Here is a 54,230-nt window from a genome sequence, read left to right as displayed (position 1 = left end):
CTGCTGGACGAGCGGTGGACGATGCTCCTGCTGCGTGAGCTTCTGCTCGGCACCGAGCACTTCAACGAGCTGCGCCGCGGCCTCCCCCGCATGTCGCCGACGCTGCTGTCCCATCGACTCGACCAGCTGCAGCGTGCCGGCCTCATCGAGCGGATCACCCAGGGTGCTGACGTCCGCTACGTGCTCACCGTCGCGGGTGCCGAACTGCGTCCGGTCGTCGAACAGCTCTCGGCGTGGGGGGTGCGCTGGATCGGCGAGCTCGGAGACGCCGACCTCGACCCCAAGCTGCTGCTGTGGGACATGCACCGCAATGTCGATCACGGCACCGTCCCCGATGCGCGCACGGTGATCGCACTGAATTTCACGGATGCGAGTCCGGCGCAGCGCCGGTGGTGGCTGGTGATCCACGACGGCGAGGCCGACGTGTGCGACGCCGACCCCGGGTACGACGTGTCGGTCGAAGTGCGCTGCACGCTCCGAGCGCTGACCCGGTTCTGGCGCGGGGACATCGAATGGACGACGCTGCTGCTCGCCGAAGACGCCACCGCGACCGGCCCGAGCGACCTGCGGCGAGCGCTGCCGTCGTGGTTCATCCGCCCGGGATATGCCGCGGTGCCGCGGGTGGGTGCGCCGGTGGGGGCGGGCCGGGTCTAGACGGTCGGACGGATGCCGGCGAGCATGATGTCGAGGAAGAGCTGCCTGTCTCCGGCCTCCCCGATGCGCACTGCATGCTCGATTCCGCACACGAGATGCTCGATCTGCACGATGGACAGATCGGGTCGGATGATCTTCTCGTCGCGCGCCCTCTGAAGCACCCCGTCGAATGCGGCGAAGATCTCGATCTTCATGTCGCGCACGGACTGTTCCTCATCGTCGGGTGAGAGCAGACCGGACGCACGATCGTCGTCACGGGCGCGACCGCGGGCATCGGCTACTTCGCGGCGGAGCAGCTCGCCGCGGCGGGCGCCGATGTGGTGCTCGCGTCGCGATCCGAATCGAAGCTGCACCTCGCCGAGGCATCCATCCGCGGCCAGGTGCCCGGAGCCTCCGTGCGGAGCGTGCTGATCGACCTCGCCTCGCTCGACTCGGTGTCTCGCGCGGCCGACGAGCTGCGCGAGCTGCCCCGCCTCGACGGAGTCCTCCTCAACGGCGGCGCCATGACGGGCTGGCGCGGTGCCCCCACGGCCGACGGCCTCCCCCCGATTCTGGGAACGCACGTGATCTCGAACGTCCGGCTGCTCGCCGGCATCCTGCCGTCCTTGATCGCCACCGGAGAGGCGGAGGGCGTCGCCAGCCGCATCGTGCACACGTCGACCGGCTTCGTGTCGCAGTTCCGGCTCGACGTGGATGACGTCAGGGCGACCCCGCGCAGCGCCATCGCGGCCTACACGAAGGCCAAGACGGTGACCGAGGTGTTCGCCTTCGAGCTCGACCGCCGCCTGCGCGCCGCTGTCCTTCCCGTCGCCTCGCTCGTGGTGCGTCCCGGAGTGGGCGTGGACGCCAAGACGCCCGAGCGCACCGGCATCCACGACGCCTCGACCCCGGACCGGCGCAACCCCTACACGCCCTGGGCTCAGGGAAAGGACACCGCCGCCTGGGCTGCGGTGCGCGCGCTCGCGGATCCCGCCGCGCAGGGCGGCGAGTACTACGCGCCCGCGGGGCGGCTTCGCGGACTTCCCCTGCGAGTCGAGCCGCTCGCCCGCACCCACACCCCTCCTGCTGAACTCGCGCAGAGCGTATGGGACCAGCTCGAAGAACTCGCGGGCGTCCACTTGTCGCTGCCGATCCGGCGTTGACCCGCTACTCCTCGCCGCTGTCGAGGAATACTCCGACACGGCCGCCGTCGAGCACGAACTGCAGCGCCACGCCTGACAGGAAGCGCTCGGCGAGCTCGTCGGGGGTCTCGGAGTCGAACGGCACCGCGACGGTCGGCGGGAATGCACCCACGCCGCACGCCGCGTACCGTTGGCCCTCGAAACTCCAGGACGTCTCGGTGAAGTCACGCACATCGGGCAGCTGGTCGTTCCTGACGGCATTGAGACAGACGTTCTCCGACGAACGCTCTCCCGAGTCGGCGTACCACCCGGGCGTCAGGAAGACCGTCAGGCCGGAGAACTCGGCCGATGCCGCATCCTTCTCCGCGCCGAACCACCCCGGCGCGATCATTCCGGATCGCGTGAGCTCGAGCGTCTCGATCTGCGGCGCACCCGCAGACGACGACACGGGCGGTACCACGGCGAAGGCGTAGGCGATCGACGCCGCGAGCGCGGCCGACGCCGCCACGGAGGCCACCCACAGCGGTGCTCGCCACCTCGCCAGGCGCCCCGGCCACCCGGTCACCTCGTGCGACGCCGCGGGCGCGACCGGCTCGTCCCACGTGGACTCGTCGTCCAGTCGGTCGAGCAGGTCACCGCTCTCGCGCGATGCATCGGCCGAGGGATGCACCACCCGCAGCTCGGCGCGCTCCGAGTCGGCAACGGAGTCCAGAACGGGCGCTGAGCCAGCGGCCTGGGATGCCGCCGCGCCCCCGGTCGACGCCGCGCTGCGCGAGGATTCGAGCTCCTCGAGTCGGCGGACCGCGGACGGGTCGCTCGCGATGTCAGCACGCGGACCGTAGGCACGAGCCCGTAGCTCGCGAAGCTCGTCATCAGCGGCAGCATGCATCCCCGGCATCGTCTCACGGCATCCTCGCCGCGCACAGCAACGGGCGGATGGAGCGTGACACCGCTCCATCCGCCCGCGCCGGGGGTCTTACTTCTTGAATGCGTCCTTGACGTTCTCGCCGGCCTTCTTCGCGTCGGCCTTGACCTGGTCGGCCTTGCCTTCGGCGGCGAGCTTGTCGTTGTCGGTCGCGTTGCCGATCGCTTCCTTCGCCTTGCCGGCGATGTCCTGAGCGGCGTTCTTGATCTTGTCATCGAGTCCCATGAGGAGCTCCTTTCGTGAGGGTGATCGTGACGGCGGGAGGATTCCCGTCGTCTTATCGCCGTTGCGTGTCGCGACCGACGATAAGTCTGTGGAGGGGTGTCAGCGGCGGACCTTGTCGAGTGCCTTCTCGGCCGCCTTCGCCGCCTTCTTGGCTGCCTTGGCGCGTTCCTTCTTCGCCTTCGGGTCGTTCCACATGCGCACCAGCTGGTGCCGCACGGACTCGCCCTTGTTCACCTGCACGGTCGCTGCCCGACTGCCCACGACGTAGGCGACGAAGGCGATGGCGCCGATGAGGAGGATCTTGTTTCGCATGGTGCTGTCCTGCTTCCTGGGGTGGTGGGGGCGAGGTCCGAGGTTCACGACAGACGTCGCTGGTCGTGCGCGAGCCGCGCCCGGAGGCCGGTGTGGATCGAGACGAAGGTCGCGCTCTCGCGGCCGGTCAGGGTGGCGAGGTTGGTGAGCAGCTTGTCGATGTGGTCGACCAGCTCACGCGGATCGGTGTTCTGCCGGGGCGTGACGGCCACATGCAGCACCGGCTCTCGACGGATGTCGTTCGCGGTGACCTGCGACGACAGGATCTCCGCTCTCCCGGCGAGGGAGTTCTTGACGGCATCCGACACGAACGACTCGGTGACCGTGACACGTCCGAGCGGGTTCTGTGCTCCGCTCGAGCGGAAGGCGGTCTTCGACCGGCGGCCCGAGATGCTGGTGAGGGCGACGATGAGCAGCACGATCACGATGACGATCGCGGCCACTGCGCCGATGCCGATCCACGAGAGGCTGCCGCCGGCGATGGCCGTGGCGGCGATCGCCTGGTCGAGCCATGAGCGGGCGTCCGTGCCGGCCGACGTCCAGATGTCGGTGGCGGTCGGCCAGCTCATGATGGCGATGCCGAGAGCGCCCAGTCCGAGGAAGAGCAGGCCGATGATGAGCAGCAGGGTGCGGTTCAGCGCACGATTGGTGTTGTTCACAGCTCGTCTTCCTTCTCGTGGGGGCGCTCGATGCGCACGCGGGTGCGGACGCTGCGGGTCAGCCGGTAAGTCTGCAGCTCTGCCTCCGTGGCCGACTGCACGGCGCCCTTGTCGAGGGGGATGCCCGCGCCGGGGCGCACGGTGACGTCGACACTGCGGTGGCCGACTCCGACGGTGATGCTCTCGCGAGCCAGGCCCGTCTCCTCCGAGAGGTGCTGGGCGAGCGCGCTGGCGATCACGCCGTTGTCGACGACGACCACCCTGTCGCCCGCCTCGAGGGTGTGCCGTGACAGGCGACCCGGAGTGACAGCCAGCACGACGAGCACGACGCCGATCAGGGCGAGCACGACGCTGCCCGCGATCACGAGTCCGGCCGGCTGTGCGGTGGGCAGGCCGACCAGCCATCCGCCCGCCGCGGCGGGACCCAGCAGGAGAGCGGGCTGCGCCGCGAGGCTCAGCACGATCTCGAGCCCGATGTAGGCGAGGGCGAGCATGAGGAGGATGACCGCGACGAACATCGCGACGGTGCGCGGCGAATGCGTCTCGCGTCGGACGACGCGACGAAGAACCGGGGTGCTCATCGCACTCGTCTCCTCTCTGGGATGGTGGCACCGGTGATGGTGAGGGTGATGCGGGTCACGTCACGTCCGAGAAGACCGCTGAGACTCTCCTGCAGCTGCTCCTGCAGCTGACGAGCTCGGTCGAGGACGGGGACGCTCTGGGAGATCGCGACGGTGTCGTCGAGATCGGGGACGGGAAGCGGGGTCGCTATGCGCACGGCGATCCCGCCCGGGTGCTCGGCGACGTCGACCTTCACGTCACCGCGCGGCACACCGATCAGGGTTGCGGACGCCTTCTCGGTGACCGTGCGGTAGACGCGTTCCTTCACGTCGATGCGCCCAGGGACGGTGGCCTCTGCGGTGGCGGCCCGCGCGGGGCCGCCACCGGCGACGAGGTGCTGGTCGACGCGCATCAGGAGGTGCGCCGCCCTGTGAAGGCGTCGGCGAGACCGCGGACGTCGAGCTTGCCGGAGGCGATCCGGCCGATGACGGCTCCGACGCCGGCGAACAGGGCCATGAGGAGGAATCCCCAGAACCCGAACAGCAGAGCGGCCAGGGCCAGGAGTGCGCCGATCAGGGCGCCTGTGGTGGTGGGGGTCATGAGACTCGCGACTCCTCGTTCTCCTGGTTGTCGTCACCGGGGACGTGCACGTCGTTGACCTCGACGTTGACCTCGACGACCTCGAGACCGACCAGGCGGCTGATCGCACCGGCGACGGCGGCGCGCACGTTGCTCGCGACCTCCTGGATCGGGGCGGGGTACTCGACGACGATGGTCAGGTCTGCGGCGGCCTGCGTCTCGCCGACCTCGACCTTGACGCCCTGCGTCAGGTCGGTGGCGTTGACGGCGTCACGGATGGCGCCGAAGGCACGTGCTCCGCCACCACCGAGCGCGTAGACACCGGCGACCTCACGGGCGGCGATGCCGGCGACCTTGGCGACGACGCCGTCGGCGATGACCGTCTTGCCCGCGGCATCCGAGTCGGCGGGGACGCGCGACGTCGAGAAGGCCGACGTGCGGTCGACGCGCGAACCCGAGGCAGCCGGCTTCGGCGCGGTCGACGTCTGAGCGAGCTCCTTGTCGGCGGGGCTGGTGGGGGTGTTCTGATCCTGAGTTGCCATGACCATTCCTTCGTCTCACGATGTGCCGGCCGGGCCGTGGTGGCTTCGCCGGGAGCGTGTGTGGGTCGCTCACAGATAGGACGAGCGCCGAGCGGGATTCGTCACAGATTCGTCGGGAGAATCTGCGAGACAGCGCCCGAGCGGCGATCGACGGCAGAGAACACGCGGTCGCTGGCCGTGCAGGCACTGGCCGTCGCGGGCCGGGACCGCGAGGATGATCGGATGAGCCACGACTCCCCCGCCACCGCCCTGCTCGTGATCGACGCGCAGGAATCCTTCCGCCAGCGACCCGACGAGTGGGCGGCCACCGCCAACCCGGGCGTCATCGACAACGTCTCCCAGCTCGTCGCGTACGCGCGTCGGTCGGGAGACGCCGTCGTGTGGGTCACGCACTCCGAGCCGGGCAGCGGAGGAGTCTTCGATCCGGCCAACGGCTTCGTCCGGGTGGTCTCCGACCTCGACCCGCAGAGCGACGAGACCGCCGTGACGAAGACCACCGTCAACGCGTTCACATCGACCGATCTCGAAGATCAGCTCCGGCGCCGCGGCGTCGGCCGAGTGGTCGTCTGCGGCATCCGCACCGAGCAGTGCTGCGAGACGACGGCCCGGATGGCGGCCGACCTCGGCTTCACGGTGGAGTTCGTGACGGATGCGACGACGACCTCGGCGATCGAGGCGACGGACGGGCTCGCGGCCGTCTCGGGTGACGAGATCATGCAGCGGACCGAGAGCATCCTGGCGGCGCGCGGATTCGCGACGATCGTCCGCACGGCCGACCGGGTGGGTGTCTCCGCCTAGGTTGGAGGACATGCCCTCGCCGCTCGCGCTCCCCGACCTCACCGGCCACACGATCCTCGTCACCGGGGCGAACGCGGGCATCGGATACTGGTGCGCGGAGATCCTGGCCACGCAGGGTGCCAGGGTGCTGCTCGGATGCCGGTCGGCAGAGCGCGCACAGGTGGCCGTGTCGTCGATCCGCGCGCAGGTTCCGGGTGCCGACCTCGACATCGTGCCGGTCGATCTCGGGTCGTTGGCGAGCGTCGCCTCGGCGACGGCATCGCTCGACGAGCGGCTCGATGCGGTGATCTGCAATGCCGGGGTCAAGGCGGCGGATCGCAGCGCCCGCACCGCGGACGGACTGGACCTCATGGTCGGCACCAACGCGATCGGACACTTCGCCCTGGTCGCCCAGCTCGACCGTCTGCTCGCCGACGACGCTCGGGTCGTGGCCGTCGGATCGCTGGCGCATCGCTTCGCCGAGATCGACCCCGGCACACTCTCTCAGCCGTGGACGGGTGCGTCGCTGCGTCAGTACGGCCGCTCGAAGGCCGCCCTGATGGCCCTCGCCTTCGAGCTGAACCGCCGGTGGCGGGGCACGGCGCGGTCTGCGCTGTGTGCTCACCCCGGTTACGCCGTCGATCCGCTGACTCCGCACCGCGACGGACTCGCCGCGGTCTCACCTCTGACGCGCGCCCTCGCGTCGGTCAGCCGCCCGCTCGTGCAGGGCAAGGATGCCGGGGCCGCGCCGATCCTGCATGCTGCCGTCGCGGCCGATGCCACCGGCGGCGATTATTGGGGTCCGGGCGGGCTGCTCGAGTTCCGCGGGGCGCCGAAGCGGGTCGCCGCGAGCGCCCAGGTGCGGTCCGTCGACGTCGGCGCGGAACTGTGGTCGGTCGCCGAGCACCTCTCGGGCGTGCGCTTCACGATCTGACGATCTGACGGCGGATCAGGCGAGCTCCTGGAGTGTCGCGGTCATGTCGCCTCCGGCGTCCCCGGTGTTGACCGTTCCCTTCGGCTCGAACAGGATCGCGTGCACCTCGTCCGTCGCCTTCGGGCAGTGCTCGACCCCGCGCGGCACGACGAAGACGTCGTTCGGGTGCAGAATCACGTCGCGGTCGCGGAGCTGGATGGTGAGCTGGCCGCTCACCACCATGAACAGCTCATCGGTGTCGGGGTGGGTGTGCCAGACGAATTCGCCCTGGAGCTTGACGACCTTGACGTCGTAGTCGTTGACGCTGGTGAGCCGGTGCGGCTGCCAGTGCTCGGTGATCGCCGAGAGGGCGTCGTGGACGTTGCGCACATCGTCTGTCATGCTCACGAGCCTAGCCACCGGCCGGCCACGGCCCCCTCCCGATGAGCAGCGCTCAGGCGGCTTCGGCATCCCTCGACGGGATCTCGTCGATCGATCGATACACGGGCAGCCCGCGCTCGAGCGCGATCTCGACGTCCTTGTCGGCGCCGGCGGAGTCTCCCGGCAGGCGCAGCACCGCGTCGCAGTGCTGCAGCAGTCGGTGGGCCGTCTCGTACATGACGTCGCCCTCGGCGGCATCCGTCTCGTCCATGCCTCGGAGGATCGGCAGGGCGACCCATTCGCCGATCATCGGCACGTGGCCGAGACGGTGGATGGGGGCCGCGACCTCTTCGAGGGCCTCGAGGTTGCGGGCGATCAAGGCGGGGTCGCCGCCCGTGCCGGAGCGGTAGGGGCCGGCGATGAGAATCAGCAGTGGTGTGTTCATGGAGAAGACTGTAACGTTAACCGTGCAGGAACGTGCAACTTCGTGAATGAACGGGATGGGAGCTTCGGATGCTGAGTGCGCAGCGAAAGGATCATCTGCGCGAGATCCTGCGCAGAGACGGTCGCGTGGTGGCGAAGGACGTCGCCACCGATCTCGGCGTCTCCGAGGACTCGATCCGTCGCGATCTGCGCGAGCTCGCCGACACGGGCGAACTCGTCCGCGTCTATGGCGGCGCTCTGCCGGTTCCGCCGGCCGATCGGCCCGTCGACGAGCGCTCGTCGCTGGCCACCGAGAGCAAGGAGCGGGTCGCCCGCCGCGCCGTCGAGCTGATCCTGCCGGGCTCGACGATCGTGCTGGATGCCGGAACCACGACGCTCGCGATGGCCCGCATGCTGCCGTACGGCGCCGACCTGACCGTCATCACCCCCAGCCCGGCGATCGCCCTCGCCGTCGCCGAGCACTCCGACGCCCGCGTCGTGATCATCGGCGGCGAACTCGCCCGCTTCTCGATGGTCGCGAGCGGCCCCCTCGCCATGGAGGCCGTGCAGCATCTCGCCGCAGACCTGTTCTTCCTGGGCGTGACGGGCGTCGATCCCGTCCACGGCCTGACCACCGGCAACCTCGACGACGCCGCCACCAAACGCGCGATCGCCGCGCGCTGTGCGCAGACCTACGTCCTGGGCAGCGAGGAGAAGATCGGCGCCATCTCGCGCTTCCCGGTTCTGAACGTCGACGCCATCACCGGTCTCGTGGTCGACCCTCAGGACGCGAACCCGGTCATCGGCGATCTCGCAGAGGGCATGCCGGTGCTGCGCTGACCGGTGTCAGGTGATGGTCGCCGCCACGATCGTCGGCGTCATGATCGCCACCATCGCGGCCGTGATCGCATCGTTGACCGCCTTGGCGACGGCATCCCCTGCCCGCGATCCTGCCGTGAGCTGCTCGATCCGCTTCTTGAGGTCGCGCGAGGACAGCCCGCCGCACTCCTCGCGCAGGATCGCGTGCGCCGCGTTGAGATTCTGCAGGATCGCAAGCAGCGCCAGGTCGGCCTGCGTCGGAGCACCCGTTCCGGCGAGCACCGCGGCGAGCCGCGCCCTCAGCGCCTGCTCGGGCGTCGAATCGGATTCGGGAGTGCGTGCCGACCCCCAGCCGAAGAATCCGCGCTCCCCTCTGACGAGCACGCCCTGCACGATGAGCGACTCGACCACGATCTCGAGCGGATCGAGCTTGGGGCGCACCACGAGCGACTGCAGCCGCTTGCCGCGCAACGGCACGAGGCGCTGCAGTGTCGTATCGAGGATCGGGTTGCCCGTCGGGTCGGTCGACACGATCTCGACGACAGGGTTCTTCTCGTCCGACACCGCGATGCGTCCGTGCAGGGCGAGGTCGACGATCACGGCCGCGATCTCGCCGTACAGGCGGTTCACGCTCACCGCGCTCTCGACGCGGCCATCAGGCCGGAGAAGCAGCATGTGGAGTTCCTCGACGATCAGCATGCATCCACGCTATGACGGGCCACCTCACGACGGCATCCCCCGGACGGATGATTCCGGAACACCCCCCACACGCACGAACGCCGCGCCCTCCGGAGAGGACGCGGCGTTCGATGAAGAGTGGTTACGCGCCGATCTTCTTGGCATCGTCCGCGTTGAGCACGCGGAAGAGCAGAGCCGCGATGACCGCGCCGACCACGGGGGCGACGATGTAGAGCCACAGCGAGGCCCAGTCGAAGTACCCGCCGACCGAGAGGCCGAGTGCCACCGCCGGGTTGAAGCCGCCGCCCGAGATCGAACCGACGGTCGCTGCGCCGACGAACACCGTCGCCCCGATCGCGAGGCCGTAGAACGAGTTGCCCTCGGTGTCCTTCGAGGTCGCGGTGTTGAGCACGACCCAGACGAGGATCAGCGTGAACAGCGCCTCGACGAAGAAGGCGGGTCCCACCTCGACGACCAGAGCCTCGCCACCGGCGGGCCACACGGCGAAGCTGACCAGCGCGGCGAGCGCGCCACCGACGAACTGCGCCACGAGGTAGGCGATGAAGTCGACGACGCTGAGGCCGCCACGGAGGAAGACGCCGACGGAGACCGCCGGGTTGAGGTGAGCGCCCGAGATGTGGCCGGTCGAGAAGACGAGCACGGCGAGTGTGAAGCCGATCGCGAGCGGAGTCAGCGGGCTCTCGCTGTTGACCGCCGCGATGATCGTGAGGACGAAGAGGAACGTGGCGATCGCTTCGGCGAGCGCCTTTCGGGGAGTACCTGACATGAGAAGTGCTCTTTTCTGAGAGGTGAGGGAAGGCGACCCCCGTCCGCCTGCGCACTCCAGCCGACGCACCCTCCGATAACGCCCCCGAATCTAGCGACGGCAGTCGGAGTCCGGGCGTACGCCGCGCTGGCGCCTGTGAAATACCTGAATGCGATGCGACGGCATGTCAACCCCGTCGCCACATCGGCACGCTTGTCCGTACTGTTCCGGGATGACTTCCGACACCGCCACGACGCCGGAGGAGCCCACTCGCCTGCGTCGCGCCATCACCGGCCCCCTGCTGTTCGCCTTCATCCTGGGCGACGTGCTCGGCGCCGGCATCTACGCCCTGATGGGTGTGCTGTCCGAGAAGGTCGGCGGGATGCTGTGGGCACCGCTGCTTCTCGCTCTCCTGCTCGCGCTGCTGACCGCGGGGTCGTACGCCGAGCTGGTCACCAAGTACCCGCGCGCCGGCGGGGCATCCGTCTTCGCGGAGCGCGCCTTCCACAGCCCCGTCGTCTCGTTCCTGGTCGGGTTCAGCATGCTCGCGGCCGGCGTGACGAGCGCCGCGGGCCTGGCGATCGCGTTCGCCGGCGACTACCTCGGCACGTTCTTCGACCTGCCGACCATTCCCGTCGCGATCGTCTTCCTCGCGATCGTCGGAGCACTCAACGCCCGCGGCATCCGTGAGTCGCTCGGCGCGAATCTGGTGATGACGGCGATCGAGCTGAGCGGTCTCGTGATCGTGATCGTCGTGGTCGGGATGTTCGTGGTCGGCGGCGGCGGCGACGCCTCACGGCTGACTCAGACGCCCGAGGGGACGCCCGTCGCCCTGGCGGTCCTGTCGGGAGCGGTGATCGCCTACTACTCCTTCGTCGGCTTCGAGACCTCGGCGAACATGATCGAAGAGGTCAAGAATCCGCGGCGCACCTATCCCCGAGCCCTCTTCGGCGCGCTCTTCACCGCCGGTGCGGTGTACGTGCTCGTGGGGGTCGCGAGTTCCATCGCACTGCCGGCGTCCGAGCTGCAGGAGTCGAGCGGACCGCTGCTGTCGGTCGTCGAGGCCGCGGGTGCCAGCATCCCCTCCTGGCTGTTCAGCCTGATCGCCCTGATCGCGGTGGCGAACGGTGCACTGCTCACGATGATCATGGTGAGCCGCCTGACCTACGGGATGGCCGAGCAGAACCTGCTGCCCGCCGTGCTCGGCCGCGTGCTGCCGAATCGAAAGACCCCGTGGGTGGCGATCCTCACCACGACCCTCGTCGCGATGGGACTCACGCTCGTCGGCGATCTGGCGACGCTCGCCGAGACCGTCGTGCTGCTGCTGCTCTTCGTCTTCCTCAGCGTCAACGTCTCGGTGCTGGTGCTGCGACGTGACCGCGTCGAGCACGATCACTTCCGCATCTGGACGGTCATCCCGGTGCTGGGCATCGCCTCGTGCATCCTGCTGCTCACCCAGCAGCGAGGGGTCGTCTGGCTGTTCGGCGCGATCCTGCTGGCGGTCGGCGCCGTGCTGTACCTGCTCGCCCGCTGGGGCCGCAACCGCTCCGACCGCCGCGACCACGACGGAGCCCCGTCATCCACCACCACGAAGGAGAACGATGAGCACGCCTGACCTCACCCCCGACGCCGACGACGCCATGACGAGCGAGGAGAAGCGCCACGACCAGCTGACCGCGGCCCCTGATGCCACCGAGGCCGATGCCGCCCCGCGCATCGAGGTCTCGGAGCACGACGGGAACACCCGCATCGACATCCTCCCCGATGCCGCCGTGCGGCCGGGACCCGGACCCGGGGTCGAGGTCGACGACGAGCCCGAGCAGTAGCCGGAGCGGCGGCGAGAACGCGCGCGGGATCGCCCCCGCGATACTTCAGCGTTCCGATATATCACGACTCACCCCTCGAAAGCAAGCTCTGAGCGTATGCTGACTCCGAGACCGCCTCCGCGGTCTCGGAGTCGGTGACCCGGACCCCGTCACCACGATCGGGGGGACGCCATGAGCATCACCACAGATCCGAGCACCGACACGCGGTCGGATGCCGAGCTCGCCGACGCGACGCGCAGCGGAGACGCCCGAGCGTTCGCCGTGCTGTGGCAGCGCCATTCCGAGGCGGGGCTCCGCGCGGCCCGGGCAGTGACGCGTTCCATCGACCCTGACGACCTCGTCAGCGAGGCCTTCACGAAGACGTTCAGCGCGATGCAGAACGGCGGCGGACCGACCGATGGCTTCCGGGCGTATCTCTACGCCGCCATCCGCAACGCCGCCGCGACGTGGGGCGGCAAGCAGAAGGACATCCCGATCGAGTTCATCGAGGAGATCCCCGATGAGGCCCCCGACGCGATCGAGCAGCTGTCGGACAAGACGATGCTCGCGGCGGCGTTCAAGAATCTGCCCGAGAACCACCGCACCCTGCTCTGGTACCTCGAGGTCGAGGGCATGAAGCCGCGCGAGATCGCTCCGCTGATGGGACTGACTCCGAATGCCGTGTCGGCGCTGGCTCTCCGCGCTCGCGACGGATTCCGCCATGCCTGGCTGGATGCGCTCATCGCCGACCCTTCCCGTCCCGAGGAGTGTCGCTGGGCGTGCGGGCGGCTCGTGCGCCGCTCTCGCCGCCCGGTGAGTCGGCACGAGCGCCCCCGCCTCGAATCCCATCTCGAAGGGTGCGCCGGCTGCACGATCATCGCGCGAGACATCGACACGGCCTCGTCGAAGCTGCGAGCCGTGCTGCTGCCCCTCGCACTCGGCAGTGCCGGCGCCGCCGCCTACGCCGCTCTCGAGCCCGGCGCGGCAGCGAGCGCCTCCGTCATCGGACCGTCCGCCGCCCTGCGGACCCGCCGCGTGCTCACCATCGGGATCGCCGCGGGAAGCGCGGTCGCCCTTGCGGCGACGGTCGCCGTGGCGATGGTCGGCCCCTGGTCGCAACCCGCGGCAGACGGCGACCGTGGTGAGGCGTCCGGGCCCGCCGCCCGACCAATCGCCCCGACTCCCGGTGCCACACCCGCGACGGACGACGACACGTCACCGACGCCCCCACCTGTCGCACCGCTCATTCCTGCTCCGGTGGAGCCGCCAGTGCAGCCGGTCGTCGAGACGACTCGGCAGGACACACCTGTGCGCGCCGTTCCGGAGCCGCCGAGCGCCCCGGTGGCCGCACCGCCGGCGGCGGGCCCTCCGGCGACCAGACCCCCCGTAGCGACCCCGCCGGTCGAGGTCCCGCCGGTCGAGACCCCGCCCGTGTTCGCGATCGGTCCGGACGGGTGGGACACCAGCAGTCCCCTCGCTGTCTCGGTGAGCGGCACCGGCATCCCCGGCAGCACGGTCGCCGTCATCGACGAGCTCGGCTCCGTCCTCGCCCAGGCGACGGTCGACGGCGACGGTGAGTTCACGCTCTCCGTCGCGGGAGGCGAACTGAGGCAGGGCATGACGCTCACGGCCCAGCACACCTCACCCTCCGGCGACGTGGGCCTCAGCGAGCCGGTCGGACCCCTCGCATTCCCCGTGCCGGTCATCTCTGGCGATCAGCCCCGCCCCCACCTCGAGCGGGGGGATGCTGACGCCGACGGCGAGCAGGACGACGCGCTCGTCACTCTCGAGGGCATCCCGGGCGGCTGGGTGCAGGTCGCCGTCGACGGCGTCGTGGTGCCCCACCTCATCGCCATCGACGAGGTGACCTCCGACGACTACATCCCCGACATCCACCTCGGATTCCACCTGCTCACCCTGCGATACGTCGATGCGGAGTCGGGCGTCACCGGTCCTGGAGCCGACTACGCGGTCGTCGTCACCCCGGGCGGCAAGTGACGTCCGGGCACGGATCCGACCGGAATATTGGTTGCGGCGTCAGGAACGGGCGTCGTCAGCGTCTTGATAGTGGGACGAGAAGCCGGCCCTGGGGACCTGAGTCGACTTCGTGTCCGAGAGCTCGCGTTCCCCTACGGACGCGGCACTAGCGGGTGGGGCTGCTCCCCAGTCCCACCCGCATTCCCTTCCGCACCCGTGTGGGGGCCTACAGCCAGCCCTTGCGCTTGAACGCCCAGTAGAGCCCGACGCCCATCGCCAGCATCAGAGCGACCGCCATGGGGTATCCGAGCGTCCAATGCAGCTCGGGCATGTGGTCGAAGTTCATGCCGTACACCGTGCCGACGAGCGTCGGGGCGAACAGGATCGCCGCCCAGCCCGAGATCTTCTTGACCTCGTCGTTCTGGCGGATGCTCAACTCGGTCATCCGCCGCATCTCCTCGTTCTGCCGCCGCGCCACGATCGTGGACTCGACGGTCAGCGCGTTGTCGAGCACCGTGCGGAAGGTGTTCGCGCGCTCCGACACACGCAGGGTGTGGTCGAGCACGTCGCGCAGGTACCGCTGCAGTTCCTCGTCGACCTCGTACTTCGTCGAACCTCGCAGCAGCGAGTCCAGCATGCCCGCGAGAGGCTGCACCGCGCGCTGGAAGTCGATCACCTCACGACCGAGTTCGTAGATGCGCTGCGTCGCGTCGACCTCGTCCTCGAAGAGCTGGCTCTCGATCTCGTCGATGTCGTTCTCGAGTCCCGACAGCACGGGTGCGTACTCGTCGACGACCTCGTCGAGGATCGCATAGAGCACCGCCTCCGGACCGAGCTTCAGCAGACCGGGGTCGTCTTCGAGTCGGCGTCGCACCCGCCCCAGGTCGGGAGACTCCGCGTGGCGGATCGTCACCACGAAGTCGGGCCCCACGAGCACATGGATCTCGCCGAACTCGACCTCCTCCGCGGCATCCAGATACCGGGCGGATCGCAGCACCATGAACAGCACGTCTCCGTACCGCTCGAGCTTCGACCGCTGGTGACCCGAGAGCGCATCCTCGACGACGAGAGCGTGGATGCCGAACTCGTCGGCGACCTCGCGGATCTCGGCTTCGCTCGGCCGGTACAGACCTATCCAGCTCATGCCGCCGCGCTCGCGCAGCACCTCGAACGTCTCACTGAGGCTCCGCGGATTCTCGGTGCGGACCCCGTCGACGTAGATCGCGTTGTCGATGATCGCCATCGGCGTTCCCTTCGTCGGTATGCCGCGGCGGTCGTGCGCCGGGCCCTAGGCGGCCGGCGGTGCGACGCAGGCGACCGCCGAGTCCGTGATGGCCTGGTGATACTGCTCGGCCGTGAACGGAAGCCCGAACTCGGGAGCGGTCTCACCCGCGGCTGCAGGCACCTTGGAGGCGATCGCCGCGAGCTCCCACGCCAGGTACATCGCGGTCGTCGCGCCGGTCGTCGAGTTGTTCAGCGACACCGCGACCGTGAAGCCCGTCTCGGGGTCGGAGAACGCCGACGTCTGATACCCGGGAGTCCAGCCCGCCTGTCCGACCATCGAGCCGACGAGCAGAGCGCCGCCCGTGGCCTGGAGCCAGGAGGGAGCCTGGGGGCCCTGCGGCAGGGGAGCTCCGAAGCGGTTCGGCTCGTCCTTCGTGCGCAGCTTCTGCGCGGCTTCGGCCTGGGCGTACCGACCGAGATCCTCGATCGTCGACACGACGCCGGAGTCGGTGTAGCCGGTGCTCGACGAGAGCGTGGTGATGTCGACCGGGGCAGCACAGTCGTACCCGCCTTCGACGGGCGTCAGGTAGTGCCCGTTCATGACCGGTCCGTCAGAGGGCGGGGCCGGGGCCGGCGAAGGCAGCGACGTCGCCGAGAGACCGAGCGGCTGGGTCACGTACTCGGCGATCAGCTCGGACGCCGTGCGGCCGGACGCCCGCTCGAGTGCGAGTCCGAGCAGCAGGTAGCCGGCATCCGAGTTCGTGTAGGTCGTCTTCGGAGTGGTGCGTGGGGCGCCGAGGCCGTACGCCGCAAGCTCGAGGGGTGCCCACACGCGCTCGGGGGTGGTGAGCCATGCGGCCTGCGCGGTCGCCTCGGACGAGCCGACGCCGCTCGTGCTGTTGCACAGGTCGAGCAGCGTGATGTCCTTCATGTCAGCGACGCCCGAGACGTGGTCGGGCACGGGGTCGTCGAGATCGACCACGCCGTCATCGGCCAGACCGTAGAGCACGTCGCACGTCATGAGACGCGTCATGTCCGCGATCCGGAAGGACATGTCGGTGCTGATCTCTTCGTCGCCGCCGGGGGTCTGGGCGCCGAGACCGGCGACCCAGCTGCCGCTCCACGGAGCCCACACGCCCACGACGGCGCCCGAGGCACCCGATGCGGCGAGCGCGTTGGTGATGGCCGCCTCCATGGCGGCGACCGTGTCGTCAGGCAGAGGGCCGTCGACCTGGGACGGAGGCTGGTAGCTGAACTCCGGTTCGGCCGTGCAGCCGGTGAGGAAGAGCCCGAGCGCGGCTGCGCCGGCCACTGCTGCGCGGAACGTGCGCGACGAGAGAAGCTGCATGAAAGGGGACCCCCGGAAGACGTGTCTCCCGAGTCTAGAACGCCCATCCTGAAAGAAAGGCATCACCGAACGCCGTTTAGGGTGATCACCATGCCCCACACGTTCGATGCCGACGTCGTCTCCGCGATCCTCCGCCACATGAACGGCGACCACACCGATGACAATCTGCTCATCACGCGCGCCTTCGCGCCGGCCGGAGGGTCTCAGTCGGACGAGATCACCGACGCCGTGATGACGGACCTCGACGGCGACGGCGGAGTCTGGAAGGTCACCCGCTCCGGCGAGGCCTCAGAGCTTCGCATCCCCTGGCCCTCCGGTCCGATCACGGAGCGCCCCGCCGTGCGCCGCGAGGTCGTCGCGCTCTATGATCTCGCCTGCGAGAAGCTCGGGGTCGAGCCGCGTCCGCACGCATGACGCTCGGCTCAGCGAGGGGTTTCCTTTCAGGTTAGGCGACCCTTACACTGGGCACATGTCCGAGATCCTCTCCTTCTCCGCAGCCCTCCGTGAGCGCTCCTCCGGTTCGCACTCGCGCAGCGAGGGTGCCGGCTTCATGTCCGACCTGCTCAAGGGCGAAGGATCGCGCGAGGACTACATCGCGCTCGTCGCGCAGCACTACTTCATCTACGAAGCCCTCGAGGGCGCGGGCGAGCGCATGCGCCAGGACCCCGTGGCATCCGTCTTCCTCAGCGACAAGCTGACCCGCCTGCCCGCGCTCGAGGCCGACCTCGAGTTCCTCCTCGGGGCGCACTGGCGCGATGTGATCGTCGCGCTGCCGACCACGCAGCGCTACGTCGAGCGCATCCGCCAGGTCGGGGCGACCTGGGCCGGTGGCTTCGTCGCGCATCACTACACGCGCTACCTCGGCGATCTGTCGGGCGGCATCTTCATCGGACGCGTCATGGCACGCCGCTTCGGCTTCGAGACCAACGGCATCGGCTTCTATCTGTTCGACGACATCGCCGACCCGTCGGCGTTCAAGGACGTCTACCGCGAGCAGCTCGACTCCGCCCCCTGGGACGACGCCGAGCGCGAGCGCGTGATCGACGAGGTCCTGCTCGCCTACCGGTTCAACACCGAGCTCTTCGAAGACCTCGACCGCGCACGCGTCGCCGCCTGACGACGAACGGGCTCAGCCCTTCCCGACCTCGGGAGTGGATGCCGCGAGCCACGCGTCGCGCATGAAGCGGCGCACATCCTCGTCGACGCGGATGTCGCTCGGGCGCAGCGCCCTCGACAGGTAGAGCCCGTCGAGGGACGTGAGCCGAGACAGCGCCACATAGGTCTGCCCTGGAGCGAAGGCGCCTGAGCCGAGGTCGATGATCGCGCGGTCGTAGGTCTTGCCCTGCGACTTGTGGATCGTGACCGCCCACGCGAGGCGCAGCGGGAACTGGGTGAACTCGGCCACGACGTCACGGCTCAGCTTCTTGGTGCTCGGCTCGTAGGAGTATCGGAACCGCTCCCAGACCGCGGGCTCGACATCGACCTCTTCGCCGTCGATCTCGACGCGCACGGTCTCTCCGAGGATCCGCACGACCGTGCCGATCGTGCCGTTCACCCACCGCGGCGGCTCGCCCGACATCGAGGTGTCGTTGCGGAGGAACATCACCTGCGCGCCGATCTTGAGCTTGAGCTCCGACTCGGCCGGCAGCGACGCCTCGCCCTTCCCGAACTCGCCGCTGACCTCGGCACGCGCCGTCTGCTCCTTGCCGGGCAGCGCTGCGAGGTGGCGGCTGTTGATGGTGTTCACGATGTCGTTGCGGGTGGCGAGGGTGATCATCGGCACCTCTCCCGGCTCCGGGTCCGGTGGTGTGCGCGCGCCCTGCGTGTTCAGCACTCCCGCGATCTCCGCGGTGACCCGCCCGTACCGCACCGCGTTCAGCATCGCCTTGAAACCGTCATCCGACTGCCGGTGGATCTGCACGAGCTCGCGCACGTGCAGCTCGGCCCGGGTGTCGACGGCGAACAGTCCCCCGTCGTCATCGTCACCCTCACCGCCGGCCGGACCCGCCCAGACCTTGGCATCGAAGAACCAGAACGAACGGTAGTGGTCCTTGACGTAGCGCAGCTCGTCGCCGCGCGGCGGCACGGGAGCCAGCTGATACGGATCGCCGAACATCACGATCTGCACTCCGCCGAACGGGATGCCCCGCTTGCCCCGCGCCTGACGGAGCGAACGGTCGATCGCATCCATCAGGTCGGCGTTGACCATCGAGATCTCGTCGATCACGAGCGTCTCGATCGCATTGAGGATCCGTCGCGTGTTGTCGTTCTGATCGATGTCCGAGTCGCCGATCAGTCCGATCGGCAGCCGGAACAGGGAGTGGATCGTCTGACCCTCGACGTTGAGCGCGGCGACGCCGGTCGGCGCGCAGATGGCGATCTGCTTCTTCGTGTTCCACGAGAAGTACTGCAGCAGCGTCGACTTGCCGGTGCCCGCTCGACCGGTGATGAAGACGTGCTCGCTGGTGTCCTCGATCAACCGGAACAGCTCTTGCTGCTCTTCGGACAGGGCGGGAAGCGACACGGTTCTCTCACACGGACGGAGGCGGGAATGCACGGCGAGACCGTGCCTCCCCATGCTACGTGGCGGCGCCGCCCGGCATCCGAGGAACACAGCGATCGCGGCCGACGCACACCGACTCACGCACGGCGTCGTCCCAGGCCACGCTTCTAGACTGACGCCATGCAGCAGGTCGAGACGAAGGCGCCCCGGCGCTCGCGCCTCGCTGCCGATCTCGCGCTCCTCGCGGTCATCGGCCTCGTGCTCGTCGCCGCTCTCGGTGCAGGTGGAGCCACCCTGTACCAGCAGTTCTACGGGCCGTCGGCGTTCGTCGTGCGCTACCTCGACCTGCTCTCGGAAGGACGAGCGGCTGACGCTCTGCGCGTGCCCGGCGTCGCGATCGATCGGGAGACCCTCGAGATCGCCGGCATCGGAGCCACCGCGTCGGAGGCGCTGCTGCGTCACTCGGCACTCGCGCCGCTCACCGACGTCGAGGTGCAGTCGGAACAGGCCGACGAGTCCGGCAAGACCGAGGTGACCGTGTCGTACGAGGCGAGCGGGCACGCCGGCACCACCACCTTCACCGTCGAGCAGGACGGCTGGGCGGGGGTCACCCCCAACTGGCGCTTCACGACGAGCCCGCTGGCCGTGGTCGAGCTCACGGTGCGCGGTGCCGATCAGTTCGCCGTCAACGGCTTCGAGATGGATCGCCGCCAGGTCTCACCCGCCGGGGCGGAGGCCGCACCCCTCGATCCCCTTCCCCTGCTGGTCTTCACGCCGGGGCTGTACTCGGTCACCGTCGACACTGCGATCGCGGAGTCCGAGGGCATCGGCGTCCTCGCAGACACCCCGCTCGCCACCACGCCCGTCGACGTGCAGACCGAGCCCACCTCGGACTTCGTCGCGGTGGTGCAGCAGCGGGTCGAGGAGTTCCTCACCGCCTGCACCACGCAGGAGGTGCTGCAGCCGACCGCCTGCCCGTTCGGCCTCGAGGTCTCCAACCGCCTCGCCTCGCTGCCGAAGTGGTCGATCGCCGCACAACCGCAGGTGAGCGTCGTGCCCGACGGCGGACACTGGAAGATCCCTCCGACGGATGCCGTCGCGCACGTCGACGTCGAGATCCGCTCGCTCTTCGACGGCTCGGTTCAGGAGCGGTCGGAAGACGTCCCGTTCCAGGTGAACGGATCGATCACGATCCTCCCCGACGGCAAGGTGTCGATCCGGGTCGGATCCCCCGACGAGGAGTCCACGGGCTGACGCCCGCCGGGAGCACGGTCACCGCGCGTCGCGCTCCGCCTGACGCAGGTCGCGCTCGGCGAGCGCCGCGAGCTTCTGGTTGTACTCCTCGAGCTCGGCCTCGCCCGTGCGGTCTGCATGACGGTCGCGGCGCTTCTGCAGCTTGGTGTCGCTGCGGCTCCACTGGATCGCCACGGTGATCGCGAGGATCAGGGTCGGGATCTCTCCGATCGACCACGCTATGCCGCCGCCGATGTACTGATCCTCGATGGGCGTCGGGCCCCAGGTGCGCCCCATCGACCCGAACCAGTCGGCGACCATCAACCCCTCCTGCATCATGATCGCGACGCCGAAGAAGGCGTGCATGGCCATGATGGCGATCAGGGTGATGAGGCGCCCCGGGTAGGGCAGACGGTAGGGCACCGGGTCGGCGCCGACCAGGCTCAGCACGAACAGGTAGCCGGAGATGAGGAAATGCGCGACCATCCACTCGTGGCCGAGGTGCTCGAACATCGACCAGCGCACCAGGTCGGTGAAGTAGAACGCCCACAGCGACAGGATGAAGATGCCCGCCGCCACGAACGGGTGGGTGACGACCTTCGAGAACGGCGAGTGCACGGCCCACATGATCCATTCGCGACCACCGCGGGTGCCGTCGTCGCGCTTGTGGATCGCTCGAAGGGCCAGCGTGACCGGCGCCCCCGAGACCAGCAGCAGCGGGATCGCCATCGACAGCATCATGTGCCCCAGCATGTGCACGCTGAAGAGATACTCCTGATACGCGTTGATCGGGCCGCCCGTGACCCAGAGCAGCATCAGCATTCCCAGCACCCAGAACACGGTGCGGTGGATCGGCCAGCGGTCACCACGGAGCCGCAGTCGGCGCACGCCGGCGAGGTAGAGGAAGAGGCCGAACCCGGCGGCCACCAGCCAGAGCACGTCGATGTCCCACGCCGTGAACCAGCGGTCGATCGTGAACTCCGGCGGCAGCGGGGAGCGGGTGAGGTTCTCGGCGGGGGTCTGCACGAACGCCGCCTCCTCGCCGGTGGGCGGGGGCGTGCGCGCGAGCGCGGCGGCAGCTCCCGAGGCCAGACCCATCAGAGCGACCTCGCACAGCACCAGCATCCAGAACCAGCGCGCGGCTCCGTCGTCCTCGAGCCGAGGGATCAGGCGGGTGCGATACCAGGCGCCCAGCATTCCCATACCGACGAGGAGCACGACCTTCGCGAGCAGGATGGTGCCGTACGGCGTCCAGAGCTGCGAGATGTCGCCGAATGAGACGACGGAGCGGGCGAGACCCGAGATCGCGACGACGGCGAACGCGGCGATCGCGAGACTCGAATAGCGGCTCACCAGCTGCGCCGTGCCCACGCCCGAGCGGTCGCGCAGGATCACGACGAGCAGCAGGCCGCCGAGCCACACCGCCGCGCCGATCGTGTGCAGCAGGATCGAGTTCACCGCGATGTTGTGACCGGCGAGCTCCCCGGAGTGACCCTGCGTCGCCAGCGGAAGGAAGGATGCCGCGGCGAGGATCGCCGTGATGAGCGTCGGCGTCCACGTGCGCCACGCGAACGCGAGCACGGTGATCACCGAGCCCATGATGGTGGTGATCAGCCAGGACTGACCGAGCGGCAGCTGCAGCAGGAATCGTCCGAGCTGCTCACCGAACTCGCGCTCGGCGCTCAGCTGCGGGTTGAAGGCCGCCATGAAGGTGAAGAATCCGCTGATGCCGGCGGTGACCGTGAAGACGGCAGCGCCGGCCGAGGCCGTGTTGAGCGCCGTGTCGAATGACTTCTCCTCGCTGCGCAGGGCGAACAGCGCCAGCACGAGCGAGCCCAGCATCGCCGCGGCCGCGATGTTCATCACGAGCTTGACGATGGGGGTGGCCCAGCGCACGAAGGGACCCGGATCCTGCAGAAGCAGCGGAGCCGCGCCTCCGCCGATCACGAGGGCGAAGATCACGCCGATCAGTCCGGTCGCGAGCAGGATGCCGATTCCGGCCGCGCGATACGCGGAGCGGGTCGGGGTCTGCACGGCGCGGGCACTCACCCCTCCAGCCTAAGCCGCGGATCGGGGGAGGACGCACGAAGGCCGCCCCCGACGGATCGGGAGCGGCCTTCGAAGAGGTGCGGTCTTACTTGACGGCAGCCTTGAGCTTGGAACCAGCGGTCACCTTGACGCGGTGGCCGGCCGGGATCTTGATCTCGGCGCCGGTCTGCGGGTTGCGGCCCGTGCGAGCTGCGGTCGCGACCTGCTCGAACGAGATCCAGCCCGGGATCGAGACCTTGCTGCCCTTGGCAACAGCGTCGGAGACCGAGGAGAACAGCGCGTCGAGGACACCCGAGACGGTGGCCTGGCTCTGGCCGGTGGCAGAAGCGATGCTCGCGACGAGCTCGGTCTTGGTGATGGACTTGTCAGCCATGTCATCCTCCAGCGACGAGGTTCCCGTCGCATCGTTGTGGTTCAGAGGGCTGCTGCCCTCCGTTGGTCGAGTGACCGCCTTGAATGTACCAACCACCACCCACATTTCCGCGTCATTTCGCGGGTTTTGGGCTTTTCGGCGGCGTGTCGTGGGGCAGAAGTGACGAATGTGACTCGTGGGGCATCGATTTCAGCGCGCCCGTCGGCCTCATCGTGGGAAGGAGATCTCTTGCCGCGAAGGGGCGGAATCACCGTTCGATCCTTGCGTGAGAGAGATCTCCTTCGCTCGGCGCGCGCAGATCAGCCCGGGCGACGACGCGTCTCAGGTCGGTTCGGCCGTCGTCGTGGCGGTCGGGGATGCGTCGTCGGCCGTGGCGGAGGCCATCGCGGCGCGGCGCTTCGCACGACGGGTGCGGGTCTCCTTCGACAACGGGTACCGGGCGTCCAGCCGGGGCTCGAGGACGATCCGACGCAGCGCAGTGAGGATCACGTACCCGCCCACCCAGTAGGACAGGAACAGCACGAGTCCATACGAGAACGTGAAGCTCAGCAGCGTGCACACGATGCCGATGCCGACATAGAGCCAGGTCCAGGCGTGGGCGATGCGATCACGCGCGGCCTGCTGGTCATCCGTGCGCTGCTGCAGCGAATCGACCCGGCTGCTGAGTGCCTCATCGTCGATCGTGGCGAAGAGGTCCCGCACCGGCACCTGCAGCGCATCCGCGACCAGAGACAGCGTCTCCAGGCTCGCATCCTGTCCGGCTTCCAGGCGCTGCACGGTCCTGAGTCCCACGCCGCTCTCGGTCGCCAGTCGTTCCTGAGTCCACCCCTGCGCCTGGCGCAGTTCCGTGATTCGTGTCGTGTTCATGTCCTCCATGCTCTCCAGCGGCCCCGATCCGCCGCCACGCCACCGAGCCGCCAGTCAGCCGCCAGCTGGCCGCCATCGACCCGCCGCCCCGTCGCCGTCGCCGTCGCCGCGTCAGAGCGGGCGGTGGGCGGCGACCACCGAGCGTGCGGTGCGCTCGAACGCCGGCGTGACCCGCTCGTCTCCGTCGAGGTACCCGCCGACGAGCGCGGCGTCGCGCAGCAGCACGAGGGACGCCGCGACATCGACGGGGCTCTCGAGGCCGGCCTGCTCGGCGACGGCCTGGAGCGTCGAGCGGAACCACTCCCGGTGCTCGTCGATCAGCAGACGGACGGCACCGTCGGCATCCGGATACTCCGCTGCCGCGTTGATGAACGGGCAGCCACGCGTGTGCCGGAGGCGGATGTCGGCGGCGATGCCGTCGATCACGGCGTCGACCAGCTGCGCAGGATCCGTCACCGCCTCGCCCGCGTCGGCGAACATCGCGCGGAGCATCTCGTCTTCGTTGCGCAGGTACGCGAGGACGAGGTTCTCCTTGCCGCCGAACTGGTTGTAGAGCGTCGCCCTGGTGACCGCGGCCTCATCGATGATGCGGTCGACGCCGACCGCATGGATCCCCTCTTCGTAGAAGAGCCTGGTGGCAGTGTCGATCAGCCGGGTGCGGGCTGCGCTGGGCCGCTTCGGAGCCGTCGTCGGAGCGGAGGTGGGAGTCGTGGTCTTCATGATGATCCCTCTCATCGTGTCATCCGATTCGGGTTTTCGGGAATAGGTTGTGCTAGATAGAACGTTCGGTCTACTATCAGCGTAACGCACTCGCACCGGGCGGGGCAGACACAGGAGAAGAAACGATGAACAGCACGGACAAGACCCCGATCGTCCTGATCCACGGACTCTGGATGACGCCGAAGAGCTGGGACACGTGGGCCGAGCGGTTCCGCGCGCAGGGCCACGAGGTGATCATCCCGGGATGGCCCGGGATCGACGACCGCTCCGTCGAGGACATCCGCCGCGACCCGTCGGCCCTCAAGGGGATCGGCCTGAAGCAGATCGCCGACAACTACGAGCGCATCATCCGTGCGCTTCCGGTCAAGCCGATCATCATGGGCCACTCGTTCGGCGGCGTGCTTACCCAGATGCTCGCCGACCGCGGCCTCGGCGCCGTCTACGTGGGCGTGGCCCCGGGACAGACCGCCGGCGTCACCGCACTGCCCCTCTCGACCCTGTGGACCGGAACGCCGATCCTCTCCAACCCCTTCGGCATCAACGGAGCCAAGCCGCTGTCGAAGCGCCACTTCCACTTCACGTTCGGCAACGACCTCCCCCGCGCAGCATCCGACGCCCTCTGGGAGGAGTACGCCGTGAACTCCTACAACAAGGTCTTCTTCGAGGGCGTGACCTCGGTGCTCAACGAGAAGGGCGGAGTCACCCACGTCGACTACGCACGCGCCGACCGCGCCCCGCTGCTCGTCATCACCGGCGAGATCGACCACGTCGTGCCCCCGGCCATCGGACGCGCGATCGTGAAGAAGTATCACTCGTCCGGCAGCACCGCCATCGTCGAGTACAAGGAGTATGCGGGCCGCACCCACCGTCTCGTCAGCCAGGACGGCTGGGAGGAGATCGCCGACTACGCGCTCACCTGGGCGGTGGAGCACGCGACAGCATCCGTCGCCTGATGCGGGGCGCTGCGGCGCCTCGGAGCGCATCCGCGATACGGAGAGCGCCTCGATGTGCGAAGGAGATCTCGCGCAGCGAAGGACTGGATGACGCATTCGGTCCTTCGCTGGGTGAGATCTCCTTCTCTGCAAGCGAGGACATCAGCCGAGATGCCTGCCCTGAGCGACCGCATCCATGATGATCGCCTGCACTTCTGGCCAGCGAGCCATGATCTGCTCGTACCCGAACCGCAGCACGTGATAGCCACGGAGCATGAGCTGTGCGTCATGCTCGATGTCAGCCGTCCGCTGTGCTCCGACGTGTGTCGCTCCGTCGATCTGAATCACCAGGCGCTCGCCGATCAGGAGGTCGACACGGTATCCGTGCAGCCACGCCTGCTGCACCATCGCAAGACCCAACCACCGCAGCCTCGACACGAAGATCGTCTCGAGACCCGAGTCCGAGAAGGGCCTGGCGGATTCGAGCAGCTCCCGGGCGGCGGGCGGCAGCTCGAATCGCGACAGCACACGCTCGTCGACGAGCCCCTTGTTCAGAGCCGACTCCCAGATCACCAGGGCGGTCTCTCTCGGCTGGCAGCGCGCCACCACGACGAGGGTGTTGACGAGCCCGTCGACGGTGGAGTCGGGGTCGCGCTGAACCACCGGGCGCGACCAGTGGACGACGACCTGCGACGGCACCCGCACGCGGGCGGCATTCGGGCGGGCAGCCACGTGGACGGACGATGCGTTCGGCACCCACAACCCCATGCGCTCGGCTGCGGTGACGCAGGTGATGACGACCCCGCGAGTCGCGGCGCCCACGACGATCGGGTCGGCGTCGGGCAGCGCAATCCATCCTCGACGGATCGATCTCACCGCACCGAGCTCCTTCGCACGGCGCAGTGTGTGAGCGCTCACCCCGAGTGACCGAAGTCGCTCGACGCGCGCGACCCCACCCTGACGTTCGAGCTCGGTGACCGCATCCATCAGGCGATACTCCCCCGTGGTCGGCTTCCGAGGAGGCCGCGCACCCGGCCCCTGTAGAGAACCGTGAACTCGGCCCCTCGGTGCAGAGCGACTGCTGCGAAGGAGATCTCATGCAGTGAAGGAGCGAATGGCGCAGCATCCCCTTCTCAGCGAGAGATCCCCTTCGCAGCGAGCGCCGCAACACGAGTCGCGGATGCCGGGATGCGGATGCCGGGACACAGGCCCGGGCATAGCGAAAGGGGCGAGGATCCGAAGATCCTCGCCCCTTTCGGCTTGTCTGCTGAGACTTACCAGCTGGACTTGGTGACACCGGGCAGCTCGCCACGGTGTGCCATGTCACGGAAGCGGACGCGCGAGACGCCGAACTTCGTGAGGACACCGCGGGGGCGGCCGTCGATGACGTCGCGCGAACGCACGCGAGCCGGCGACGCGTTGCGCGGCAGCTTCTGCAGGCCGACGCGTGCGGCCTCGCGGGCCTCGTCGGTGGCGTTCGGGTCGACCAGGGTCTTCTTCAGCTCGGCGCGACGCTCTGCGTAACGCTCGACGATGACCTTGCGCTGCTCGTTGCGAGCGATCTTGCTCTTCTTAGCCATTGATCAACGCTCCTCTCGGAATTCGACGTGCTGACGGATGACCGGGTCGTACTTTTTGAGCACGAGGCGGTCGGGGGTGTTGCGGCGGTTCTTCTTGGTCACGTACGTGTAGCCCGTACCTGCCGTGGAGCGCAGCTTGATGATCGGACGTACGTCCTGAGCCTTCTTGGCCATTAGAGCTTCACACCCTTCGCCTGGAGGTCCTTGACCACGTTCTCGATGCCGCGGACGTCGATCACCTTGATGCCCTTGGCGGACACGTTGAGCGTGATCTTACGACCGAGCGAAGCGACGAAATAGGTCTTCTTCTGCACGTTCGGGTCGAAGCGACGCTTCGTCCGGCGGTGCGAGTGCGAGACGTTGTGACCGAAGCCGGGAACAGCTCCTGTCACCTGGCACACTGCTGCCATGATGTGACTCCTTCTATACCGTGAGACCGGACGGTCTCACCCAAGATCCCTTGTCTGCGCGCCACCCCGCATCGCCGATCTCTCGGCCGAAGAACGGGAAGCACGCGAACTACGCACAGGAGTGTGCGCAGACAAAGAGTCAGTTTAGCACGACCCCGAGTCAGACCCGGACGACCTCGAGCAGCAGCGCCGCCCCCGGCGCGAGCAGGGGCAGGGGCACCCCGACCGTCTCGAAGAACGCGCCGGTCGCCTCGATCCCGGCATCCAGCCAGGCGGGATCCGAGACCTGGTGCCGCGTCGCGGTGCCCAGCTCGTCCCGCACCCGCAGCCGGTAGCGCCCGCCGGGCTGCAGTCCGGGGATGCGGGTGCGCGGCGTGAACGCGTCGACCGACGCACCCTGCCGCACCCACGCGAACACACCGCGGGAGCCGTCGACCGTGACGACGCCGTGCAGCAGCGTCTCGTCGTCGACCTCGTCGCTGCGCACGGTGACCCCGGAGTGCAGCAGCGGCCGCAGCTCGCGATAGAGCGCCGTCCAGCGGGTCAGCGCCTCCCGCTCGTCATCCGTGCACCGCGTGATGTCCCACTCGATGCCGGCGTGCCCGAACAGCGCGGTGGCCATGCGGAACGGCAGGGATGCCGCGCGATGCGTCGTCTCGGCGACCGGCGGACCGACGTGAGACCCCACGACCTCCGGGGGCACGAGAGTGCCTGTCCAGCGCTGGATCTGCTGCCGTTCGATCGGATCGTTCGAGTCCGAGCCCCAGACGCGCTGGGTGCGCTGGAGCACCCCGAGGTCGACGCGGGCTCCGCCGCTCGCGCACGACTCGATCTCGAGAGAGGGATGCCGCTCGCGCAGCGCGTCGAGCAGGGCGTAGAAGGCGGCCGTCTGAGCGTGCACGGACGCGCGGCCGGTGTGCGGCGACACCGCGGCGTGCAGGTCGCGGTTGTGGTCCCACTTGATGAAGTCGATGCCGATCTCGGAGACCAGGGCGTCGATGCGCTCCAGCAGGTGGGCCGCGGCATCCGGGTTCGCCAGGTCGAGCACCTTCTGATGCCGCCAGGTGGGCGCGTCGGGCGCGGCCTGCAGCACCCAGTCCGGATGCTGCGCGGCGAGGTCGGAGACCGGGTTCACCATCTCGGGCTCGAACCAGAGACCGAACTGCATCCCGAGACCGTGCACCTGATCGGCGAGCGGCCGCAGCCCCTCCGGCCACTTGGCGTCGTCGATGAACCAGTCGCCGAGTCCTGATCGGTCGTCGGGCCGTCCGCGGAACCATCCGTCGTCGAGCACGAACCGCTCGACGCCGACGGATGCCGCAGCCTCGGCCAGCTCGATGATCTTCGCGGGGTCGTGGTCGAAGTACACGGCCTCCCAGGTGTTGAGCACGAGAGGGCGCGGCGTCGTGGGGTGTGCGGAGAACGCGCGGACGGTCTGATGCAGGCGGGCCGACACGGAGTCGAGCCCGCTCTCGCCGTAGGCGAGGAACACCTGCGGCGAGACGTAGGTCTCCCCCGCGCCGAGCCGGATCTCGCCGGGCAGCAGCAGTTCTCCCCCGCCGAGCACCGCCCCGTGAACGCCGGCGCCCTCGGGGAGCCTCTCGACGCCGACTTCGAGGTCCCCGCTCCACGCGACGTGCGCGGTCCACAGTTCCCCTCGGCGGAAGCCGAACCCGTCGGTGCCGATCGCGGTCAGGTACGGGGCGTCGTGGCCACCGCGACCGCGGCGCACCTGACGCAGGTGCGCTCCGTGGCGCAGGGCGCCTCGCTGTGGTCGCCGCTCGCCCGTCCAGCGTCCGGTGTGATCGAGCACCTCGGTCGCATGTGCGGGGATCGGCAGCAGGATGCGCGCGGCGAGCAGGTCGAGCGGCTCGGCAGCATCCGCCGTGCTCGTCACCGACACCTGGGCGGTGAGCACGCCGACGGCATCCAGCTCGAGATCGAGGACGACGGATGCGCCGGCCGCGGGATCCGCGAACTCCCCGCGCAGCGATGACTCCGTCGCCTTCCACCCGGTCGAGCGCAGCAGCGGAGCGCTGTGCAGCCCGCCGCGGTGCCAGGCGAGCGCCGGGGCGCCGGACCATCCGTCGGCTTCGACGGCCAGCAGCGGGAAGGTGCGCGAGGCGTCGAACGAGCTGAACGTCACAGCTCCGGTCGACGACACCGCGAGTGCGTCGAGGTCGGCGGTGTCGAGCGCCGCGCCCCAGTGCAGCAGCCGCGCACTCGTCGTGTCGATGACGACGCTGACGCCGGCCGAGGTCAGGTGGACGAGTTCGCTCATTGCCGCTCCAGACGAAAAGGGGGAGGCCCGCCCGTGAGCATACGGGCGGGCCTCCGAGAGGTGTTACTCCGTGACGGGGATCGATGCGGCCTTGAGCGCGTCGATGGTCGCCGTCTGGCCCTTCTCGATCGCGTCGAGCAGAGTGCCGTTGCCCGAGACCGCGGCCTTGAAGCCGTCGGACACGTCCGAGTAGGTCTGGGTCATGGTCGGGCCCCACGCGAAGTCGGGGGAGACCTGGGTGGCTGCGTCGGCGAAGACGTCGTAGATCTTCTGTCCGCCGTAGAACTCGACGCCCTCGGCGTAGACCGGCAGCTCGAGACCGGCTGTCGTGGCCGGGTAGAGGTTGGCGGCCTCGGCGAGCGCGGTCAGCGCCTCATCCGACGTGTTGAGCCACAGCGCGAACTTCGTCGCCTCGTAGACGTGCTCGCTGCCCTTGAGGACAGCGGTCGACGACCCGCCCCAGTTGCCGGCCGCGGTGCCGCCGGCCTCCCACTGCGGCAGCGGTGCGACAGCCCAGGAGCCGGCGGTGTCGGGGGCTCCGCTGGAGATCGAGTTGGCGCCCCAGACGGCGGAGTTCCAGGTCCAGACCTGACCGGAGTTGTAGGCGTTGTTCCACTCGTCGGTCCAGGCGGGAACCGTGGCGACGAGGTCGTCGTCGAGCATGCTCTGCCAGAAGTCGGCGACCGTGGTGGTCGCGTCGTCGGCCAGCGACACCGTCCAGCCCTCGTCGTCGCTCGAGAACCACTGAGCGCCGTCCTGCCAGGCGAAGCCGGCGAACTGGTTGATGTCCGACTGCGAGAAGTTGGTGATGTATCCGCCGAGGTCACGGATCTTCACGGCCGCCTCGCGGTACTCGTCCCACGTGGTGGGGATCGCGATGCCGTTCTGCTCGAAGAGGTCGGCGCGGTAGAACAGCGCCATGGGGCCGGTGTCCTGCGGAACGCCGTAGACGCCCTCGGTGCCGAGGGTGACCTGTCCCCAGGCCCAGTCGACGAACTGGTCCTCCGCGGCGACGACGTCCTCACAGCCGCTGAGGTCTTCGAGGCCGTCCTGCACGAGGAAGTTCGGCAGCGCGTCGTACTCGATCTGACCGAGGTCGGGCGCATCGCCGGCCTTGATCTGGTTGAAGAAGTTCTGGTACGTGCCGCCGTTGCCGTTCGGGCCGGTCTGCACGTCGACCTGGATCTCGGGGTTGGCCTCGTTCCAGATCTCGACGACGTCTTCGATGCCGGGGATCCAGGAGGTGAACTCGAGCGTGACGTCGCCGTCCGCCGGGGTGCACGCGGCGGCGGCGTCGCCGCCGGTGCCGGAGCTGTCTCCGCCGGACGCCGAGCAACCGGCGAGCGCGAGTGCCGAGATGGCGATGACAGCGGCTGCCTTCATCTTCGAATGCTGCATTTCGATCCTTTCGTGGATGCGATGGGGGTGGTGCGATAGGGATGGTGCGGTGGTGCGGGCCGTCCGGTCGGTCCGGGCGGCCGCCTGCTCACTTCAGGGCGCCGGCGCCCAGTCCGTTGCGCCAGAAGCGCTGGAGCAGGAGGAAGGTGACGATCAGCGGGATGACCGACAGCAGAGCGCCGATCAGCACGAGACCACGGAGTTCCGGCAGCTGGTTCAGCTGGTTGTTCCAGTTGTAGAGACCGAAGACGACCGGGAAGAGGTCTTCGGATCGCAGCATGATCATCGGCAGGAAGAAGTTGTTCCAGATGGCGACGAACTGGAAGAGGAACATCGTCACCAGCGCGGGCGTCATCAGTCGGATGCTGACCGTGAAGAACGTGCGGATCTCCCCCGCGCCGTCGAGCCGACTCGCCTCGAGCAGTTCGTCGGGAACGGAGGAGGCCGCGAAGATCCGCGCCAGGTAGACGCCGAACGGACTCACGATCGACGGCAGGAACACCGACCAGAACGTGTTGGTCAGCTGCGCCTGGCTGAAGATGAGGAACAGCGGCAGCGCGAGGGCCGTGGCCGGAACCAGCACTCCGCCGAGCACGATGTCGAACATCAGGTCGCGGCCCGGGAACCGGTACTTCGCGAGGGCGTAGCCGGCCATGGCGGCGAGCAGGGTCGCGATGGCGCCGCCGAGCGCGGCGTAGAGCACCGAGTTCAGCAGCCAGCGCAGGTAGACGCCGTCGCGGTAGGCGAACAGCTCGGCGATGTTGTCGAGCAGGTGGAAGTCGGCGAACCACAGCGGGGCGGTGGTCAGGATGTCGCCGGTCTCCTTGCTCGACGCGACGAGCAGCCACCACAGCGGCAGCAGGAAGTAGACCGTGAACACGGCCATGATCAGCATGGCGCCGGTGCGGGAGATGCCCGATTCGCGAGCACCCTTTCCGCGCGGGGCCTGTGCGCGCGAGCCCCGACCGGGGGCGACGATCGTCATGGTGCTCATGCGTTCTGCTCCTTGCGCTGCATGTACTTCATGAATCCGAACGACAGCACGAACGTCGTCACGGCCAGCACGACCGAGAAGGCGGCCGCGAGGTTGGTGTTCGGGATGGATGCCGTGGCGTAGACGGTCATGTTCGGGGTGAACGTGCTCGTGACCGCCGAACTGAACGAACGGAAGACCTGCGGTTCGGCGAGCAGCTGCAGCGTGCCGATGATCGAGAAGATCGCGGTCATCACGATCGCCGGGCGCACCAGCGGGATCTTGATCGACCAGGCGATGCGCCACTGTCCGGCGCCGTCGAGGATGGCCGCCTCGTAGAGCTCCTGCGGGATCGAGAGCAGCGCCGAGTAGATGATCAGCATGTTGTAGCCGACGTAGACCCACGTCACGACGTTCGCGATCGACCACAGCACGAGGTCTGCCCCGAGGAAGTCGATGTTCTTGGTGATCGCGGTGAACGGCGAGAGGTTCGGCGAGAACAGCGAGCCCCACATGATCGCGGCGATGACACCGGGCACCGCATACGGCACGAAGAACGCGAGGCGGAAGAAGCGCTTGCCGCGGACGAGCGGCGAGTCCAGCAGCAGCGCGAACAGCAGGGCCAGGCCGAGCATGACCGGCACCTGCACGACGCCGAAGGTCAGCATCCGCCCCATCGATGCCCAGAAGGCCTCGTTCTGGAAGACGAGCACGTACTGCGTGAAGCCGCCGAACACCTGCTCGGCCTTGCCGAAGGTGCCGTCGCGCTCGACCACGAGCAGGGACTGCCAGAACGCGTAGGCGATGGGGACGACGTAGAACAGCGCGAACAGCACGCCGAAGGGCACGATGAGGAACGCGATGGCGCCCTTGTGCGGGATCCGTCGGCGGCGGCCCGGCGCCTTCGGCGCTGAGGCGACCGCCGGAGCGGCGAGCGTGGTGGTCATACATCCTCCTTGATGATGCGGACCGCACCGGCCGGCACCAGGCCGGTGGCGCGGGCGTCGGTGACGAGGTCGTGACCTGCGGCCGCGACCTCGGCATCCGTGGATCCGTGGTTGATGACGAACAGGAACGAGCCGGCATCGCCGGTGCGGCGCACGATCTCGACGTCGGGTCCGGCGCCGGGGACGGGCGCGACACCCGCGGATGCGGCGAGCCGTGCGATCAGTGCGCGGTAGTCCTCGCGAGCGGGCTGGGTGCCGAGGAACCAGGCCTCGCCCGCTCCCGTCGCGCGCCGCGTGATCGCGGGGCGTCCGGCGGCGGGGCCGTCGACGAACGACGCGATGACCTCGGCATCCGTGGCCTTCAGGCGCTCGCTCCACACTGTCGCGGTCGTGCCGTCGGTCAGGGTGACGGTCTCGTCGGGACGCAGGGGCGTGAACTCCTCCGAGCGGATGCCGAGCAGGTCGCGGAACGCGCCGGGATAGCCGCCGGTGCGCACTCTGTCTTCTTCATCAACGATGCCGCTGAAGAAGGTGATCAGTGCTGTCGCGCCGTTCTCGACCGCGCGGGCGATCGCCGCGGCATCCGCATCGCCGATGAGGTGCAGCGCGGGGACGATCAGCAGGCGGTGGCCGTCGAGGTCTGCGCCGGGGCGCACGACGTCTGTCGTGATGCCGGCATCCGCCAGCGCGGCATGCGCGGCATGCACCTGGCCGAGGTAGGTCAGCGCCTCGCTCGGACGGCCCTCGTTCTCGGCGGCCCACCAGCTCTCCCAGGAGAAGAACAGTGCGGCGTCGGCGACGACGCGCGTCCCGGCGACCTCGCCCAGGCGATCGAGGAGTCCGCCGAGCGCGACGACCTCGCGCCACTGGTCGGAGTCCTCGCCCGCGTGCGGCACGAGTGCCGTGTGGTACTTCTCGGCGCCCTGGGTCGACGCCCGCCACTGGAAGAAGCAGATGCCGTCGGCGCCGCGCGCGATGTGGGCGGCGATGTTGCGCTGCAGCTCACCGGGAGCCTTGGCGAGGTTGTAGGGCTGCCAGTTCACTGCGCCGGTCGAGGTCTCCATGAGCAGCCACGGCGCACCCTGGGCGAGGCCGCGGGTGAGGTCGGCGGCGAACGAGAGCTCGCCTCGCGCGTCGTCGAGGCGACGGTCGAGGTAGTGGTCGTTGGCGATCAGATCCATCTCGCCCGCCCACGACCAGTAGTCGAGGTTGCGGATGTGCGCGGTGACCATGAAGTTGGTCGTCACCGGCACGTCGCTCCGCTCGCGCAGGATCGCCGCTTCGGCGCGGTAGAGCGCGAGCTGCTCGTCGGAACTGAAGCGCTGGAAGTCGAGGATCTGCCCCGGGTTGCGCAGCGAGAGGGCCTGAGCGGGCACCCGCACGTCGTCGAAGTCGCTGTAGCGCTGGCTCCAGAATGTCGTGCCCCACGCGCGGTTCAGCGCGTCGATGTCGGCGTACCGCTCGCGCAGCCAGCCACGGAAGGCCTCGGCGCTCGTGTCGCAGTAGCAGAGCGCGTTGTGGCAGCCCAGCTCGTTCGACACGTGCCAGAGCGCGACGGCCGGGTGGTCGCCGTAGCGTTCGACGACACGGGTGACGACCTCGGCGGCGTACGCGCGGAAGAGGGGCGAGCTCGGGCAGTACCCCTGACGACCGCCCTGCTGGAAGACGGTCCCGTCTTCGCCGACCGGCAGGATCTCGGGATGCTGCGCGGTGAGCCACGGTGCGGGCGAGGCCGTGCCGGTGCCGAGGTTGATGCGGATGTCCGCGGCGTGCAGCAGCGCGATGATCTCGTCGAGCGCCGCGAAGTCCCACACTCCCCTGGCGGGGTTGATCGACGACCAGCCGAAGATGTTGATCGCCACGAGACCCACGCCGGCCTGCTGCATGAGCCGCACGTCGTCGGGCCAGACGCTGCGGTCCCACTGCTCCGGGTTGTAGTCGCATCCGAAGACGAGGCCGCGCCCTGCGGAGAGGGTGGCGATGCGGTCGGACACAGCGGCGGCCATCGGTGACGCTCCTTTGCGGATCATGTGTGCACGTGCACAGTTCGCTGCGTCGAAACAGTGATCGGGATTTCTGTGAACGTGCACACATCGTCGCATGTCGTGGCGAATCCCGTCAAGTCCGGGTCGCTAGGCTGTCGATCATGAGCACTTCGGCCCGTCGTCGCAGCACCGTGCACGATGTCGCGCGCGTCGCCGGAGTCTCCAGGGGAACCGTCAGCCGCGTGATCAACGGCGGCTACGTGTCGGACGCCGCGCGCACCGCGATCGAAGAGGCGATCCGCGAGGTCGGCTACGTGCCGAACACCGCCGCCCAGAACCTCGTGCGACAGCGCACCCAGGCCATCGCGTTCATCGTGCACGAGCCGCACGCGCTGTTCCTCGAAGACCCCAACATCGGCGCGATCATGCTCGGCACGAACGAGACTCTCTCCGAGGCGGACTACCAGATGGTCTGCCTCGTGGTCGACTCGGTGCGAGACACCGAACGCGTCGCGCGATACCTCAACGGCGGGTTCGTCGACGGCGCTGTGATCGTCTCGGCCCGAGCGCAGGATCCGATCACCAAGGCCGTGATGCGACTCGACCTGCCTGTCGCCTACGTCGGCCACCCACCCGACGTCGATGCCGCCTGGGTCGGCGTCGACAACCGCGGCGCCGCGCAGGCCGTCACCTCACGTCTGCTGGCGACCGGTCGCACGAGGGTCGGCATGATCGCCGCCGCCCTCGACCGCGACTCGGGCACCGATCGACTCGCCGGATTCACCGACGCTCTCGGCGACGACTTCGATCCGGACCTCGTCGAAGAGGTGCCGCTGTACTCCTACGCCGACGGAGCCGCCGCCATGAGGCGACTGCTCGACCGAGCACCCGACATCGACGGAGTCTTCGCCGCGTCCGACGCGGTGGCCGCCGGAGCGATGTGGGCGCTGCGCGAAGCGGGACGGCGTGTGCCGGATGACGTCGGCGTGGTCGGCTTCGACAACAGCACGTGGGCGACGCGCACCACCCCGCTGCTCTCGACCGTCGACCAGCCTGCCGAAGGTCTCGGGGCCGCGGCCGCGGCATCCGTCCTCGCGCAGCTGCGCGACGATCAGCGTCCGCGCGAAGGGATCATGCTGCCGACGCCCGTGGTGTGGAGAGACTCGGCCTGAGCGCCCCTCCCCCAGCGGAACGGCGAGACCGTCGGGTCGCCGGAGATCCAGAAGCGCCAGGGGAATGCCGCGGTCCCGGCGATGCCGGCCACACCGACCCTCGGCCCGGTCGCCACATCGGTCACCGGTTCGTCACGCAGCCACAGCTCGGCGCGGGCGCCCGCGAAGTCCGCTCCGGTGATCGCGTCGATGCCGTCGTGGATCGGATGCCGCAGGCCCGCCGACTGGCCGAATCGACCGGGCCCCCGCGCGAGGTCGCGCAGCGCAGTCGCCGTCAGAGGGGGCGTCGCACGGCGGCGCACCGCGACGGCATCCGCCCCGTGCACCACCTCGCCCGCACGCAGCAGGATCCCGCCCGCCTGACCCTCGGGGCCCGAGACGACGTTCACGCACGAGTGGATGCCGTGACTCAGATAGACGTACAGGTGCCCCGGCTCGCCCCACATCGTCGCGTTGCGTGCGGTGCGCCCCATTCGCGCGTGCGACCCGGGGTCGGCCGCCGGTCCCGTGCCCTGCCCGTGATAGGCCTCGACCTCGGTGAGTCGGAGTCGCACCTCGGAGCCGGCCACGACGGTGCGCAGCTCGCCGCCGAGCAGCAGCGGAGCGACCTCGACCGGCAGCCCGCTCAGCTCGGCGCGGGTCGCTCGGTGCAGGGCATCCGTCGGCATGGGCTCAGAACTGGGGGGCCGTCTGGCACCACGAGGCGTCGAAGCCGGTGAGCGCCACGATCTCGTCACCCGTGCGCAGGTCGAGCAGGTGCGTCTCGAGGTTCTCGGGCAGCGGCAGCAGCATCTGGTCGTAGGGGTTGTCGGCCAGCTCCGGCGCTATGACGACCGCGGCGTACTGACCGCTGGGCGACGCGCAGGCCTGCAGGATCGAGTCGGTCGAATCGACCTCGACGAGCGGTGTCGCCGCGCCCTCGTCGTTGACCCGGATGACCGCCTGACCGACGGGCAGACCGTTCTCGTCGCGCGACACCACGTGGCGCAGCGTGCCGCCGGGGTACGGCGTGATCGTGATCGCGGTGCCGTAGTCGGGAGTCGATGCTTCGAGCGGTACCTCCGACCCGTCAGCGAGGTTCAGCTCGACCACCGTGCCGTCGAGTCGCTCGACGATCGCCGTGTACGTGCCCCGCGAGATGCCCTGGATGGTCGTCGCGAGTCCGAGGGACTGCACTCCCGCATCGGTCGAGCGGTCGACCAGCGAGAGCGCACCGTCGAAGTCGATGAAGAGCACGGCGGAGCTGTCCGGCACGAACTGCCAGACGAAGATGTTCGCCTCCTTGCCCCCGACCTCTGTCACCACCGGTTCGTCGTCGCCGCTCAGCGATTGGGTGACGAGCACGCTGGCGCGCCCCTCCGTATCGCTGAGCTCCTTGTCGGAGTAGCTGTAGCCGACCAGACCCCCGCGGTCGGAGACCTGGATCGCCCCGACGTATCCGACACCGGGCAGCTCGAGCTCGCGCTGGTCCGTCCCGTCGCGGTCCATCACGAGCAGCTTCGAGCCCTCGTCCTCCTCGACCGAGACCACGAGCTGCGACGACGTCGCGCGGAAGTCGTTGATCTTGTCGGCCGCGAACACGGGCTGCGCCTTCTCACCCGACAGGTCGGTGCGGAAGATCTGGTCGTTCCCGTCGGGGTCTCGGCGCAGCAGGAAGATGTGGGATGCCGGAGTCGAGAAGCTCGTCGACAGCGTGGCGCTCGGGCCGCCTCCGGCGCCGACCGCATCGGCGACCTTCACCGTGTACTCGGTGTCATCGTCGAGCGGCACGGTGAAGCGGATGCCGATGCCGCGGCCCGCGGCGTCGAGGGTGAAGGGCACGGCGGGATCGACCGTCACCTGCGATTCGTCGATCGCGGCGAGGGACTGGTTCGCGGTGAGGATGACCCGGCTGCCGGAGGTCTCGATGGCCTCGGTCGGGTCGACCTGCACCTCGGTGATGCGGGGTCCCTGGGTGAGGCTGACGACGCCGAGTCCCGCCCCCACCAGCACGAGGATGCCGAGCACAGCGCCGAGCGCCAGCAGGAACCGGCGGTCGCTCGGGGCGCCGGACTTCTCGGGCTTCGCCGGCTTCTCCGGCTTGGCGGGCTTCTCGGGCCTGGCGGCCTTTGCGGGCTTGGCGGCCTTCGCCGGCTTGGGCTTCTTCTCGGCCTTCGGCTTCTTCTCGGCCTTCGGCTGCACCGGCGCCGGGGGCGCGTAGTCGGTCGTGGAGTGAGCCGCGAACGACGTCGTGGACTCCGCATCAGGCGGGACGAAGGTCGAACGCGTCGGCCGTTCGCCGCCGGCCCCGCGAGCCCCGCGAGCCGCAGGCGAGACGACAGGCGTGTCGGTCGCAGGAGAGGTTCCGTCTCGCTCTGCCCCGCCGCCCTCGTCCGGCGATTGGGCGGTGGGTTCGGCTGCGCCGGCGTCGCTCACCGACGGCGACGGGGAATCCGCGGCAGCAGCGTCCGCTTCCGCCTCGCGGGCGGCGCGCAGCTCGGCGCGCGTGCGCGGCACCGCCGGGAGGTCGGGGCGCTCGTCGTCAGTACTCATACGGGTCCTGAGGCTCGTCGATCGCGGTGACGGTGGTGGGCTCGACGTGCAGCGAGCCGTCGGCATCCGCCTTGACCGTGCCCTCGACCTCGACCCACTGGCCGGTGTCGAACTCTCCCGCATCGATCGTCACCGGTAGCGTCGCCGGCTGCGCGTCGATCACGCAGTGCGTGATGACGAGGCGCGTGAGGTTGACGCCGTCGGCATCCGTGGGGGTGACGAAGCCGGTCAGCGTGACCGTCTTGCCGTCGTAGGCGGCGGTGTTGGTCGCCGTCGCGAACACGCTCGCCCAGTCGCCCACCCCGAAGGTCGCGGTGTCGGCGACCCCGAGGGTCACATCGTCGGCCCCGGCGAACAGCGCGGTCTGCTCTCCGACCCGCGACATCGCCAGCTCGACCGACAGCGATGCGGGCGGCAGCACGAGTGCTGCGATGACGACACCCGAGGCGACGACACCTCCGGTGACCGTGCCCACGAGGGCGAGGCTGCGGCGAGGCGACGGCTCGGCATCCGCATCCGTGCCGTGCCCGTGATCGTGTCCGTGGTCGCCTTCTTCGCCGAGCGGCAGGGTGCACGACCAGATCGCTCCGGCAAGAGTCACGACGGCCGCGGCGCAGGCGAACCACACCGACTCGGGGCTGATGTAGAGATTCAGGCGACCGGTCAGGCCGAGTCCGAGCGTGACGACCGAGATCACCGTGGCGAGACCGATGCCGAGCCAGCGGGCGCCCAGGGCACGGGCGCGCGAGCGGGCCTGCGTGGGGTGCGCGTGATCAGACAAGGACGTTCACCCCGATCCCGATCGCGAAGGCGGCGAACAGCACCACGCCGACGATCCCGACGAGGGTGCGGGTGGTGAAGGTCGTGCGCATGAGAGCGAGCATCTTCACGTCGACGAGCGGGCCGACGAGCAGGAACGCCACGAGCGCGCCCGACGAGAAGGTGGAGGCGAACGACAGGGCGAAGAAGGCGTCGACGTTCGAGCAGATCGCGACGGTCATCGCGAGGGCCATCATCGCCAGGATGGACAGCACCGGGTTCGAGCCGATCGCCAGCAGCACCTCGCGCGGGATCAGCACCTGCACCGCTCCGGCGAGCGCCGATCCGATCACGAGCGCGGGCATCACGGCGCGCAGCTCGACGAGGAACTGCGTGAGGCTGCGGCGCACCGGTGTGCCGTGCTCGTGCGTGACGCGGTCGCAGGTGTCGATGAACCGCTGGGTGAGCAGCGAGTCGGGCGAGGGGTGGCGGCTGTAGATCCAGCCGATGAGGTTGGCGATCAGGTATCCGCCGATGAGACGGGCCACCAGGATGCCGTCATCGAAGCCGAATGCCGCGTGCGTGGTCAGGATCACGATCGGGTTCACGATCGGGGCGGCGATCAGGAACGTCAGCGCCTCGGCCGGTGCGAGCCCGCGCATCATGAGACCGCGGGCGAAGGGCACGTTGCCGCACTCGCACACCGGGATGAGCATGCCGAGCAGCGACAGCACCGCACGCCGGGCCCATGCGCGCTTCGGCAGCCAGCGGTGGATGACGTCGGCGGGCAGCCACACCTGGACGACGATCGACAGCAGCACGCCGAGGATCACGAACGGCAGCGCCTCGATGAGCACGCTCAGGGCGAGGGTCAGTCCGTCCTGAGCCCTGCTGGGCAGGCTGGCGGTGAAGAGCGACGGAAGGAACCGGTCGATCAGGAAGAGCGCGAGCACGATCGCGGCGCCGAGGCCGACCCCGATCCACGGCGAGCGCGGCGATCGGGAGGGCCGGTGCGAGTGCACCGTCCGTGGAGCGGCCTGGGTGGTCACGCGTTCGCTGCCTCTTCGGCGTCCCGCTTGTTGGTGCAGGAGGCGCACAGCCCGAAGATGTCGACCACGTGCGCGGCATCCGTGAAGCCGTGGAGGGCCGCGGTGCGGTGCGCCCACTGCTCGACGTCGGTCGCCTCGATCTCGACCGTGAGTCCGCAGTTGCGACAGATCAGGTGGTGGTGGTGGCCCTGCGTCGTGCAGGCGCGGTAGAGCGCCTCGCCTTCGGGGCTCTGCAGCGAGTCGGCGTCGCCGGCTGCGGCGAGTCCGGCCAGGGCCCGATAGACCGTGGCGAGGCCGATGCCGGTGTTGTCGTCGCGGAGCGAGGCATGCAGATTCTGCGCGCTGACGAATCCTCGCGCGTCGGCGAGGGCTTCGCGCACGCGATCGCGCTGCCAGGTGTTCCGCTGAGCCATACCCACGATTCTAGGCGCGCCGCCCTTGCCGGGCCCTGGGAACGTCAGGCCCGCACGCGGCGCACGCCGCCTCGGGCGCGCTGGATGATCCAGCACACGACGTAGATCGTGAACGACAGGGTCGTGATGTACGGACTCACCGGCAGCGTGCCCGCGAGGGCGAGCAGGATGCCGCCGACGGCCGACACGAACCCGAAGAGCGCCGCGAGCAGAGGCACCGCGACCGGCCCTGCCGAGACGCGCATGGCGGCCGCCGCGGGAGTCACGAGCAGCGCCATCACGAGCAGGGCGCCGATGATGTGCACGCTGACCGCGACGATCAGACCCAGCAGCACCATGAAGAGCAGGCTCACCGCGCGGGTCGGCACACCGCGGGCCGCGGCCGACTCGGGGTCGAGCGAGTCGAAGCGCAGCGGGTTCCACATGAGCAGCAGCCCGAGCAGCACGACGATGCTGATGCCGAGCAGCCACCCGAGGTCGGGGCTCGAAACCGAGACGATCTGTCCGGTCAGCAGACTGAAGCGGTTGGCGCTGCGCCCGTCGTAGAGCGACAGGAAGAGGATGCCGAGGCCGAGGCCGAACGGCATGAGCACCCCGACGATCGAATTGCGATCTCGGGCCTTGGCCCCCAGGACGCCGATCAGGATCGCCGCCACGAGCGCACCGCCGAGGGATCCGACGACCACGCTGCCCCCGAAGAGCAGCGCTGCGGCGGCACCCGCGAACGAGAGCTCGCTGACGCCGTGCACCGCGAACGCGAGGTCGCGCTGCATCACGAAGACGCCGATCAGTCCGCCGACGATGCCGAGCACCGCACCCGCGATGATCGAGTTCGCGAGCAGGGCGACGAGCTCGCCGTAGTCCTGGAACGAGAACACGTCACTCCAGTCGACCGCAGGCACGATGCCGGTGATGACGTTCAAGCGGCACCTCCGTGGTCGTGGTCGTGGTCGTGCAGGTGGTGGGGCTCGGCATCCGGCACCCCGACGACGACGAGTCGGTCGCCGGCGCGCAGCACGAACACCGGGGTGCCGTAGAGCTCGGTGAGCACGCGGGTCTGCAGCACCTCTTCGGGGGTGCCGAGCACGAAGCGACCGCCGGCGATGTACAGGATGCGATCGACGCGGCCGAGGATCGGGTTGATGTCGTGGGTGACGAACAGCACGGCGGCGCGGCGATCGCGACGCTGGCGATCGATGATGTCGGTGATCGCGACCTGGTTCGCGAGATCGAGGTTCGACAGCGGCTCGTCGCACAGCAGCAGGGCGGGTTCGTCGGCAAGCGCCTGACCGACGCGCAGTCGCTGCTGCTCACCGCCCGACAGGAGGCCGACCCGGCGGTCGGCGTAGTGCGCGGCTCCGACCGAGGCGAGCAGCTGATCGACCTTGGCCTTGTCGCCGCGGTGCGGGATCGGGAAGCCGAAGCGGCTGCCCTGCACACCGAGCGCCACGAGGTCGCGGGCTCGCATGCTCGTGTCGGGAGCCAGCGAGCGCTGCTGCGGGATGTATCCGATGCGCGGGTTGCCCTTGCGCACCGGCCCGCCGGCGACCGAGATCTCGCCGGCCGACAGCGGCTGCAGGCCCAGGATGCTGCGCAGCAGCGTGGTCTTGCCCGAACCCGACGGTCCGAGCACGGCGATGAACTCCCCGGGCTCGACGGTCAGGTCGAGGCCCGACCACAGTTCCCGATCACCGCGCTGGAGGGCGGCTCCCCGCACCTCGAGCACGGGGTTCGACTTCTCGGCTCCTGCCCGCGCGTCGGCGGCGGCGCTCACGACTGGAGCGCGTCGGCGAGGCTCTGGATCGCGTCACTCATCCACTCAGAGTACGACGATCCTTCGGGCAGCAGCTCCGTGAACGCGACGAGAGGGATGCCGGCGGCGGTCGCGGCATCCTCGACGCGCTGCGTCTCGGCCCCGCCGGTCTGCGCATTGGTGAGCACGGCTGCCACGTCGCCGCTGGCGACGACGTTCAGGGTCTCGAGCAGGGTCGCGGGGGCGACATCGCTGCCCTCCTCGACCGACTCCGCGAATCCCTCGGGGGTCACATCGGTGAGTCCGGCGGCGGTGGCGATGTAGCCGGGCAGCGGCTCGGTGATGATCACATCGGCGCCGGCGGCATCCGTCTTGAGGGTCTCGAGGTCGACTTCGAAGCCCTCGAGGTCGGCGACGATGTCCTCGGCGTTGGCGGTGAACTCCGCCTCGCCGTCGGGGTCGATCGCGGCAAGCTCATCGGCGATCGCCTCGACCACGTGGATCATCGTGTGCGGGTCGAACCAGACGTGCTCGTTGAAGCCTTCGATGTGATTGTGGCCCTCATGCCCCTCTTCACCCTCGGCGTGGTCGTGATCGTGCTCTTCCTCGGTCGCGCCCTCCTCATCGGAGTGACCCTCGTTGCCCGGGAAATCGTGCGAGAACTCGACGGCGGTGACGATGTGCGGGTCCTGGGCATCCTGCAGCAGGGTGTCGATGAAGCCGTCGTAGCCGCCGCCGTTCTCGATCACGAGGTCGGCCTTCTGCACCGTCAGGCGGTCACGGGCCGAGGCCTCGTACGAGTGCGGGTCCTGCGTGGCCGAGGTGATGATCGAGGTCACGTCGACGCGGTCACCGCCGATCTGCTCGGCGAGCGAACCGTAGACATTGGTGCTCGCGACGACCGTCACCGCTCCGCCGTCGCCGCCCTCTCCCGCAGCGGGGGTGGTCGAGCATCCGGCCAGCGAGAGTGCGGCGACGGATGCGAGGGCGAGGGCGACGAACGGCTTCTTCATGTCCCCCACTCTAATCGCTAATGAGAACCATTATCAAATCGGTGGGCTGGGGTGGCACGCTTCACGATCGATTGCAGGGCCGTCGCACGGATGCAGGACGAGAAACCGTGTTCTCGCCCTGCATCCGTGCTTTCGTCCTGCAATCAAACCGGCTCAGCCGAGGAGACCCGGCGCGATCCACACGGTCGAGTCCGCCGGGACCGCCCCGTCGACCACCGTGCCGAGGACGACATCGGCGGCATCCGCTCCGAGGTCGAACGGCTCGGTGCCGAAGTTCGTCACGATCTGCCAGCCGTTCGGGCGAGCGAAGCGCAGCACATCGGGCCGGCCGGTCTCGATCCACTCCAGGCTCTCCTCGGTCTGCAGCTCGTGCCGCAGCCGCAGCGCCTCCCGGTAGAGCAAGAGCGTCGACGACGGATCGGCGGCCTCGACATCGACCGCGGACTCGGCGAACCACGCGGGCTGCGGCAGGTGCGCCTCGGCGGATCCGAAGCCGAACGACGGTCCGGATGCGGTCCAGGGCAGCGGCACGCGGCATCCGTCCCGTCCCAGTCCGTCGAAGACGGCACCACGGAAGAACGCCGGGTCCTGACGCTGCTCGGGCGCGACGTCGGCGACCTCGTGGAGGCCGAGCTCCTCGCCCTGATACAGGTAGGTGCTGCCGGGGAGCCCGAGCAGCAGCAGCGTCGCAGCGTGCGCTCGGCGAAGACCCGCCTCGCGATCGAGCTGATCCTCCGGCCCGCCGGCCGCGACCCACTCGACCCCTTGCTTCACTCCGGTGCGCCCCTCGAGCGGCGCGAGACCGTAGCGCGTCGCGTGGCGGGTGACGTCATGGTTCGACAGCACCCACGTCGTCGACGACCCGGCGGCCTCGGACTGCGCGAGGTTGTCGGTGATGATCGTGCGGAACTGCGTCGCGTCGAAGTCGGCGACCAGCAGGTCGAAGTTGAATGCCTGCCCGAGCCCCTCGGCCGAGGCATACCGTGCGCGGCGCTCGGGAGTGCTGACCCAGGCTTCGGCCACGGCGGTGCGGGGCGGGTCGTACTCGTTGAAGACCCGGCGCCACTCGGCGTAGACCTCGTGCACGTCGTCGCGGTCGTGCAGCGGATGGTTGCCGTCGTGCGGGAGCAACTCGAGATCGGCGGTGCTGGGCAGCGGCTCGGTCAGATCCTTCGTCAGCATGTGGGCGACATCGATGCGGAAGCCGTCGACCCCGCGGTCCGACCAGAAGCGCAGCGTCGTCAGGAAGTCCTCGCGCACCTCCGGGTGGTCCCAGTTGAAGTCGGGCTGCTCGGGGGCGAAGCTGTGCAGGTACCACTGGCCGTCATCGACCCGCTCCCACGCCGATCCGCCGAACGCGGCGGTCCAGTCGGTCGGCGGCTCCGCGCCGTCGGGACCGGATCCCTCGCGGAAGATGTACCGCTCGCGGGCCGCCGAGCCGCGGCCCGCGGCGAGCGCCTCCTGGAACCACTCGTGCAGGTCGGACGAATGGTTCGGCACGATGTCGACCACGACGCGGATGCCGCGCTCGTGCAGCGCCGCGACCATGTCGTCGAAGTCGTCGAGCGTGCCCAGGCGCGGATCGACGTCGCGGTAGTCGGCCACGTCGTAGCCCCCGTCTGCCAGGGCCGACGGATAGAACGGGCTGAGCCACACGGCGTCGATGCCGAGGTCGCGCAGGTAGTCGGCCCGCGAGACGATGCCAGGGATGTCACCGAGGCCGTCGCCGTTCGCATCGGCGAAGCTGCGGGGGTAGATCTGGTAGACGGCGGCCTGGCGCCACCATGCGGCCGTCGTGTCGTCGCGGGTCTCGGTGAGAAGCGCATCGGTCATGAGGGGTGTTGCTCCTTCGTGTTGCGGTCTGGGGTGTGCGACGTGTCAGCCCTTGACGGCGCCCTGTGTGACGCCCTCCATGACGAAGCGCTGCGTGAACAGGTAGGCCAGGATCGCCGGGGCCATCGCCATGAGGTACGAGGCGAACGACACGTTGTAGTTGTTGCTGAACTGGGTCTGGAAGAGGTTCTGCCGCACCGGCAGCGTCTGCAGCGCGGGATCGGAGATGATCAGCGACGGCATCATGAAGTCGTTCCAGGCGTAGAGGAAGGCGAAGATGCCGACCGTCGCGCTCATCGGCGCCAGCAGCGGGAAGATCAGCTGCCAGAACGTCTGCCAGGTGGTGGCGCCGTCGATGCGGGCGCTCTCTTCGAGCTCGATCGGGATCGACCGCAGGAACGCGGTGAACAGCAGCACGCTGAAGCTCAGCTGGAACATCGTCGCGAGGATGATCACGCCGAACGGGTTGTCGAGTCCCACCCAGCCGGTCAGCTGGATCTGCGGCAGCGCCACCACGGGGAACGGGATGAACATCGCGGCGAGCAGATAGAAGAACGACCAGCGGAACAGGCGGTGGTCCCAGTTGCGGACGATCGCGTACGACGCGAAGGCCGCGAGCACGATCGTCGCGATCACGGTGCCGGCCGTGACCAGCAGCGAGATCCCCGCGCCGACCGGGAACTTCGTGAGATTCCAGGCCTCGACGAACCCGTCGATGCTGAAGGGCGCCGGCAGCGAGAACGCGTTGCCGTCGACCGCCTGACCCGTGGTCTTGAACGCCATCGAGATCGTGACGTACAGCGGCAGCAGCACGGTGACGGCACACAGGATCAGGATGATCGTGCCCGACCAGTTGACGCGCTCCATGCGGACGCGCGGCTTCTTGCCCGAGGTGGGGATGGTGGTGAGTGTCTGCGTCGACATCAGAGTGCGTTCCTTCCGCGGGTCAGCGAGAGCTGCAGCAGGGAGATGAGCACGGCGACGATGAAGAAGATCGTCGCGTTGGCCATCTGGTAGGCGTAGTCGCCGCCGTTGAAGCCCGCGATGATCGTCATCGCGACGCTGCGGGTGGCGGTGCCGGGACCGCCGTTGGTGAGGCCGACGATGATGTCGTAGGCGTTGAGGAAGCCCTTGAAGCCCAGGATGACGTTGATCACCACGTACCCCGCGACGAGTGGAAGCGTGATGCGGAAGAGCTGCTGCCTCTTGTTCGCTCCGTCGATGCTGGCTGCCTCGTAGACCTCGCCCGGCACCGAGAGCAGGCCGGCGATGTAGATGAGCAGTGTGCCCGGAACCGCCTGCCACGCGGTGACGATGACGATAGCCACCCACGCGAGATCGGGATTCGCGAGCAGACTGGTCGAGAGCCACGGGATGCCGGTGGCGGCGCCCGCGGCAGGGATCGAGTTCGAGAACAGGAAGTTGAAGACGTAGGCGATGATGATGCCCGAGATCACCATGGGGATCACGAAGATCGTGCGCAGCCCCGTCTTGAACCGGATGCGGGAGGTCAGCCCGACCGCCAGCAGGAACGCGATCACGTTGACGACGATCACCGTGGCGATCGAGAAACCGAACGTGAACAGGTAGCTCTGCAGGATGGCCGGGTCGCTGAACATCGCGATGTAGTTGGTCAGCCCGTTGAAGCTCCACTCGCCGATGCCGATCGAGTCGGTGAAGCTGAAGAAGATGCCCATGATGCCGGGTACGGTGATCGCGAGCGTGAAGATGACCAGCGTCGGCAGCAGGAACAGGTAGTAGATCGGCTCGACCTTGCGGGTGCGGCGACCGAGCTTGCGGGTGCCTCCCGTGATGATCGCCGTGGTGTCGGTCGTGGGGGTGTTGGGCTTCGTGATCGTGCCCGCGGTCGGCCTCGACGACGAGGGGTTGGGGGCTGCCGGGTTGGGCAGAGCGGTGTTCGTCATGGCGTGGACTCCTCTGTCTCGCCGGATGCTGAGTCCTCACCGGAGGCGTTGTCCTGGGTCGACGGGATGGGAGCGCGGAACGCGATCCTCGCCCAGTCGGCATCCATGGTGCGCAACGTGGAGGTCGGGGACGCGCCCAGCACCATCGCCTGCGCGTAGTTGAAGACCGGCAGGGTTCGGGGCACGAGCACCGAGGGTCCCTGATAGATCTGGCCGTTGTCGTAGTACTCGATCATTCCCTCGATCCGAGGGTCGTCCGGGGCCGGTGCGTCCTTCGTCGGGGTGAACCCGAGCTGCGACGCGTTGTAGGCCTCGATGTTCTCGGGCTGGAACAGGTACTCGAGGAAGTCACCTGCTGCCTCCTGGTGCTGCGACCCCTCGGGGATCATCGCGGCGAGGTCCATGTTGACGCGCACGCCGAGGTCGGCGGGATCGTCGGTCATCGGCAGCGGGAAGGTGCCGAGGTCGAGGTCGGGAGCCGTCTTCTCGATCTCGCTGAACGCCCACGGCCCCTGCAGGTACATCGCCGCCTCGCCCTTGCCGAATGCGAGATTGCCGTCGCCGTAGCCGCGGCTCGCGGCATCCGCGTTGGTGTACTCGGTCGCGAGGGTCATCATGCGGTCCATGGGCTCGGCGAAGTCCTTCTCGAACGACACCTCGGAGTCGGGACCGACCTCGGTGCCCTCCTCCGCGAGGGTGTCGAAGAAGTCGATCACGTCGACCGAGCCGCCGGCGGTGTAGTCGTACCAGCCCTGCGCGACGGTCCAGTCGTCCTTGAAGGTGGCGTAGAAGGGGTCGATCCCCGCCTGCTTCAGCTGATCGCACACGGCGAGCAGCTCGTCCCACGTCTGCGGGACCTCGAGGCCCTGCTCGTCGAAGATCTGCTTGTTGTAGATGACCGACGCGCCCATCACCGAGTACGGCAGCGCGCTCGTGCGGCCCTCGCACGAGCCGTACTGCTCCATGAGCGGCTGCAGGTCGTCGCGGATGGTCGAGGCGGCCTCGGTGTCGGAGAGATCCGTGAGCGCGCAGCGCTGCACGAACCGGGCGATCTCGTAGTTGTAGTTGGCCAGCATGATGTCCGGCGGGTTGCCGCGCACGAAGCTCGCCGACACGACGTCGACACCCGAGGTGTCGATCTCGACGCGCACCTTGTCCTGCGAGGAGTTGTACTCGGCGACGAGCTCTGTCATGAACTCGATCGCCTCGCGTTTGCTGAACGTGAAGCGGATGGTCTCGGTTCCGCCGGCCGTCGAGCAGCCGGTCGGAGCCGCTCCGACCAGGGCGAGCGCGGCCGCACCGGCCACCAGCTGCGCCGGGCGTGGGGGTTTCACAGACACCGTCGTCCTTTCGTCCTGTAGATCCGCAGACTAAATCTAGTGAGCGAATTTACTTCGATGAACGGTACTCTCTCATCTGGACGAGAGTGAGGTCAAGGCCCGTGACAGAAGTCTCCGCAGGTCTCGGCACCGGACGAGCCAGCGTCGGCGCCATCCTCGACTTCGCCTGGGCGGCCGGGGAGTTCACCGCGACCGAGGCGATGGCGAGCACCTCGCTGACCCGTTCGACAGCGATCGACGGGATCGACACCCTCGTCGACGCCGGGGTGCTGCGCGAGCTGCCCAACGCCCGCGCCGCCGGAAGCTACCGCGCAGGACGCCCGGCGCGACGTTTCGTGCTGGCATCCGACCTGGGCGTCGTCATCGGGGTGGATGCCGGAGACACCCACCTCGCGGTGACCGTCGCCGACCCCACCGACCACACTCTCGTGCACCACCGCACCGACCTCGACCCGACACAGACCGCGGCAGCACGCCGTGCCACGATCCTCGACCAGATGCAGCACGCGCTCGCCGAGGCCGAGGTCTCGCGCGAGGCGGTGCTCGCGATCTGCGTCGGCGTCGCCGCGCCCGTCGACCGGGCGGGCATCTCTCCGCCGCATCCCGAGGGCTTCTGGGAGCGCACGAACCCCGGTCTCGCCGAGGCGCTCGCCGACTGGGCCCCCGTCGTGGAGATCAAGAACGACGCGCAGCTCGCCGCGATCGCCGAGGGCTCGGCCGGCGCAGCCATCGGATGCCGTGACTACGTCGCCCTGCTCGCGAGCGAACGCTTCGGCGGCGGCGTCGTGGTCGACGGCCACGTGCTGCACGGCGCTCACGGCGGAGTCGGCGAGGGTGTCGTGTTCGACCACATCATCGGCGTCGGCTCGGCCTTCGGTCTGCGCTACGCCCTGCAGGATCAGGTGCGGGCGGCGGTCGAAAGCGGCGAGATCTCCTTCGAATCCCCGATCGGGCGGCTCGCACGCGAGGAGCGCATCGACCCCCGCGCCGTGCTGACGGCGGCGGCAGCCGGCGATGCCGATGCGCTCCTGGCCACCTCCCGCGTCGGCGCGACGCTCGCCCGTGTGGTCGGCGTGCTCGGCAGCATGTACGACCCCTCCCGCGTGATCGTGTGCGGGGCGGTGGCCGAGAGCATCGCCCCCGTTCTCACGGCTGCGCGCGAGGTGCTGCCGGCCCAGCTGCACCTGCCGGCACCCGAGATCCTCGCCTCGACGCTGGGCGCCGAGGTCGTCTCGATCGGCGCCGTCGCGACCGCGCGCAGGGCGGCGCGCGAGGTGGCCGTGCCGCTGCTCGCGGAGCGGCGGCTCAGCGCGGTGAGCTGACGTCGTGCGAGAACCAGAGCCGCAGCGCTCCCCGTCATCGATCGAACTGCTCCTCGACGCAGGGGCCGAGGCCGCGGTCCGGGCCGAATGGAATGCTCTCGCGGCGCGCGGCCTGTCGAGCCTCGCGGGGCACACGTCGGCGAGCAACCGCCCTCACATCACGCTGGTCGCACGCGTCGACCTGTCACCGCCCGGACCAGATGTCTTCGCCGGCATCCCGTCGTTCCCGATCACGCTGGGCGCTCCCCTGCTCTTCGGCTCCGGAGATCGCCGTGTGCTGGCGCGGAGCATCGTTCCCCGTGCGGAGTTGATCCACCTCCGCGAGACGATCCTCTCCGCCGTCGGGCCGGGTGACGATGCCCCGCATACCGCGCCGGGCGAGTGGATGCCGCACGTCGCCCTCGCCCGACGGTTGCGGGTCACCGATCTGGCGGATGCGCTGGATCTCATCGGCGGCGACATCCACGCTCACGCGCGCAGTGTGCGGCACTGGGACCCCGGCACCGCGCAGATCACTGCGCTCGCGGAGCTGCGTCAGGCGTAGTCGCTGTCGTCCACCGGGGAAGGCGCCGACCCCAGGCTCTCGATGGCACCCCACAGCGCCTCCGGGACCTCCGCCTGCTCCAGCTCGTCGAGCTGCTCACGACGATGCGGTCTCGACACCCCGACGACTGTGGAGTCGACCAGCGGGGACCGCAGCGAGTAGTGCAGCGCTGCGGCAGCCATCGACATTCCATGGTCGGCGCAGACGCGCTGCAGACGCTCGGTCCACCTCAGCAGCTCCTCGCCGGCAGGTCGATAGGCGTACTGCGCACCGGAATGCGGCCCCTTGACGAGCAGTCCCGAACCGAAGGGCGCAGCGTTGAACACGGCCATGCCGCGTGCCTTGGCGTCGGCGAACACACTCTCAGCCGAGTGATCCACGAGCGTGAATCGGTTGTGGATCAGCACGGCGTCGAACACCCCCGTCTCGACGTACTTCGCCATCAGCGGGACCGGAGCCGCCGCCACACCGATCGCGTCCACCACGCCGGCGCTCCGCAGTTCGATGAGCCCCTGCACCGCACCTCCGATCGAGATCGTGTCCTCGAACGACACCGAGTACGGGTCGTGCAGGTGCAACAGCGGAAGCCGGTCGACCCCGAGCCGCGCGGTCGTCTCCTCGAACGAGCGGAGGACGCGGTCTCGGTCGAACACGCCCGTCTCAGGGTCCTGATCCACCTTCGAGATGACTCGCGAACCGTCCAGCCCCAGCTCGCGCAGCGCGATGCCGATGACGGCTTCGGATCGACCGGCCGAGTAGTTGTTCGAGGTGTCCACGAACCCGTGCCGGCTCGTGAGCAGGTCGATGGCGACATCGACGGCCGCTCTCTCCTCGGCGGATCCCGGCTCCGAATGCCGGCCGAGGCCGGAGGTTCCGAGAGTGATGGCAGTCGGTTCGATCCTCATCCGCGGGGAGTCCGTTCTGTCGGGGCGGTCATCACGGTTCTCCGCCACTGTATCCCCGCTGTCCGCCTCACTCCACGAGCAGTGCGGGCTCCTCGAGCACGGATGCCACGTCGGCGATGAAGCGGCTCATACCGTCGCCGTCGATCACGCGGTGGTCGAACGAGCCTGCGACCGTGGTCACCCAGCGGGGGCGCACCTCGCCGTCGACGACCCACGGCTTCTGGCTGATCGTGCCCATGGCCACGATGCCCGCCTCGCCGGGGTTGATGATCGGGGTACCGGCATCCATCCCGAACACACCGATGTTGGTGATCGTGATCGTGCCACCCTGCTGGTCGGCGGGGCTGGTCTTGCCCTCGCGCGCCGTCAGGGTGAGCCTGTTCAGAGCGCGGGCGAGGTCCTTCATACTGAGGTCCTGCGCGTCCTTGATGTTCGGCACGAGCAGACCGCGAGGCGTCGCCGCGGCGATTCCCAGGTTCACGTAGTGACGCACCGCGATCTCCGCGCCGCCCTCGGTCTCGATCCACGCGGCGTTCACCATCGGGGTGCGACGGGCGGCCCAGATGACGGCGCGGGCCATGATCAGCAACGGCGAGACGCGGATGTCGGCATAGTCAGGCGATGCCTTGAGCCTCTTGACGAGCTCCATCGTGCGGCTCGCGTCGATCTCCTTCCACACGGTGACGTGCGGAGCGGAGTACGCGCTCTGCACCATCGCCGACGAGGTCGCCTTGCGCACGCCCTTCACGGGGATCGACTCGGTGCGGTCGTCGGACACCGGGGCGGATGCCGGCGCTGCCGACACTCCACGGGCGAGGCCCGCCGGCGTGCTCTGCGGTGCGGGCACGGTCTCTTCGCGCACGGCGCCCCACTCGGGCGTCTCGATGTTGCGGAAGACGCTGGCCTGCGAGGCGTGGGTCATCACGTCGTCGCGAGTCACCTCGCCGTCGGCTCCGGTGGGCGTGACCGTGGTGAGGTCGACGCCCAGATCGCGGGCGAGCTTGCGGATCGGCGGCTTCGCGATCACGCCGACCGACGAGCGCACCGGGCGCTCCGCCGGACGCTTGCGCCGCGACGTCGCACCGCCGCCCGTGCCGTAGCCGACGAGAACCGACCCGCCGCCCTCTTCCGGCGCGGGGGCCTCCGCGGTGGCGATCTTGCCGGGTCCGGCGTCGTCGCGCGCATCGGTCACGAAGGTGATGATCGGCGAGCCGACCTCGACGGTCGCGCCCTCGGAGGCGAGCAGCTCGCCGACGACTCCGGCGTGCGGCGACGGCAGCTCGACGAGCGACTTGGCGGTCTCGATCTCGCAGATGACGTCGTTGATGGCGACGGAGTCACCCGGCGCGACCTTCCATGCCACGATCTCGGCCTCGGTCAGGCCCTCGCCCACATCGGGGAGGTTGAAGTTCTGCGTGCTCATGTGCGGTCCTTTCGGAACGGTGAGATCAGGGTGAGATCAGTAGGCGAGCGAACGGTCGACGGCCTCGAGGATGCGGTCGGCGTCGGGGAGGTAGGTGCCCTCGAGCTTCGCGGGCGGGAACGGAGTGTCGTATCCCGAGACGCGGAGCACGGGAGCTTCGAGCGCGTAGAAGGCGCGCTCCATGACGGTCGCGGCGATCTCGCTGCCGATGCTGACGAAGCCCTGGGCCTCCTGGGCGTAGACCATGCGTCCGGTCTTGCGTACCGAGCTCAGGATGGGCTCGTAGTCGACCGGAGACAGCGACCGCACGTCGACGACCTCGCAGCTGGTGCCCTCGGCCTCGGCGAGCGCGGCCGCCTGCAGCAGGGTCGTGACCATGGCTCCGTGTCCGACGAGCGTGACGTCGGATCCCGTGCGCACGACGCGAGACGAGTGCAGCGGGGCGGCGGACGCGTCGAGCTCGACCTCGCCCTTCTGCCAGTAGCGGCTCTTCGGCTCCATGAAGATCACCGGGTCGTTCGACGCGATGGCCTCCTGGATCATCCAGTACGCATCGTTCGGCGTCGACGGCGACACCACCCGCAGGCCGGGGGTGTGCGCGAAGTAGGCCTCAGGGCTCTCCTGGTGGTGCTCGACCGCTCCGATGTGCCCGCCGTAGGGGATGCGGATCACGATGGGCAGGCTGATCCTGCCCTCGTGGCGGTTCGTGAGCTTGGCGAGCTGGGTCGTGATCTGGTCGAACGCGGGGAACACGAAACCGTCGAACTGGATCTCGATCACCGGACGGAACCCGGCCATCGCGAGCCCGATCGCGGTGCCGACGATGCCCGACTCCGCGAGGGGGGTGTCGAGCACGCGGCGGTCGCCGAAGTCGCGCTGCAGGTGCTCGGTGACCCGGAAGACACCGCCGAGCTTGCCGATGTCCTCGCCCATGAGCAGGACCTTGGAGTCGTCTTCGAGCGCCCGGCGCAAACCCGAGTTCAGCGCCTTGCTGAGGGGCATCGTCTCGAGGGTCATGCGTGCACCGTCCTCGACGTCGTGAACTTCTGCGGCCATACGCACGTTCGGCGGCCACTGCGCGCAGCGCGGGCCGCGAAAGTCGCTCCTGGCCGAGAATCCTGAAGGCAGTCCATCACTTGCCGTCTCCTTCGAACGATGCCTCGTAGCGCGTGTGCCAGGCCTTCTGCTCCGCCACGAGCGGATGCGGGTCGCTGTACACGTGATCGAAGATCTTGTCTGCGGTCGGCGATCCGAGCTCGACGCTGCGTGAACGCAGGTCCTCGGCGGCGTCGGCCGCCTCGGCATCC

60 protein-coding genes (2 of these 60 cut by a window edge) are annotated in these 54,230 nt (G+C 69.0%); 15 read left to right on the top strand and 45 right to left on the bottom strand.

The window, feature by feature from the left end; translation table 11 throughout:
• Positions 1-654, top strand: the 3' portion of a protein-coding gene (locus tag LQZ85_RS12270) for a helix-turn-helix domain-containing protein (RefSeq protein WP_056275339.1). 48 nt of this gene lie to the left of the window's left edge; only the last 654 of its 702 coding nucleotides appear in the window; its start codon lies beyond the left edge, outside the window; the stop codon is at positions 652-654.
• Here the strand turns inward: LQZ85_RS12270 and LQZ85_RS12265 are convergent.
• Positions 651-1,007 carry a hypothetical protein gene (locus LQZ85_RS12265; protein ID WP_157538026.1) on the bottom strand — a complete coding sequence of 119 codons (357 nt, stop codon included), beginning with the start codon at positions 1,005-1,007 and terminating at the stop codon, positions 651-653. The two genes, LQZ85_RS12270 and LQZ85_RS12265, sit on opposite strands and share 4 nt — an antisense overlap.
• On the opposite strand from LQZ85_RS12265, the gene LQZ85_RS12260 reads away from it, so the two are divergent.
• Positions 900-1,796 carry an SDR family NAD(P)-dependent oxidoreductase gene (locus LQZ85_RS12260; RefSeq protein WP_056275344.1) on the top strand — a complete coding sequence of 299 codons (897 nt, stop codon included), beginning with the start codon at positions 900-902 and terminating at the stop codon, positions 1,794-1,796. The two genes, LQZ85_RS12265 and LQZ85_RS12260, sit on opposite strands and share 108 nt — an antisense overlap.
• Before the next feature lie 4 nt (positions 1,797-1,800).
• Here the strand turns inward: LQZ85_RS12260 and LQZ85_RS12255 are convergent, their stop codons facing one another.
• From LQZ85_RS12255 to LQZ85_RS12220, 8 genes are all read right to left on the bottom strand, one after another.
• On the bottom strand, positions 1,801-2,664 hold the full coding sequence (locus LQZ85_RS12255; protein ID WP_056275347.1) for a hypothetical protein: 864 nt from the start codon (positions 2,662-2,664) through the stop codon (positions 1,801-1,803).
• Between the two features lie 87 nt (positions 2,665-2,751).
• Positions 2,752-2,925, bottom strand: coding sequence for a CsbD family protein (locus LQZ85_RS12250; RefSeq protein ID WP_053098095.1), 174 nt, complete (start codon positions 2,923-2,925; stop codon positions 2,752-2,754).
• A 99-nt stretch (positions 2,926-3,024) separates the two neighbouring features.
• Positions 3,025-3,237, bottom strand: coding sequence for a hypothetical protein (locus LQZ85_RS12245; RefSeq protein WP_053098096.1), 213 nt, complete (start codon positions 3,235-3,237; stop codon positions 3,025-3,027).
• Positions 3,238-3,281: 44 nt separating this feature from the next.
• Complete coding sequence (locus tag LQZ85_RS12240; RefSeq protein ID WP_056275349.1) at positions 3,282-3,896, bottom strand: hypothetical protein; 615 nt, start codon at positions 3,894-3,896, stop codon at positions 3,282-3,284.
• On the bottom strand, positions 3,893-4,477 hold the full coding sequence (locus tag LQZ85_RS12235; protein ID WP_230100928.1) for a DUF6286 domain-containing protein: 585 nt from the start codon (positions 4,475-4,477) through the stop codon (positions 3,893-3,895). The genes LQZ85_RS12240 and LQZ85_RS12235 overlap by 4 nt, the downstream gene beginning before the upstream one ends.
• Complete coding sequence (locus LQZ85_RS12230) at positions 4,474-4,869, bottom strand: hypothetical protein (protein ID WP_056275353.1); 396 nt, start codon at positions 4,867-4,869, stop codon at positions 4,474-4,476. Before LQZ85_RS12230 ends, LQZ85_RS12235 begins: the two co-directional genes overlap by 4 nt.
• On the bottom strand, positions 4,869-5,057 hold the full coding sequence (locus tag LQZ85_RS12225) for a DUF2273 domain-containing protein (RefSeq protein ID WP_053098100.1): 189 nt from the start codon (positions 5,055-5,057) through the stop codon (positions 4,869-4,871). Before LQZ85_RS12225 ends, LQZ85_RS12230 begins: the two co-directional genes overlap by 1 nt.
• Positions 5,054-5,578 carry an Asp23/Gls24 family envelope stress response protein gene (locus LQZ85_RS12220; RefSeq protein WP_053099288.1) on the bottom strand — a complete coding sequence of 175 codons (525 nt, stop codon included), beginning with the start codon at positions 5,576-5,578 and terminating at the stop codon, positions 5,054-5,056. The genes LQZ85_RS12225 and LQZ85_RS12220 overlap by 4 nt, the downstream gene beginning before the upstream one ends.
• Before the next feature lie 222 nt (positions 5,579-5,800).
• Between LQZ85_RS12220 and LQZ85_RS12215 the strand changes: the two genes are divergently transcribed.
• Together LQZ85_RS12215 and LQZ85_RS12210 are read left to right on the top strand one after the other, a co-directional pair.
• Positions 5,801-6,376 (top strand): isochorismatase family protein, encoded by a 576-nt coding sequence (locus LQZ85_RS12215; RefSeq protein ID WP_056275356.1) that lies wholly within the window; start codon positions 5,801-5,803, stop codon positions 6,374-6,376.
• Between the two features lie 10 nt (positions 6,377-6,386).
• A complete protein-coding gene (locus LQZ85_RS12210) occupies positions 6,387-7,289 on the top strand; it encodes an SDR family NAD(P)-dependent oxidoreductase (RefSeq protein ID WP_056275359.1) in 903 nt (300 codons plus the stop codon).
• Positions 7,290-7,304: 15 nt separating this feature from the next.
• On the opposite strand, the gene LQZ85_RS12205 is transcribed toward LQZ85_RS12210, so the two are convergent.
• Entirely contained in the window at positions 7,305-7,670 is a 366-nt protein-coding gene (locus tag LQZ85_RS12205) for a cupin domain-containing protein (protein WP_053098103.1), read from the bottom strand.
• Positions 7,671-7,722: 52 nt separating this feature from the next.
• Positions 7,723-8,094 (bottom strand): DUF4406 domain-containing protein, encoded by a 372-nt coding sequence (locus LQZ85_RS12200; RefSeq protein WP_200955140.1) that lies wholly within the window; start codon positions 8,092-8,094, stop codon positions 7,723-7,725.
• Between the two features lie 68 nt (positions 8,095-8,162).
• On the opposite strand from LQZ85_RS12200, the gene LQZ85_RS12195 reads away from it, so the two are divergent.
• Positions 8,163-8,912 carry a DeoR/GlpR family DNA-binding transcription regulator gene (locus tag LQZ85_RS12195; RefSeq protein ID WP_056275362.1) on the top strand — a complete coding sequence of 250 codons (750 nt, stop codon included), beginning with the start codon at positions 8,163-8,165 and terminating at the stop codon, positions 8,910-8,912.
• A gap of 6 nt (positions 8,913-8,918) precedes the next feature.
• Here LQZ85_RS12195 and LQZ85_RS12190 read toward each other — a convergent pair whose 3' ends face one another.
• Positions 8,919-9,590, bottom strand: a complete 672-nt coding sequence (locus LQZ85_RS12190) for a GPP34 family phosphoprotein (protein ID WP_056275365.1) — start codon at positions 9,588-9,590, stop codon at positions 8,919-8,921.
• 121 nt (positions 9,591-9,711) lie between these two features.
• Complete coding sequence (locus LQZ85_RS12185) at positions 9,712-10,356, bottom strand: aquaporin (RefSeq protein WP_056275368.1); 645 nt, start codon at positions 10,354-10,356, stop codon at positions 9,712-9,714.
• A gap of 211 nt (positions 10,357-10,567) precedes the next feature.
• On the opposite strand from LQZ85_RS12185, the gene LQZ85_RS12180 reads away from it, so the two are divergent.
• From LQZ85_RS12180 to LQZ85_RS17885, 3 genes are all read left to right on the top strand, one after another.
• Positions 10,568-11,950, top strand: a complete 1,383-nt coding sequence (locus tag LQZ85_RS12180; protein WP_053098106.1) for an APC family permease — start codon at positions 10,568-10,570, stop codon at positions 11,948-11,950.
• Positions 11,937-12,161: a hypothetical protein gene (locus LQZ85_RS12175; RefSeq protein ID WP_053098107.1), complete on the top strand. Its 225-nt coding sequence runs from the start codon at positions 11,937-11,939 to the stop codon at positions 12,159-12,161. Before LQZ85_RS12180 ends, LQZ85_RS12175 begins: the two co-directional genes overlap by 14 nt.
• A 171-nt stretch (positions 12,162-12,332) precedes the next feature.
• Positions 12,333-14,138, top strand: coding sequence for a sigma-70 family RNA polymerase sigma factor (locus tag LQZ85_RS17885; RefSeq protein WP_056275371.1), 1,806 nt, complete (start codon positions 12,333-12,335; stop codon positions 14,136-14,138).
• A 205-nt stretch (positions 14,139-14,343) separates the two neighbouring features.
• On the opposite strand, the gene LQZ85_RS12160 is transcribed toward LQZ85_RS17885, so the two are convergent.
• Positions 14,344-15,360 carry a magnesium and cobalt transport protein CorA gene (locus LQZ85_RS12160; RefSeq protein WP_053098117.1) on the bottom strand — a complete coding sequence of 339 codons (1,017 nt, stop codon included), beginning with the start codon at positions 15,358-15,360 and terminating at the stop codon, positions 14,344-14,346.
• Between the two features lie 45 nt (positions 15,361-15,405).
• A complete protein-coding gene (locus LQZ85_RS12155; protein ID WP_056275374.1) occupies positions 15,406-16,689 on the bottom strand; it encodes a serine hydrolase domain-containing protein in 1,284 nt (427 codons plus the stop codon).
• 90 nt (positions 16,690-16,779) lie between these two features.
• Here LQZ85_RS12155 and LQZ85_RS12150 point away from each other — a divergent pair, with 90 nt between their 5' ends.
• Positions 16,780-17,103, top strand: coding sequence for a DUF2470 domain-containing protein (locus LQZ85_RS12150; RefSeq protein ID WP_056277548.1), 324 nt, complete (start codon positions 16,780-16,782; stop codon positions 17,101-17,103).
• Positions 17,104-17,158: 55 nt separating this feature from the next.
• Positions 17,159-17,806 carry a biliverdin-producing heme oxygenase gene (locus tag LQZ85_RS12145; RefSeq protein WP_053098119.1) on the top strand — a complete coding sequence of 216 codons (648 nt, stop codon included), beginning with the start codon at positions 17,159-17,161 and terminating at the stop codon, positions 17,804-17,806.
• A gap of 12 nt (positions 17,807-17,818) precedes the next feature.
• On the opposite strand, the gene LQZ85_RS12140 is transcribed toward LQZ85_RS12145, so the two are convergent.
• Positions 17,819-19,213 carry an AAA family ATPase gene (locus LQZ85_RS12140; RefSeq protein WP_053098120.1) on the bottom strand — a complete coding sequence of 465 codons (1,395 nt, stop codon included), beginning with the start codon at positions 19,211-19,213 and terminating at the stop codon, positions 17,819-17,821.
• 159 nt (positions 19,214-19,372) lie between these two features.
• Here LQZ85_RS12140 and LQZ85_RS12135 point away from each other — a divergent pair, with 159 nt between their 5' ends.
• Positions 19,373-20,446 carry a hypothetical protein gene (locus tag LQZ85_RS12135; RefSeq protein ID WP_056275381.1) on the top strand — a complete coding sequence of 358 codons (1,074 nt, stop codon included), beginning with the start codon at positions 19,373-19,375 and terminating at the stop codon, positions 20,444-20,446.
• Positions 20,447-20,464: 18 nt separating this feature from the next.
• Here LQZ85_RS12135 and LQZ85_RS12130 read toward each other — a convergent pair whose 3' ends face one another.
• The 4 genes from LQZ85_RS12130 to LQZ85_RS12115 form a co-directional block, all read right to left on the bottom strand.
• Complete coding sequence (locus LQZ85_RS12130; RefSeq protein WP_082297919.1) at positions 20,465-22,474, bottom strand: cytochrome c oxidase assembly protein; 2,010 nt, start codon at positions 22,472-22,474, stop codon at positions 20,465-20,467.
• An 85-nt stretch (positions 22,475-22,559) separates the two neighbouring features.
• On the bottom strand, positions 22,560-22,847 hold the full coding sequence (locus LQZ85_RS12125; protein WP_042541574.1) for an HU family DNA-binding protein: 288 nt from the start codon (positions 22,845-22,847) through the stop codon (positions 22,560-22,562).
• Between the two features lie 321 nt (positions 22,848-23,168).
• A complete protein-coding gene (locus LQZ85_RS12120; RefSeq protein ID WP_082586520.1) occupies positions 23,169-23,714 on the bottom strand; it encodes a helix-turn-helix transcriptional regulator in 546 nt (181 codons plus the stop codon).
• A gap of 111 nt (positions 23,715-23,825) precedes the next feature.
• Positions 23,826-24,434, bottom strand: coding sequence for a TetR/AcrR family transcriptional regulator (locus LQZ85_RS12115; protein ID WP_056277551.1), 609 nt, complete (start codon positions 24,432-24,434; stop codon positions 23,826-23,828).
• Between the two features lie 125 nt (positions 24,435-24,559).
• Here LQZ85_RS12115 and LQZ85_RS12110 point away from each other — a divergent pair, with 125 nt between their 5' ends.
• Complete coding sequence (locus LQZ85_RS12110) at positions 24,560-25,387, top strand: alpha/beta fold hydrolase (RefSeq protein ID WP_056275384.1); 828 nt, start codon at positions 24,560-24,562, stop codon at positions 25,385-25,387.
• A gap of 141 nt (positions 25,388-25,528) precedes the next feature.
• On the opposite strand, the gene LQZ85_RS12105 is transcribed toward LQZ85_RS12110, so the two are convergent.
• The 9 genes from LQZ85_RS12105 to LQZ85_RS12065 all read right to left on the bottom strand — a co-directional run bounded on the left by LQZ85_RS12105 (position 25,529) and on the right by LQZ85_RS12065 (position 34,961).
• Positions 25,529-26,353, bottom strand: coding sequence for a DUF559 domain-containing protein (locus tag LQZ85_RS12105; protein WP_056275388.1), 825 nt, complete (start codon positions 26,351-26,353; stop codon positions 25,529-25,531).
• A 287-nt stretch (positions 26,354-26,640) separates the two neighbouring features.
• Positions 26,641-26,946: a 30S ribosomal protein S14 gene (gene rpsN / locus LQZ85_RS12100; RefSeq protein WP_042540535.1), complete on the bottom strand. Its 306-nt coding sequence runs from the start codon at positions 26,944-26,946 to the stop codon at positions 26,641-26,643.
• Between the two features lie 3 nt (positions 26,947-26,949).
• Positions 26,950-27,120, bottom strand: a complete 171-nt coding sequence (gene rpmG, locus LQZ85_RS12095) for a 50S ribosomal protein L33 (protein WP_017203558.1) — start codon at positions 27,118-27,120, stop codon at positions 26,950-26,952.
• Positions 27,120-27,356, bottom strand: a complete 237-nt coding sequence (gene rpmB, locus LQZ85_RS12090; RefSeq protein ID WP_042540533.1) for a 50S ribosomal protein L28 — start codon at positions 27,354-27,356, stop codon at positions 27,120-27,122. The genes rpmG and rpmB overlap by 1 nt, the downstream gene beginning before the upstream one ends.
• A gap of 160 nt (positions 27,357-27,516) precedes the next feature.
• Positions 27,517-29,637 (bottom strand): alpha-galactosidase, encoded by a 2,121-nt coding sequence (locus LQZ85_RS12085; protein ID WP_230100927.1) that lies wholly within the window; start codon positions 29,635-29,637, stop codon positions 27,517-27,519.
• 63 nt (positions 29,638-29,700) lie between these two features.
• On the bottom strand, positions 29,701-31,035 hold the full coding sequence (locus tag LQZ85_RS12080) for an extracellular solute-binding protein (protein ID WP_230100926.1): 1,335 nt from the start codon (positions 31,033-31,035) through the stop codon (positions 29,701-29,703).
• Between the two features lie 88 nt (positions 31,036-31,123).
• Complete coding sequence (locus LQZ85_RS12075; RefSeq protein WP_053099297.1) at positions 31,124-32,020, bottom strand: carbohydrate ABC transporter permease; 897 nt, start codon at positions 32,018-32,020, stop codon at positions 31,124-31,126.
• Positions 32,021-32,025: 5 nt separating this feature from the next.
• A complete protein-coding gene (locus tag LQZ85_RS12070) occupies positions 32,026-32,955 on the bottom strand; it encodes a sugar ABC transporter permease (RefSeq protein WP_053098126.1) in 930 nt (309 codons plus the stop codon).
• Positions 32,952-34,961, bottom strand: coding sequence for a beta-galactosidase (locus LQZ85_RS12065; RefSeq protein WP_230100925.1), 2,010 nt, complete (start codon positions 34,959-34,961; stop codon positions 32,952-32,954). The genes LQZ85_RS12070 and LQZ85_RS12065 overlap by 4 nt, the downstream gene beginning before the upstream one ends.
• A 140-nt stretch (positions 34,962-35,101) precedes the next feature.
• On the opposite strand from LQZ85_RS12065, the gene LQZ85_RS12060 reads away from it, so the two are divergent.
• The gene (locus LQZ85_RS12060) at positions 35,102-36,112 is read left to right on the top strand and encodes a LacI family DNA-binding transcriptional regulator (RefSeq protein WP_056275400.1); all 1,011 of its coding nucleotides are present in this window, start codon (positions 35,102-35,104) and stop codon (positions 36,110-36,112) included.
• On the opposite strand, the gene LQZ85_RS12055 is transcribed toward LQZ85_RS12060, so the two are convergent.
• From LQZ85_RS12055 to LQZ85_RS12000, 12 genes are all read right to left on the bottom strand, one after another.
• Positions 36,052-36,780 (bottom strand): DNA-3-methyladenine glycosylase, encoded by a 729-nt coding sequence (locus tag LQZ85_RS12055; protein WP_072592098.1) that lies wholly within the window; start codon positions 36,778-36,780, stop codon positions 36,052-36,054. The two genes, LQZ85_RS12060 and LQZ85_RS12055, sit on opposite strands and share 61 nt — an antisense overlap.
• A 4-nt stretch (positions 36,781-36,784) precedes the next feature.
• Positions 36,785-38,644, bottom strand: a complete 1,860-nt coding sequence (locus tag LQZ85_RS12050; RefSeq protein WP_230100924.1) for an Ig-like domain-containing protein — start codon at positions 38,642-38,644, stop codon at positions 36,785-36,787.
• A complete protein-coding gene (locus LQZ85_RS12045; protein WP_230100923.1) occupies positions 38,634-39,425 on the bottom strand; it encodes a TIGR03943 family protein in 792 nt (263 codons plus the stop codon). Before LQZ85_RS12045 ends, LQZ85_RS12050 begins: the two co-directional genes overlap by 11 nt.
• The gene (locus tag LQZ85_RS12040) at positions 39,418-40,452 is read right to left on the bottom strand and encodes a permease (RefSeq protein WP_150115130.1); all 1,035 of its coding nucleotides are present in this window, start codon (positions 40,450-40,452) and stop codon (positions 39,418-39,420) included. Before LQZ85_RS12040 ends, LQZ85_RS12045 begins: the two co-directional genes overlap by 8 nt.
• Positions 40,449-40,865, bottom strand: a complete 417-nt coding sequence (locus LQZ85_RS12035; protein ID WP_042540517.1) for a transcriptional repressor — start codon at positions 40,863-40,865, stop codon at positions 40,449-40,451. The genes LQZ85_RS12040 and LQZ85_RS12035 overlap by 4 nt, the downstream gene beginning before the upstream one ends.
• 44 nt (positions 40,866-40,909) lie before the next feature.
• Positions 40,910-41,779, bottom strand: coding sequence for a metal ABC transporter permease (locus LQZ85_RS12030; RefSeq protein ID WP_230100955.1), 870 nt, complete (start codon positions 41,777-41,779; stop codon positions 40,910-40,912).
• Positions 41,780-41,784: 5 nt separating this feature from the next.
• The gene (locus LQZ85_RS12025) at positions 41,785-42,639 is read right to left on the bottom strand and encodes a metal ABC transporter ATP-binding protein (protein WP_056275410.1); all 855 of its coding nucleotides are present in this window, start codon (positions 42,637-42,639) and stop codon (positions 41,785-41,787) included.
• The gene (locus LQZ85_RS12020) at positions 42,636-43,631 is read right to left on the bottom strand and encodes a zinc ABC transporter substrate-binding protein (protein WP_230100922.1); all 996 of its coding nucleotides are present in this window, start codon (positions 43,629-43,631) and stop codon (positions 42,636-42,638) included. The genes LQZ85_RS12025 and LQZ85_RS12020 overlap by 4 nt, the downstream gene beginning before the upstream one ends.
• A 153-nt stretch (positions 43,632-43,784) precedes the next feature.
• Entirely contained in the window at positions 43,785-45,464 is a 1,680-nt protein-coding gene (locus LQZ85_RS12015; RefSeq protein WP_230100921.1) for a glycoside hydrolase family 13 protein, read from the bottom strand.
• A gap of 45 nt (positions 45,465-45,509) precedes the next feature.
• Positions 45,510-46,388: a carbohydrate ABC transporter permease gene (locus LQZ85_RS12010; RefSeq protein ID WP_053098134.1), complete on the bottom strand. Its 879-nt coding sequence runs from the start codon at positions 46,386-46,388 to the stop codon at positions 45,510-45,512.
• Complete coding sequence (locus tag LQZ85_RS12005) at positions 46,388-47,389, bottom strand: sugar ABC transporter permease (RefSeq protein WP_230100920.1); 1,002 nt, start codon at positions 47,387-47,389, stop codon at positions 46,388-46,390. The genes LQZ85_RS12010 and LQZ85_RS12005 overlap by 1 nt, the downstream gene beginning before the upstream one ends.
• A complete protein-coding gene (locus LQZ85_RS12000; protein ID WP_230100919.1) occupies positions 47,386-48,729 on the bottom strand; it encodes an extracellular solute-binding protein in 1,344 nt (447 codons plus the stop codon). The genes LQZ85_RS12005 and LQZ85_RS12000 overlap by 4 nt, the downstream gene beginning before the upstream one ends.
• Before the next feature lie 101 nt (positions 48,730-48,830).
• Between LQZ85_RS12000 and LQZ85_RS11995 the strand changes: the two genes are divergently transcribed.
• Positions 48,831-50,051, top strand: coding sequence for an ROK family protein (locus LQZ85_RS11995; protein WP_230100918.1), 1,221 nt, complete (start codon positions 48,831-48,833; stop codon positions 50,049-50,051).
• A gap of 4 nt (positions 50,052-50,055) precedes the next feature.
• Positions 50,056-50,595 carry a 2'-5' RNA ligase family protein gene (locus LQZ85_RS11990; RefSeq protein ID WP_230100917.1) on the top strand — a complete coding sequence of 180 codons (540 nt, stop codon included), beginning with the start codon at positions 50,056-50,058 and terminating at the stop codon, positions 50,593-50,595.
• Here LQZ85_RS11990 and LQZ85_RS11985 read toward each other — a convergent pair.
• The 4 genes from LQZ85_RS11985 to pdhA form a co-directional block, all read right to left on the bottom strand.
• Entirely contained in the window at positions 50,586-51,500 is a 915-nt protein-coding gene (locus LQZ85_RS11985; RefSeq protein WP_230100916.1) for an aldo/keto reductase, read from the bottom strand. The two genes, LQZ85_RS11990 and LQZ85_RS11985, sit on opposite strands and share 10 nt — an antisense overlap.
• 67 nt (positions 51,501-51,567) lie before the next feature.
• The gene (locus LQZ85_RS11980) at positions 51,568-52,923 is read right to left on the bottom strand and encodes a dihydrolipoamide acetyltransferase family protein (RefSeq protein ID WP_230100915.1); all 1,356 of its coding nucleotides are present in this window, start codon (positions 52,921-52,923) and stop codon (positions 51,568-51,570) included.
• Between the two features lie 36 nt (positions 52,924-52,959).
• Positions 52,960-53,940: an alpha-ketoacid dehydrogenase subunit beta gene (locus LQZ85_RS11975; protein WP_053099302.1), complete on the bottom strand. Its 981-nt coding sequence runs from the start codon at positions 53,938-53,940 to the stop codon at positions 52,960-52,962.
• A gap of 115 nt (positions 53,941-54,055) precedes the next feature.
• On the bottom strand, positions 54,056-54,230 hold the end of the coding sequence (gene pdhA / locus LQZ85_RS11970; protein ID WP_053099303.1) for a pyruvate dehydrogenase (acetyl-transferring) E1 component subunit alpha. The gene runs 953 nt beyond the window's last position; the window shows 175 of its 1,128 coding nt (coding positions 954-1,128); its start codon lies off the right edge, out of view; the stop codon is at positions 54,056-54,058.

Source organism: Microbacterium sp. Bi98, assembly GCF_918698045.1.
In the GTDB taxonomy this organism is placed as follows: domain Bacteria; phylum Actinomycetota; class Actinomycetes; order Actinomycetales; family Microbacteriaceae; genus Microbacterium.
Note: the sequence above shows the minus strand (reverse complement) of the source record. Positions and strands in the feature narration are given on the sequence as shown.

Coding starts and splice junctions, on each gene's coding strand:
- LQZ85_RS12010 (WP_053098134.1), bottom strand. CDS start 46,388: ATGTCGACGCAGACACTCACCACCATCCCCACCTCGGGCAAGAAGCCG.
- LQZ85_RS12195 (WP_056275362.1), top strand. CDS start 8,163: ATGCTGAGTGCGCAGCGAAAGGATCATCTGCGCGAGATCCTGCGCAGA.
- LQZ85_RS12235 (WP_230100928.1), bottom strand. CDS start 4,477: ATGAGCACCCCGGTTCTTCGTCGCGTCGTCCGACGCGAGACGCATTCG.
- LQZ85_RS11980 (WP_230100915.1), bottom strand. CDS start 52,923: ATGAGCACGCAGAACTTCAACCTCCCCGATGTGGGCGAGGGCCTGACC.
- LQZ85_RS12185 (WP_056275368.1), bottom strand. CDS start 10,356: ATGTCAGGTACTCCCCGAAAGGCGCTCGCCGAAGCGATCGCCACGTTC.
- LQZ85_RS12105 (WP_056275388.1), bottom strand. CDS start 26,353: ATGGATGCGGTCACCGAGCTCGAACGTCAGGGTGGGGTCGCGCGCGTC.
- LQZ85_RS12145 (WP_053098119.1), top strand. CDS start 17,159: ATGTCCGAGATCCTCTCCTTCTCCGCAGCCCTCCGTGAGCGCTCCTCC.
- LQZ85_RS12205 (WP_053098103.1), bottom strand. CDS start 7,670: ATGACAGACGATGTGCGCAACGTCCACGACGCCCTCTCGGCGATCACC.
- LQZ85_RS12080 (WP_230100926.1), bottom strand. CDS start 31,035: ATGCAGCATTCGAAGATGAAGGCAGCCGCTGTCATCGCCATCTCGGCA.
- LQZ85_RS12125 (WP_042541574.1), bottom strand. CDS start 22,847: ATGGCTGACAAGTCCATCACCAAGACCGAGCTCGTCGCGAGCATCGCT.
- LQZ85_RS12015 (WP_230100921.1), bottom strand. CDS start 45,464: ATGACCGATGCGCTTCTCACCGAGACCCGCGACGACACGACGGCCGCA.
- LQZ85_RS12190 (WP_056275365.1), bottom strand. CDS start 9,590: ATGCTGATCGTCGAGGAACTCCACATGCTGCTTCTCCGGCCTGATGGC.
- rpmG (WP_017203558.1), bottom strand. CDS start 27,120: ATGGCCAAGAAGGCTCAGGACGTACGTCCGATCATCAAGCTGCGCTCC.
- LQZ85_RS12060 (WP_056275400.1), top strand. CDS start 35,102: ATGAGCACTTCGGCCCGTCGTCGCAGCACCGTGCACGATGTCGCGCGC.
- LQZ85_RS12230 (WP_056275353.1), bottom strand. CDS start 4,869: ATGCGCGTCGACCAGCACCTCGTCGCCGGTGGCGGCCCCGCGCGGGCC.
- LQZ85_RS12065 (WP_230100925.1), bottom strand. CDS start 34,961: ATGGCCGCCGCTGTGTCCGACCGCATCGCCACCCTCTCCGCAGGGCGC.
- LQZ85_RS12120 (WP_082586520.1), bottom strand. CDS start 23,714: ATGAACACGACACGAATCACGGAACTGCGCCAGGCGCAGGGGTGGACT.
- LQZ85_RS12070 (WP_053098126.1), bottom strand. CDS start 32,955: ATGACCACCACGCTCGCCGCTCCGGCGGTCGCCTCAGCGCCGAAGGCG.
- LQZ85_RS12245 (WP_053098096.1), bottom strand. CDS start 3,237: ATGCGAAACAAGATCCTCCTCATCGGCGCCATCGCCTTCGTCGCCTAC.
- LQZ85_RS12020 (WP_230100922.1), bottom strand. CDS start 43,631: ATGAAGAAGCCGTTCGTCGCCCTCGCCCTCGCATCCGTCGCCGCACTC.
- LQZ85_RS12225 (WP_053098100.1), bottom strand. CDS start 5,057: ATGACCCCCACCACCACAGGCGCCCTGATCGGCGCACTCCTGGCCCTG.
- LQZ85_RS12050 (WP_230100924.1), bottom strand. CDS start 38,644: ATGAGTACTGACGACGAGCGCCCCGACCTCCCGGCGGTGCCGCGCACG.
- rpsN (WP_042540535.1), bottom strand. CDS start 26,946: ATGGCTAAGAAGAGCAAGATCGCTCGCAACGAGCAGCGCAAGGTCATC.
- LQZ85_RS12110 (WP_056275384.1), top strand. CDS start 24,560: ATGAACAGCACGGACAAGACCCCGATCGTCCTGATCCACGGACTCTGG.
- LQZ85_RS12250 (WP_053098095.1), bottom strand. CDS start 2,925: ATGGGACTCGATGACAAGATCAAGAACGCCGCTCAGGACATCGCCGGC.
- LQZ85_RS12255 (WP_056275347.1), bottom strand. CDS start 2,664: ATGCATGCTGCCGCTGATGACGAGCTTCGCGAGCTACGGGCTCGTGCC.
- LQZ85_RS12075 (WP_053099297.1), bottom strand. CDS start 32,020: ATGACGATCGTCGCCCCCGGTCGGGGCTCGCGCGCACAGGCCCCGCGC.
- LQZ85_RS12215 (WP_056275356.1), top strand. CDS start 5,801: ATGAGCCACGACTCCCCCGCCACCGCCCTGCTCGTGATCGACGCGCAG.
- LQZ85_RS11975 (WP_053099302.1), bottom strand. CDS start 53,940: ATGACCCTCGAGACGATGCCCCTCAGCAAGGCGCTGAACTCGGGTTTG.
- rpmB (WP_042540533.1), bottom strand. CDS start 27,356: ATGGCAGCAGTGTGCCAGGTGACAGGAGCTGTTCCCGGCTTCGGTCAC.
- LQZ85_RS12055 (WP_072592098.1), bottom strand. CDS start 36,780: ATGCCGACGGATGCCCTGCACCGAGCGACCCGCGCCGAGCTGAGCGGG.
- LQZ85_RS17885 (WP_056275371.1), top strand. CDS start 12,333: ATGAGCATCACCACAGATCCGAGCACCGACACGCGGTCGGATGCCGAG.
- LQZ85_RS12155 (WP_056275374.1), bottom strand. CDS start 16,689: ATGCAGCTTCTCTCGTCGCGCACGTTCCGCGCAGCAGTGGCCGGCGCA.
- LQZ85_RS12200 (WP_200955140.1), bottom strand. CDS start 8,094: ATGAACACACCACTGCTGATTCTCATCGCCGGCCCCTACCGCTCCGGC.
- LQZ85_RS12175 (WP_053098107.1), top strand. CDS start 11,937: ATGAGCACGCCTGACCTCACCCCCGACGCCGACGACGCCATGACGAGC.
- LQZ85_RS11985 (WP_230100916.1), bottom strand. CDS start 51,500: ATGAGGATCGAACCGACTGCCATCACTCTCGGAACCTCCGGCCTCGGC.
- LQZ85_RS12210 (WP_056275359.1), top strand. CDS start 6,387: ATGCCCTCGCCGCTCGCGCTCCCCGACCTCACCGGCCACACGATCCTC.
- LQZ85_RS12085 (WP_230100927.1), bottom strand. CDS start 29,637: ATGAGCGAACTCGTCCACCTGACCTCGGCCGGCGTCAGCGTCGTCATC.
- LQZ85_RS12220 (WP_053099288.1), bottom strand. CDS start 5,578: ATGGCAACTCAGGATCAGAACACCCCCACCAGCCCCGCCGACAAGGAG.
- LQZ85_RS12035 (WP_042540517.1), bottom strand. CDS start 40,865: ATGGCTCAGCGGAACACCTGGCAGCGCGATCGCGTGCGCGAAGCCCTC.
- LQZ85_RS12160 (WP_053098117.1), bottom strand. CDS start 15,360: ATGGCGATCATCGACAACGCGATCTACGTCGACGGGGTCCGCACCGAG.
- LQZ85_RS12115 (WP_056277551.1), bottom strand. CDS start 24,434: ATGAAGACCACGACTCCCACCTCCGCTCCGACGACGGCTCCGAAGCGG.
- LQZ85_RS12005 (WP_230100920.1), bottom strand. CDS start 47,389: ATGACGAACACCGCTCTGCCCAACCCGGCAGCCCCCAACCCCTCGTCG.
- LQZ85_RS12150 (WP_056277548.1), top strand. CDS start 16,780: ATGCCCCACACGTTCGATGCCGACGTCGTCTCCGCGATCCTCCGCCAC.
- LQZ85_RS12135 (WP_056275381.1), top strand. CDS start 19,373: ATGCAGCAGGTCGAGACGAAGGCGCCCCGGCGCTCGCGCCTCGCTGCC.
- LQZ85_RS12180 (WP_053098106.1), top strand. CDS start 10,568: ATGACTTCCGACACCGCCACGACGCCGGAGGAGCCCACTCGCCTGCGT.